The sequence below is a fragment of the Endozoicomonas acroporae genome (assembly GCF_002864045.1).
In the GTDB taxonomy this organism is placed as follows: Bacteria; Pseudomonadota; Gammaproteobacteria; order Pseudomonadales; family Endozoicomonadaceae; genus Endozoicomonas; species Endozoicomonas acroporae.
On the sequence record NZ_PJPV01000067.1, the window covers coordinates 1 to 46634 of the forward strand.

The following is a 46634-nucleotide window of genomic DNA, read 5'->3' on the forward strand; positions in this document are numbered from 1 at the left end:
TGACCAGAAGGCAGCCATCGAGGCGGCGTTCAGCATTACCAACACGGCGGATAACACCAACAACGGTAGCGTCGGCTGGGATTACCGCATCACCGAGGCCGAGCTGGACTTCCTGGGCCAGGGAGAAACCATTAAAGCCGTCTTCACCGTCACGGTGGATGATGGCAACGGTGGCAAGGTTCCGCAGGACGTGACCGTCACCATCAATGGGGCTAATGACAAACCACTATCAACAAACGACAGAGTTCGTATTAATGAAGATGAAGTAAGAATTCTTCGTGTTGACGATTTTGGTACATACAGTGATGCTGAAAATGATGCACTTACCACGATTAAAATTACCTCGTTGAGTGATTCTGGTTCCTTGGAGTATCAGGGAGAGAATGGCTGGGAGCCTGTAACGGCTGGGCAGGAGATTTCAATAACTGATATTAATGGGAACAAGTTACGATTTATTCCTAATGACCCAGATGATCCAACAGCACATGAAAGTGGTGATCAATACGCAACAATCAAGTTCAAGGTCAGTGACGGTAATGACTTTAGTGAAAGTGATTACGAGTTGGTGATTGATGTCACGCCGGTTGCTGATCAGCCTGGTCTTCAGCTTGATGAAAATATCAATAATTCTGCTGATAGTGGTCTGGCGGTGCCCCCTCCACCTTCTACAGGCCTGCTCTATCGTTTCTACGATGAGTTGGGTAATGGTCCGCAGAATGTGAATGGCCAGAATGCCAGTGAACAGGAAGTCATTATGGATAATGCGACTCCCACCGAGGAGTCGAAAAAACTGGATGGTTTTGGTGATGCTGGAAATCGCATCAATATTGATACGGATGACTCCTATGCCGTAACCGGGCTGATTTACCTGGAAGCTGGGAAGAAATACACGTTTTCTGGCTACCATGATGACTTGATGAGGCTGGAAGTTGGTGGAGCGGTGCTGTTCACAACTAAGGGTAATAGCTGGGGCAATTATACTACTGATAAATTTATTCCTTCAGAGTCTGGATATTATACGCTTGAGCTATATGTCCATAATGCATCTCATAGGGGGGCTTTCTCCCTGAATGTTGCTGTTGACGGTGGTAGTCCTCAGGCATTAACCGGCGCTAACTTTCATATTTACGCCAGTGTTGATGATTTGGAAAATGCCGGTGGTCAATTCGGGAACTTTGTGTCAGGTACAAATGATGGTGGTTACTTTCCGATAGCAGTGAATACGGGAGCAAAAAACACGTATATTGAGATATCAAATATAAATGCAGTGCTGATCGATGATGATGGGTCAGAGATCATCAGTGAGATTATGTTGAGTGGTATTCCTGCCGGTGCACGGTTATGGGATGGATCAAATATCACCAATCTTTCAGAGGGCATATCCAGCGTTAATATCACTGACTGGGATTTGAGTAATATTCGGATTCTACCACCGCCTGATTTTACTGGAAAAATCATACTGGCGGTCAGTGCCACCAGTCAGGAGCAGGCCAATAAAGATGAAAAAACTATTGGAAAAAATATCACTGTAACGGTACATGACCCTGCAGGCAGTGGGATTGATGCTGATATTCTGAAGATTCCCGGGGATCCTGATAACACAGCTCCGAATATTGATGCTTATTTGGTTCAAACGTCGGGCTCTGGAGCTGGGCTGATTGATGGTTCAGGAACCAGCGGAATTGATCTGGTCGTTGCAATTTCTGATCAGGATGGTGATACGACTGAAACAACGGTTACAGTGAACTTTACAGCCTATCAAACAGGCGATAATGGCTCTAATGCATTGGAGGGTACCGAAGGTTCGGATTATCTGGCAGGCGGGGCCGGTGACGATACGCTGAAAGGTGATCCGGATGGAGTAAGCGCTACCGATGTTTTTGCTTTCAATATTTCAGACCTGATTGATGGTCAAACGGTTCAGACAGATACTCTGCTGGATTTTGCTCTTGGAAAACCGGACGCTGAGAATGGCGATATTCTGGATATCTCGGGGCTTGTGGACTTGGCTACCGGTGAAACACTGATTGCTGAAATATTAGGGCGGGAAGGCATTAGCGCGTCTTATGATGAGCAGTCACAGATAGCCACCATTAGTTTTACAACCAGTAACGATGAAAGCAGTTCAGACTCTCTAAAGATCGTCTTTAGTAATACCACTGGCTGGAGTGATCTGGATAATCCGGGCAATGGTATTGATGGCAATGATGTACTTCAACAGCTGATTAACAACGGCCAGCTGATTGTTTAAATACGCAATAAAACTAACCATAATTCGAATTGGAAAAGGAGCGAAAAAAGGATGTTTCCGACGTTTTTAAAAGTATCACTGTTGTCTGCCGCAGTGTTAACCGCCAATACCCGGGCAGATACCCTGCTGGATTCCATCAACCAGACGCTGGCGACCAATCCGGAAATTCTGATCCGCACTACCGAAGCGGATGCCCGTATGGATGAAATTACCCAGGCTAAGGCAGGGTATCTGCCCAGTGTGGATTTAACGGCCGGGATTGGGTATGAGAACAGCCGTAACAGTACAACGATTGGTGCGTTTAATGCGGGCGATGCTGACAGTAAAGACCAGGACAGGACCCGGCGTGATGCCTCCCTGATTGCACGTCAAATGTTGTTTGATGGTTTTGCGGTTGGCAGTGAGGTGGATCGCCAGAAGGCGAGGCAGGCGTCCGCTGCCCAGGAGGTGTGTTCGGTAGCCGGTAATACGGCACTGCGGGTGACCCAGGCCTATATCAATGTCATGCGTCAGCAGTCGGTTGTTGAACTGATGCAGGCTAATTCTGCTGAGCATGAACGTGTCGTTGAACTGATCGAAAAACAGGGGCGCAAAGGCCGCAGCAATGAGGCCGATGTGGCTCAGGCCCAGAGTCGTCTGGTGCTGGCCAGGGCCAATGAGATCAGTGCCGAGTCTGTACTTCGTGATGTAAAAACACAGTACCAGCGTCTGGTGGGTAATCTCCCTGCTTCCTATACGTTGCCTGAAGTGCCAGCAGGTACACCGTCTTCTCTGGAGGCAGCGTTAAAGTTGGGCACAGAAATTCATCCGGTGATGAAATTGGCCAGCGCAGATGTGCAAGCAGCGGAAGCTCAATATGAAGCGAGTAAGAGTGCCTTTATGCCCCGCCTGGAGCTGGAGGTGGGAGCCAACTGGGATACCGATGCCAATGGTGGTAAAGGGGATACCTATAGCCATGTAGCTAAATTGAATATGACGTATAACCTCTACAACGGCGGCGGTGATAAGGCTCGCCGCAGCCAGACCAGCAAACTGGTGAATGAGGCGATGGAAGTGCGCAACCGGGCTCGTCGTCAGGTGGAGGAAGAGATTCGACTGGCCTGGGTGGCGATTGATTATGGATTTCGTCGTTTGCGGCCGCTGGAAGAGCATGTGGTTCAGGCGAGCAAATCCAGAGGGCTTTATGACAAGCAGTTCCTGATCGGTAACCGTACGCTCATTGATCTGCTGGACAGTCAGAATGAGTACACATCTGCCCGTCAGAGTGAAATCAATGCCCGTTATGATCTGCTGTTTAACCAGTTCCGCCTGTTGAATAGCACGGGTTCGCTGTTGACGGCAATAGACGCCAGCCTGCCCGTTGAGAATGATTGTGGTGTGAAAGTGGTTGCGGCACGTTAAGTCGATAGTCAAGGGGGCAAGTGCCCCCATTTGGATTTAACCTTCTCCTTTGAGCTTACGCCTGAGAATGTTGTAAATTTCCTGTTGGTCCCTGCTGTGGACAAACCGAAGTGCTTCTCTCAGCGTTGGCAGACTGCCGGCAATCATCGGACAGTCCAACAGCTTTTCAAGCTTTTCCATATGCTGGATATCCGGGCGTACCTGCTTGACCGGTGTCTCTTTAATCTCGGCAGAACCCATCACCAGCTCGGCAAGACTGATCTGATGCAACAGGCTTTTAATGCTGAGAAGCGCGAAAGCAAGGTGCAGACGTGAATGAGGGAATGGGTTATTGAAGCCGTAGCAGATCATCCGGCTGTACATCTCAATCTGCACCAGTGTGCTGTCATGGCAGCCCAGCGGGTTATCTATACTATCCATACTGTGCAGGCCAACCATATCCTGGCTCAGGTCCTGTATGGTTAACTTCTGCTCACCGAAAAATGGCCTGATCGATTCCATGGCGGTACTCCCCTGCAAGTCAATGTCAGTCATTTATACCATTGATTTTGCAGCAGATTGTCTAACAACTCCGCCAGTATTACTGACTTTTTTCGGGTGACACCATTCAGGGGACGTGATAGCCCATTGGCATCTGTTCATCGTATTGCAGCCAGACTTTATTCAGCCATGCCTCAGAGCCCAGCCAGTCAAGCACCCACTTCAGGCCCTGCCCCATGTTTTCCTGGTTCCAGGCCAGCAGACAGCCGTCATTATAATGCAGGTCTGGCACTTCTTTGCGAACCAGCAAGCCTGCTTCGATATAGGGTCTGGCAAAGTGGTTGGGCAGAATCGTGGCCCCCAGTCCTCTAAGCAGGCATTCAATAGCGGCTCTGAAACTGGGTACCAGAAGCACCTGCTGGTTTTCCAGCAGCAGGTTGTAGCCATGACGGAAAAACCGCGAGGTATCCTGGATACAAATTGAGCGGTGCCCCTGCAGCTCTGCCATGGAAAGAGGTTCATTTTGCCCGGCCAGGGGGTGGTCTGGCGCAACCACAAAGTCCCAGGTCATATTACCCATTGAGCGCCAGGCAAAACGATCCTGGTTGAGGATGGCTTCCGGGATATCCTGGGGGGCACCAATCACAATCTGACAGCGGCCATGAAACAGAGAGTCCCAGGAACCGTTATAGACTTCGGTGTTGATCACCAGCTCGGTTTCCGGTCGAACTTCCTGCAGATCATTGATCAGGTCGTAGACCTTGCCCTGATTGACCACGTTATCCAGGGCGATACGCAGCTCCCTCTCCCATCCGGTAGCCAGTTGTTGTGTACTGTTTTCAAGCTCCTCCAGATCGGCAAGCAGTTTATCGGTATGTTCGATAAAGTGTACACCGGCGGGTGTCAATTCAACACGTTTGCTATCGCGCAGAAACAGCTGTACGCCCAGGCGGTCTTCCAGTTTCCGAACGGTATAGCTGATTGCCGAGGGCACTTTATGCAGATGCCTGGCGGCCGCCGTAAAGTTACGAAAATGGGCAACTGCCCGAACAATCTGTAGCGTTTCCGTTGGGATCATAGAAGGCGACAATGAGTTGAGTAGATAAGGCTGGCAATCATACCTGAACGGCGTTGTTTCTATTCAGAATTTTTCACTACAAATTTCATAAAAGAAAACGGTTTAGATTACTGGTTGGTATACTATTGAATCAGGCTCCACTGGCTAATGAATGGAAGTGAAGCTTCCCGTTCATTGCTACTCTCAACTACCCGTCAATGCCCATTTATCCAGAGGGGTTGCCCCATGACTGATCTTAATGCCCGTAGCCGTCAGGCTGTGCAATTGATGGATCTTACTTCCCTGAATGACGATGATACCCCGGAGAAAATCATTGCTCTGTGCCATCAGGCCCATACCGAAGCCGGAAACACGGCGGCTGTCTGTATTTACCCCCGCTTCATCCCTATTGCCCGTAAAACACTGAACGCCCTCGGCCTGAACGACGTTGCTATTGCCACGGTAACCAACTTTCCTGCCGGCGATAATGATATTGAAATCGCTGTTGCAGAGACCAGGGCTGCGATTGCCTATGGTGCTGATGAGGTTGACGTCGTATTTCCATACCGGGCACTGATGGCGGGCAACGAAGAAGTTGGTGCCGAGCTGGTTCGCCGCTGCAAAGATGTTTGCGGTGTTGACGACAGTGGCCAAAAACAGGTCCTGCTGAAAGTGATTATTGAAACCGGTGAGCTGAAGGACCCTGCCCTGATTCGTAAGGCCAGCGACATCGCCATTGCGGCCGGTGCTGATTTTCTTAAAACCTCGACTGGCAAGGTACCGGTCAATGCGACACCAGAGTCTGCACGGATCATGCTGGAAGCCATCCGCGACAGTGGCAACACACAGGTTGGTTTCAAGCCTGCCGGTGGTATCAGAACCGCAGAAGACGCGGCATTACACCTGGACATGGCGGATGAAATTATGGGCGATGGCTGGGTAAACTCGCGTCACTACCGGTTTGGTGCCAGCAGTCTGCTGGGGAATCTGTTGATTGCCCTGGGCCTGAAACAGGGTGAAGCCAGCAAAGAAGGGTACTGATATGTTTCTGCCACAGGAAGTTATTCGACGTAAGCGGGAAGGTGAGGCACTCAGCGAGCAGGAGATTCGCAGTTTCATTGCCGGTGTCACGGATAACTCGGTGTCGGAGGGCCAGATCGGTGCGCTGGCCATGGCCGTGTACTTTCAGGGGATGAATATTGATGAGCGAATTGCCCTGACCTGTGCCATGCGTGATTCCGGCGAGGTGATGGACTGGTCGTCAGATCATCTCCCGGGCCCTATTCTGGATAAACATTCCACCGGCGGTGTTGGCGATGTGGTCAGCCTGATGCTTGGCCCCATGACAGCCGCCTGTGGTGGTTTTGTGCCGATGATTTCAGGCCGTGGTCTTGGGCATACCGGGGGCACGCTGGACAAACTGGACAGTATTCCCGGCTATACGACCAGTGCCTCAGAGTTGCTGTTCCGGAAAGTGGTCAGGGAGACCGGTGTTGCGATTGTCGGCCAGACTGGTGAGTTGGCTCCTGCGGACAAACGGATTTATGGTGTTCGTGATGTGACGGCAACGGTTGAATCCATTGCCATGATCACCGCCTCTATTTTGTCGAAAAAACTGGCAGAAGGGCTGGATGCCCTGGTAATGGATGTCAAGGTAGGCAGCGGTGCCTTTATGCCAACCTTCGAGCAGTCGGTGGAACTGGCGCAGAGTATCGTTCAGGTAGCCAATGGGGCCGGGGTGAAAACAACGGCATTGCTGACGGATATGAACCAGTGCCTTGCCTCTTCTGCCGGGAATGCGGTTGAGGTTCGTGAAGCCGTGCAGTTCCTTACGGGTGAATATCGCAATGACCGCCTGCTGGAAATTACCATGGCGCAATCCGCAGAGCTGCTGGTATCCGGGGGGCTTGCTGCCGGAATTGAGCAAGCCAGGGAAAAACTGCAGTCAGTACTGGACAATGGTCAGGCGGCTGATGTCTTCGGCAGAATGGTGCACGGTCTTGGTGGTCCGTCGGACTTCGTTGAACGGTACAACCATTACCTGCCCACTGCGGCCATCGTTAAGCCCGTGTACATGGAGGCCGAGGGTTATCTTGCCGCCATGAATACTCGGGAAGTGGGCATGGCCGTGGTGCAGTTGGGCGGAGGTCGAAAAGTTGCTTCTGATACCATTGATTATGGAGTAGGCTTTACGGAAATTTGCCGACTGGGTGACAGGATTGATCCTTCACAGCCCATTGCCATGCTCCATGCCAGTTCAGAAGCGTCATGGAACCAGGCGGCAGATATGCTTCGCGGTGCACTCAGTTTTGCTGAACAGGTGCCGCCAACCCATTCTCTGGTTTACCAACGGCTTTAAGCTGACAATGTACCTTCGAGTCACGGGTTTGGAAACAAGCCGGAAGGTGCATTTTTATCAACAAATAGCGGTCATAACCATTGCAGGTCAGGAGTAGCGAATGAAACGTGCAATTATCCTTGTTATGGATTCATTCGGTATTGGAGCTACGGAAGACGCTGATAAATTTGGCGATGTTGGCTCCAATACAATTGGACATATTGCCCGGGCTTGTGCCGATGGCGAGGCAGATATTGGTCGACAAGGCCCGTTAACCCTTCCGGAGCTGTCCAGTCTTGGCCTGGTTCATGCGGCAAGGGACGCCTGTGGTGAGTTCCCCAAGGGGATGGTCAATGATATGCCGATTATCGGTGCTTATGGCTATGCCAAAGAACTCTCCAGTGGCAAGGACACGCCCAGCGGCCATTGGGAAATGGCAGGTGTTCCGGTGCTGTTTGACTGGGGCTATTTTCGCGATGAGAAAAACAGTTTCCCGCAGGAACTGCTGGATGAGTTGATCGACAAAGCCGAACTTCCTGGGGTTCTGGGTAACTGTCATGCCTCGGGTACCAGCATTCTGGAAGCGCTGGGTGAAGAACACATGAAAACCGGCAAGCCGATTGTCTATACATCGGCCGATAGCGTCTTTCAGATTGCCTGCCATGAAGCAACATTTGGCCTTGATCGTCTGCTTGACGTCAGCAAGATTGCCCGTGAGATTCTTGAACCATACAACATCGGACGTGTGATTGCCCGACCATTCATTGGTGATGATGCAGGGGACTTTCAGCGCACCGGTAACCGTCGGGACTTTTCTGTATTGCCCCCGGCACCCACGGTACTGGATAAGCTGGTAGCCAGTGGTGGCGAAGTGGTCAGTATTGGCAAGATTGCCGATATTTTTGCCAACCAGGGGATTACCAGAAAGGTAAAGGCAACGGGTATTCCAGCCCTGTTTGAAGCAACCCGTAAAGCATTGATTGAAGCGGGTGATCGCACCATTATCTTCACCAATTTTGTGGATTTTGACTCTTCATTCGGGCACCGCAGAGACGTAGCCGGTTACGCCGGTGCGCTGGAGCAGCTGGATGCCATGCTGCCAGACCTGTTTTATTATATGGACGACGATGATCTTCTGATTATCGCGGCAGACCATGGTTGTGACCCAACCTGGCCAGGAACGGATCATACCCGTGAACACATTCCTGTTCTGGCATTCAGTAAAAAGTTGATGCCATGTGCCCTGGGTCAGCGGGAAACCTTTGCCGATATCGGGCAGACACTGGCCAGCTATTTTGAGTTGGAGCCTATGGACTACGGCACATCGTTTTTGCCTGAGATCTTTGAGCAGGGCTAAGTTTGGCTATTGCCACCTTATCCGCGTCAAGGAAACCATCCTTGATGCACTTTAATCGTCGTGTTTTATCGAGAACGAGGATTTAACTGTGACACCTCATATTAATGCCAAGCCCGGTGCCTTTGCTGATGTCTGCCTGATGCCAGGGGATCCTTTACGTGCCAAACATATCGCCGAAACGTTCCTGGAAGGTGCCGAACAGGTAACGGATGTGCGTAACATGCTGGGCTTTACCGGCACCTACCAGGGTGTCCGGGTGTCTGTTATGGGGTCTGGTATGGGCATTCCTTCGGCATCTATTTATTACAAAGAGCTGATTACCGAGTACGGTGTTAAGAGCCTGATCCGCGTCGGTTCCTGTGGGGCTATTTCCAGGGACGTTCAGGTTCGCGACATTGTGATCGGTATGGGTGCCTGTACAGATTCCAAAGTGAATCGCATGCGTTTTCGGGACCACGACTTTTCGGCGATTGCCAATTATGGGCTGCTGGAAAATGCCGTGAATGCTGCCCGTGCCATGAACCTGCCGGTGAAAGTGGGCAACCTGTTCTCTGCAGATCTGTTCTACAATCCGGATGCAGCCATGTTTGATACCATGGAGAAATACGGTGTACTGGGTGTCGAGATGGAAGCGGCTGGCCTGTACGGCGTTTGTGCTGAGTTTGGCGCACAGGGTTTGGCCATCTGTACCGTCAGTGACCATCTCCGTACCGGAGAAGCACTGCCACCGGAAGACCGTCAGTTAACGTTCAATGAGATGATTGAAGTTGCGCTGAAGTCCCTGCTGTAGTTTCAATGCGTTTGATAGGTACAACCTCCGCTCACCTTGAGCGGAGTGATTCAGTCTTTATTCAGGGGCTGTGCCTTCCCCCTTCGTTCCCATGCTCTGCGTGGGCACGAGGTATTACTGATTGTCAACCCACTCTTGCTCTACAACCAGGTCCAGTATCCATCGTTTGCTGGAGGCGTCAGCTGGCGGGTTTGGAACATCAAATTCTTTGATACGCAGGCGATAGGCAATCCCGGGCGTAAACTCAAAACCTTCGATATCACCGTAAAACAGGGTCCAGGGATCTTCTTTAGACTCACGAATCTGCAAACACTCCATTGGGGCTACGCCAGTACAGGGTGTTTTTTCCGGGGCAACATAAATAAAGCGGGTCACGCCATCTTCCATGTTGGGCTGCTTGTTGAAGACATAGCTGGAAGTATTGGTACTGAGTATCAGTTGATCACCGGACATCTGAACCCTGGGTTTATCACCCAATAGCTGTTTTAAGGCTTCTTCCTTTTCGGCTTCTTCACCATGGCACATCATCAGTGTACTGGCGAGCTGCTCTACGACCAGCCGATCACCATGCATTTTGACCGAACCCATCAGTCGGTTGCACCCGGCATGGGCAGCAATGCGATCATCTTTGATATCCAGGGTAATGGGTGCAGGGCTGGCTTCCTGCCATCGACCTTCAGGCAGGGTATTACAGGCGGTCAGAAGTACCGACATTATTACAACCCCAAGCTGCACAATTTTCATTGATAACTCCGGCAGGCTACCGATTTAAGACAAAAAAATAACGATAATTATCGCTGATTATAGTGCCTGCCAGCTATTAAAAGAGTATCTGAAAACCCAAAATATTGAATTAAACCAGTAGATAAAAAAGCAGCTCAACAGAGCTGCCTGATAAAATGAATCAGATGGAATATCACTGATCAGATAGTAAAGTTGTAACTTAACCAGGCTCGCAGTTTTTCTGATTCATTCTGACCGGTAGCCCTACGGAATGCTTCATCATTCCTGTAATAGCCATATTCAAGTTTGAATTGCAGGTCCTTCATTCCCCACTGGGAAAAATTGTATTTCATGGTCAGGTCATGCTCGTGTTCGGCAACGTCATGTGCAGTACCATTCAGTTCTTTTGCCTTCATTCCTGATCCATAGACGAAGTTGTAACCCAGTGATAAACCTTCAAGCCCAATATCACTGAAATCATATTCAGCCCCAATCAGCCAGGCTTTCTCTTTATTGAAATTAAAGTCGGATATGTTGGCGGAAGTGGGTACATCCCAGACACCGTGGGTGTTATCACCGAAGTTATAGTTGTAATGGCCTATAGTGTGATGGCCATTAGTAATAGAGTTGGCTGCTGTGTTGGCCTTTGTGTAATTGAAGGCTGCATTAAATGTCCATGGACCACTGTTCAGGGTTGCATTCAGATTTCCTAATTCCGCCTTGTTTTCAAATGAGCCATCCCGCTCACTTGCTCCCCAGAGGTCTCCATCCTGTTTGGCATAGAAGTACATCCCACCAAGAGTCAGCTCGGAACCACCATAAAGGGGCATTTTTAACCAGACATTACCGTTATGAGCCGTTAAATAGTTATCTGCAAGACCATTACGGTATTGGAGTTCAAGGCTGTTCTGGTTGGCTAATTCAAAGGTGTAGCCCAGCTGCATGCCCATTACCCAGTCAATTTTATTACCGTCTTCATTCACAATAGGGTGAAAGCCTGACTGAGTTCTTCCGGAAACTTCATTTAACCAGGCAACCTTGCCTTTGAAACCGTCCATGGCAACACTGGCATCCACTCCCTGCCAGGCACTGGGAACCGAACGGGAGCCTGAGATGGTGACCAGACCGGTTTCAAGCAGCTGACGACCAATTTTGACATCGGCAGAAAGGCCTTCATAGCTGTCAGGCAATTTGAAATCCACCCATATCTGACCGATTTTACCAAAGCCTTCGTTATCAGCATTCAGCAGGTTGCTGGAGGTGGCATTACCATGCTTCATATCCAATTTGGCAACCCGGTAGGCCGAGCCTCCAACACTGACAAAGTCAGCCAGGTAGCCAGTTTCTGCATTAAGCCATACTGCACCTGTCCATGCACCTTTGGTTATATTGTCAGTGGTATTCTCATCATCGAAAAATACACTCTGTACTTTGCCATCGATTTTGGTATCACTGATAAATGAATCATAACTGTCACTGGCTATAACAGGCACACTGAAAAGAGCAACAGCATAAGATAATAAATAGGGTTTTAAACGGGTCAAAATAAATACCTGCTTAATCAATGATTGTGATTGAGTAGAGCAAGTATAGATGCTTTATCAGAAGCTGAGAGAAATTAACCGATAGAATAAGATAATGGTGTTTTATTAAGCGGATGTAAAAAAAATTTTATTACTATAGTCTCATTAATAACCGTGTTTGAATTAAATGGTGTACTCAATAGCCAGGTCCGGATTCTAATTGGCTAATAAGATTGATTTTTAAAGAGTTTATTTTCTTTAACTCCCCATTACGAAATTCCAGGTCAATTCTTTTAATGGCTGAGCAGCATTCAGATGCATTTAAAGGTGTACCGGATTCAGTCCTATGGTAAGACTCATGGTGGGGTAGGGCACTATTACCTACCAGCAGGTCAATACCTTCCATTTTGGCTACCGGAAACACTGGCTTGCTGCCAGATCTGATCAGTTTTGGGTAATGGATGGCATGAGTGGCAACAATAACAATATCTGCCTGTCTTCTCAGATAGGGTATCAGCTCTGACGTTGCCAGTGCCGGATCAATCAGTTCAATACCCCGGCGGTACTCTGAAATGACATCATTAACAGCGCCTGGCCTGGTAATCCCCATAACGGCAATGCGCAGCCCATCGAAGTCAAACAGGGCGTAGGCATCAAACACGGGACGGCCTGTTTCAGATTCATAAAGGTTGGCGGACAAAAAAGGAAAGTCAGCAGCGGCTTCCTGGTTGCGGATATTGTTCAGCGGCTCATCAAATAATAATGGGCTCACCGCCATGGCGTTATAGCCCAGCTGGTTCAGTTGTTTCAGGTTCAGGATGTCATCATTGGTGCTGAGTTCTCCTCCGGAGAGTAACAATAATTTCCCGCCATCGGCTTCTACTTCTTTGCGTATTTTATTGATCAGCGCCTGCCGTTGAATCAGTTGATCACTGCTGTTTGACTTTCCATTGTCATATTCATGAGTAAGCTCACTGGTGTTAAGAATGGTCAGCTTGTAAGTCTTGTCATAAATGTAACCGGGTTTCTGGTTTTCCTGTGAGACCCAGAAATAAGCCAATGCAACAAGCACAGAAGCTAATAAGGCATTGATGATCAGTTTCGGCCAGGATTTATGCTGCGTAACTGCTGTACACGCCGGTTTTGACTGCATAAAGATGACTTCCGGGAAGAGTTATCTCCAATATAACATCTGTTCCCTGGTACTTGTGTCTTTATGAGTTAATTATCCTGCAAGTATTCTGTAAGCAATGAATTATCGATTTGAATAGGGATTCTACAAGGCTGGCATCCTTGCCGGGTAAAATGAAAGGAACAGAATTATCAGCAATGGTTATTAAAATTTATAGCTGATCGCAAAGAAATGGCTGGTGCCGCTTGCTTTGGTTTTGGCTCCAAATGCGTTACCTCCATCTTTTATCAGGTAAACATTTGAATACAGTTTTAAACCATAACCCAGTGCAAACTTGTCATAGTGCCAGTAAAGACCATTGAACATTGCCCCACCGCTGGTTGCATGATCCTTGTCAGGATTAGCACTGTTGGGATAGAGAGTCTTGTTCTGTTTTCCTCCAAACTGATAATCAAGGTATCCCTGGTAACTGATAAATGAGCCGTTCTGAAAGGTATAAAATGGCGTAAACCAGTTAGTGGAAACTTGGTAGCCATTCCACTCTTTTCGGTTAAGATCATAAAATCCATACAGGTTGAGCCCCATCTTGCCAAACCAGGGAACCTGTAGGTCGGAGCCAATACCCCAGAATGAGCTGTTAGCATCTTCTCCCGGAATGTTTTTTTTGCTGACAGGGTCGAAGTTAGCGCCACCACCGCCACCCCAGTTAAACAGGGTAGCCAGGTAAATATCTGTCACCGGCCCCCAGGGCAAGTTATTAAATAACCCTGCCAGTGATAACCGTGGGGCAAACTTCATGAACATTTTGGGTTTGTCTTTCTTATCACTGTTATCCCCGTTGGTCAGATTAAACACATCCACATACCCATACAGATCAAGAATGCCTGAACGCCCGCCAAACTCCAGCTCCAGATAGTCATGCCCATCATTGGCTTCATCTTCTCTTCGAGGTAGCTCTTTGTAGGCATACATCAGGTTCAGATTCATCCACTTGAAGTCATTACTGAGGGGCGTTCCATCGTTATGGTCTGTGGCCAGGGCGGTGGGAGTAAGTAGGGGAACAAGAGCGGCGACACAGATCAGCCACCATAATTTCAGGCAGTAGCTTTTCACAATCAGACTCCGTTTCAGACTCAACAGTGAGCAGTGAAATTGAAGAGGGAAGCCTGTGAAACCTCCTGGTGACACAGGCCCGATGTGTGACAAGTATAGAAAAGATTTTGATGAATTCTTGCCAGCTGCCCGATCGATCCAGCGCGGCCAATTAAAGCGTACTCCACAGTGTCTCGAAGATAATTTGCTGAGCTGCGGCAATTTCCGGTGAGTCCAGCACGACAGCGACCGGGTAATTTCTGGAACCCAGGGAAATCATCGCAACTTTTGGCGGATATATCGCAATATAGCTGGCATCCATGCGCCCTTTGGCGTCAATCCACTTGCGCTCAGACAGCTCGGCATCCTCCCCGCCTTCACCAATGGCAATCACCCGCACCTTGATATTCTTGCGGATACGCTGCTGTGTGTAGTTGGGAAACGGGCGGTACAGGTGATGGCGAATCAACTTGGAGGAAAAGACACTGTATTCCCGGTCTTGTTGCCGGGCTACCGTATTGAGAATGTCTTTGAGTACAAACTCAATGCCACTGTCTCCTTCGTAGAAGCGGACATTCCCGGCACTGAAATCCGGCTTAAGATGATTCAGTTGCGGGATCAGCCTGAGCTTCATCTCTTCAATGGTAGTGTCCAGAGACTGTCGTTTTTCCTCCGCCAGCTCCAGCAGCTTTTCCGGAGGTTCAGCCGAGAAGATGCGACGCTTACCTTTCGGGAAGTAACTGACAACACCTTTGCCAGCGAGGTCTTTCAGGGTTTCGTAGGTGGTGCCGCGATTGATGCCGGTTTGCGCAGCAATATCCCGGATGGATGCTGAGCCAAGTCTTAAAAGGGCCAGATAAGTACTGACTTCCCGTTGGCTAAGACCAAGATTTTCCAGAGTATCAAGATTCATAGCACGGGTATCGGGTTAATGTGGTCGGAGTCATAAACAGTGCCTGTCAGAAAACCCGCATTTTCACCAAGGGCAGGAGGATTGGCAACCAGCCCGGCGCGCCAAAGGTTTTTGACCTTGGGCAAGAATAGCCTTCTTACTGTTTCTTGCTGAAAAAAAATCCGGGAATCGTATTTTTTCGATGGTGCGGGAAGTTTGGAGGCAAAACGGTGCGACAGTCTTTTAAGTGGTGAGCGTAATTGTCGATGGCTGATATAAGCAGCAGACAAACCCGTGGAGATTTCATGCCTGAAGTCCGGCCAGCGCAAGCTCAGACCCAGTATGTTTCCAGAGATAATCACTATGTTTATTCTCACAACCGCTTTGGCCGTGGTTGCCATTACCTTGGCCGGTTTCTGTCCCGACCGGTTTCTCTGGTCGCCGATTCGGCAACCAGGCTGTTCGCCCATGACCGACCCGGCAAAAGCAGCACGCCTTCCGAGGGTGAAAAACAGACGCAAAATGTACCACTGTGGGCCAGGAAAGTAGCCCGGGTGACTGCCGTCACCTTATTTCTGGTGCCTTCATTGGCATTGGGAATCCTGGGGTTCTCCCTGCGCATGATCGGTAACCTGTTCAGGAACGACATTTCCCTGATTCAGTCTTCTGTGCCACCCGCCGTCTATCATCCTGAGCAGGGCCTGCATTTGATGACCTACAACACTGGCCTGATGCCGTCGTTTATCCGTAATCTCAATGACCTGCGCTCATCACAGCAGCGCAGTGGGGAAATTGCCGCAGCATTAACCTGCAATCCTGACGTTATCCCTGATGTTGTCTGCTTCCAGGAGGTGTTTGACCAGCAGGCGGCGAAGCGACTCTGCCAGGATCTCAGTGGCCACTACCATCATATTGTGCACAGTGTTGCCCCCCGGGAAACCGGGTTGAACAGTGGCCTGGCCATTGCCAGCAAATATCCCGTACAGGAGGTTTCATTCCGGCCGTTCTCTGATCTGGCCGCAGAAGACCAGCTGGCCAATAAAGGGCTGCTGCGCATCGTACTGGATCTCGGTAACGATAAAACGGCCGTGGTATACAATACCCACCTTCAGGCTAAGGACGGTCAAACCTATGATGCGATCCGCGTTGCCGAGTTGAAGCAGATCAGACGGTGGGTTGAGGCGGATAGCAATAACGACAGGCAAAATAACAGACACCATCATGGCATCTTCCTGATGGGAGACCTGAACATTGCTCGGTCAGATGAGCAGGGGAGGGTCATTAAAAACGAACAGTATCAACAGGGCAGGCAAGCACTGGGGGAAAAATTTACTGACAGTTACTACGAGACCCATGATGAAGAAAGCGATACCCGGCTGGTTGAGCGCAGCGAGTCATTTTTTGTCAATAGCGACCAGGCAACCATCAAGGCGGCAGATCGCCGGGAGCCGGATGGGTCATGGTATCTCGGAGCCGGAAACAAAGTGCGTTACCCGTGGGGCAGCAAACGCTGGAAAGCACATCCCCAGGTGGCAAGCCACTGTATTTATGACCGCCAGCTGGTGTACAGGGACATTGAAAAAAAATGGGCATCCCATACCGAAATACGGCAACTGGGGCTGGATGTTGCTGATGATCTGGAAAGCGGGTTATCTGACCATTTGCCGGTTTCTGTTATCTACCGGGAAGCGGAAGGTTTTTCTGCGGCCATTGCCCGTCTGAAGCCGGAGAATTTTACCACCCGAGAGGTCAGGGATCTGGTGAAGCAATTGAAGTTTGACTATGGTCGCCTGATCAGTGATCAGACCGGTGAGCATACCATTGATGAAGAGTTCTCAGGCGTCAATCCCCTGTGCAGAATTGCTGAATGCAGGACTTATTATAAAAGACAGTCAGTGATTGTGAATGAGCTTGACCGGCTGGAAAAAATGGTCAGGCAAAGTATGAATCCTGTTTCCGGAACACCCGGGTCAAACACCGGGTAAACCGTGCTGTCGGTACTGCTGTTGCTTGCGCTGTTGTCAATTATTTTATGACATAAAGGGTTGTCTTTTTACGCACTGTGATTAACCTACTGATGTGTAGTAGATTTTCGAGCATTCAGGAGTCAGTGGTTGGATAACTGTGGCAGTCATTCCAATGACTCCAACCGTTCAATATTCCTGACATTTCAGAAAAACATAATTTCTGTTCTGGTATTTTTCTCCCAAAAAACACTCCGATTTATCAGGCTTGATACCTGAAAGTGCTTTTGTTTTTACGTTGCCAGACGAAACAGTTATAAAGCAGATGCTCCCGCCGGGGCACTTTGTCGACCGAGGCTACCATGAGAGCTGATATCGTTATTCTTGCTGCCGGGCAGGGCAGCCGCATGAAATCCAAACTGCCAAAGGTGCTGCATCGTATCGCTGGCAAGCCCATGCTGGAGCATGTGATTCTCAGTGCCCTGCACACGCAGAGAAAAGTCGGTGACGGCAAGATTCATGTGGTGATTGGTCACGGCGCAGAGCAGGTAAAACAGGCACTGGGCCACTACGATCTGAACTGGGTGGTTCAGGAAGAGCAGTTGGGTACCGGCCATGCTGTGCAGCAGGCACTGCCGGGCTGCAAAGGTGCCGATGTGGTGCTGGTGCTCTATGGCGACGTTCCCCTGATTCACTCCTCTTCCCTGCAGTCTCTGCTGGCGGCCAGTAACGGTGAGCGCCTCGGCCTGCTGACCATCAACCTGGCCAACCCTTCCGGTTATGGCCGGATTATCCGCGATGGCTTTGGCAATATTCAGGCCATTGTTGAGGATAAGGACGCCAGCCCGGAGCAGCTGGCCATTAATGAAGTGAATACGGGCATCATGGCCATTCCCGGCAATAAGGTCAGTGGCTGGGTTAATGGCCTGAAGAATGAAAATGCCCAGCATGAGTTCTATCTCACCGATATTGTCTCGATGGCCGTGACCGAAGATACCCCGGTCATTCATGTCCAGCCGCAGCTCCCAATTGAAGTGGAAGGTGTGAACAGCCGTGTCCAGCTGATGGAGCTGGAACGCGCCCGGCAACATCAGCTGGCCAATAACCTGATGGTGAATGGTGTCACGATTATTGACCCGCATCGTCTGGATATTCGTGGCGACGTCAAGACTGGCCATGACATTACCCTGGACATCAATGTGGTTCTCGAAGGCAAGGTTGAGCTGGCAGATAACGTTTATATCGAACCCGGTTGTGTGATTCGCAACTCTGTTATCGGGGAAGGTGCCATTATCAAGGCACACTCCATTCTTGAAGATGCGGTTGTCGCTGCCGGGTGTGAGGTTGGCCCGTTTGCCCGATTGAGGCCAGGTACCGAACTTAAGGAAAAAGCCCGGGTCGGCAACTTTGTGGAAATCAAGAAAACCGTGATTGGCAAAGGCAGCAAGGTCAATCACCTCAGCTATGTGGGCGACGCTGAAGTTGGCGATGAGGTGAATGTTGGTGCTGGCACCATTACCTGCAATTACGACGGTGTCAATAAATTCAGGACGGTGATTGGCGATGGCGCTTTTATCGGCAGCAACAGTTCGCTGGTGGCTCCTGTGACCATTGGGCGTGGTGCAACCACCGGTGCTGGTTCCACCATTACCAAAGATATTCCCGATGAACAGTTGGCCGTGGCACGTGGCAAGCAGCGCAATATCGAAGGCTGGCAGCGCCCGGTAAAGAAAGACTGAGATTTACAGGAAGGGGGGAGATGACTCTCAGGTCATCCACTCCATGATGATTTTTGCAACGTTTATGATGATCCAGGGGATCGACAACTATGTGTGGGATTGTTGGGGCTGTAGCGCAAAGAGATGTAGCAGATATTCTGCTGGAAGGGCTTCGTCGTCTGGAATACCGGGGCTATGACTCAGCAGGTGTCGCTATTATTAACGACAATGGCGAACTTCACAGAGAAAGGCGTACCGGCAAGGTATCTGAGCTGGCCGAAGCGGTTTCCCTGAACCCGCTTCGGGGCGGTACCGGCATTGCCCATACCCGCTGGGCCACCCATGGGGCACCCAGTGAGCGTAACGCCCATCCTCACGTATCAGAAGATCATATTGCCGTTGTTCATAATGGCATTATTGAAAACCATGAAGCATTAAGAGTGTTTCTGCAGGGCGAAGGCTATGTCTTTACCTCGGATACCGATACGGAAGTTATTGCCCATCTGGTCAGCCTGGAACTCAAGGGCAGCGACTCCCTGCTCGACGCCGTGCAGAAAGCGGTAGCCAGGCTGGAAGGTGCCTATGGCATGGTGGTGATGGACTGCAACGACAATGAACGTCTTGTGGTCGCCCGCTCCGGCAGCCCGCTGGTGATTGGGGTCGGTATTGGCGAACACTTTATCGCCTCCGACCAGCTGGCACTGTTTCCGGTGACCCGCCGATTCATGTTCCTGGAAGAAGGCGATGTAGCGGAAGTGACCCGCAACGGGGTGACGATTCTGGATGCTGCTGGCAACCCTGTTGAGCGAGATGCCCGGGACAGCGACATTGAACATGATGCTGGTGATAAAGGCCCTTATCGCCACTACATGCTGAAAGAGATCCACGAGCAGCCGGAAGCCATCGCCAATACCCTGGAAGGTCGACTGGGCAAGCATCAGCTGAATCTGGATATCCTGGGCAAAGAAGGTCAGGAGATCCTCAATAAAACCCGTGCCGTGCAAATCGTCGCCTGCGGTACCAGTTACCATGCCGGTATGGTGGCTCGCTACTGGTTTGAAGAGCTGGCGGGTATTCCCTGCCGTGTTGAGATTGCCTCTGAGTTCCGCTACCGGAAATTCTTTGTGCCGGAGGATTGCCTGTTTGTCACCATCTCCCAGTCCGGTGAGACCGCCGATACGCTGGCGGCATTGAAACTGGCGAAAGAGCTGGGCTATATGGCTTCACTGAGTATTTGTAATGTGCCGGGCTCTTCCATGGTGCGGGAATCGGATATCGCCATGATGACCCGGGCCGGTGCAGAAATTGGCGTGGCATCCACCAAGGCATTTACCACCCAGTTAACGGCACTGCTGATGCTGGTGACGGCCATTGGCCGTCATACGGGAATGACCCCGGAACAGGAATCCAATGTTGTTTCAGCATTACGAAATCTGCCACACATCCTGAAGAGTACCCTGGCCCTGAGTGATGACATTGAAGACATGGCGGAAGCCTTTGCCGATAAGCATCACAGTCTGTTCCTGGGCCGTGGTACCCAGTACCCCATCGCCATGGAAGGGGCTCTGAAGCTTAAAGAGATTTCCTATATCCATGCCGAAGCCTACGCGGCCGGTGAACTGAAGCATGGCCCGCTGGCCCTGATCGATAACGATATGCCGGTAATTGTGGTGGCACCGAACAACGACCTGCTGGAAAAACTGAAATCCAATATGGAAGAGGTGCGGGCAAGAGGCGGACAGCTGTTTGTCTTTGCGGATAAACAGGCCAACCTGACCGAGACCGAAGGTGTCCGGGTTCTGCCAGTGGACGAGGTGCCGGAAGTGGTTGCCCCGATTCTTTACACCATTCCCCTCCAGCTGCTCTCTTATTATGTGGCGATTATCAAGGGTACCGATGTTGATCAGCCGCGCAACCTGGCCAAAAGTGTGACGGTTGAATAATTCGGGTATTTGGTGGCAGTGATGTTGTGGGTTGACAAAAAACTATCATACTTTGCTGGATTCTGAGTTATGCTGAGGTTATTGGCATAGCTCGGACGCTTGGTATGAATAACTATAAGGATTTTCTGAAGCCACAGCCGAGGATTATTGTTGATCTACTGGAATCAGCGATAATCAAGAGGCTGACAAAAGAAAAGCGGGGACAAGGCTTTGGAATGGATTACAAGCCATTCTTAACCGTTCGCGATGTACCCAGTAAAGGTCGCGTGCACAGGCGGCCTTCCATCACCCATGGTCGAATTGTTCACCTTCTCTCTGACTTGGAGCTTGCAGTATTTCTTTTGTTCGACTGGATGCCTGATGTTGTTGATATCCGTGAACAGTTTCCTCTTGATCCAGAAAAAACGCTCACTATTTCGAAGCGTACCGGAATCAAACACCCAGCAGCTAAAGGCACTCTGCAAGTCATGTCGACGGATCTATTTGTTGATTTCGACCGTGACGGGCAGATTGTCAGTCAGGCCATCTCAGTCAAATACCGCGATGACCTTGAAGATCCCCGTGTTGTTGAAAAGCAAGAACTGGAGCGACGTTATTGGGAGGCAGCAGCCATTGAATGGTTTCTGTTTACGGAAAATGAAATTCCAGTCACGCTAATCCAAAATATTAAGTGGTTGATTCCCCACCTATATAGCTATGAACTGGATAGTAATGCCCAATGGTCCACATTCAGTAGAGTGCTTAAGGCGATCGAAACTTTCCCGGAAAACAAAATTGCTATGGTGATGAGGCAATTGGATGAGCAGCAGTCTCAAAAAGCGGGAACCCACTTGCAATATCTCCGACACCTGCTTGCACAGGGAGCATTCACTTGGGATATGGCAGAAATCAATCATCGTTCCCTTAGAACAGGTCAGCTGGTTCCTTCGAAGCACTGGCTGAATGAGGACTATGAATATGTTTATGCCCAATGATGTTTATCTGATCTCTCAGAAACGGGTGCGAGTATTGTGGTCTAACCGGCAGGGAATCGTCTGGATTGATATTGATGATGAGCGAGCCTTACCTGAAATAGCACCAAGAAGTGAGTTTGAGCACTTGATGGCTAAAGGTGAGCTGCAGGGAATAAAAGACCCGTACCTCAATATCTCAATGAAGCCACCAAAACAGGGTTCTCGTGCTGAAGAAGTACAGAAAAGGGCTTGGGAAGTTATTGAATCATTGGTTATGAAAGAACCTGAAATCTATCAACGGTCAGAAAGAGGTCAGCTTCTAACTCAAGCACTAAAAGAAAGTGGCTCAACCAAGCAGACCATTTACCGATGGCTTCGTCGATATTGGCAGCTTGGCTTGTGCAAAAACTCACTAACAGCACGTTATGATCTATGCGGTGGATTAGGAAAGACAAAAACTCCGGGCAGCAAAAAGCTGGGAGCCCCAAGAACCACAACGCCTGGCACAGGTATCAATGTTGATGATCAGGTGAAAGCACTGTTTCGTGTAGCTATCGAAAAGTGCCTGCTGCACGAGGGAGAGTATGAGTTTGATTACGCTTATAATCAGGTTCTTATTGCATTTGGTGTGCCGATACCGTGTAAAGCAGACGATTTGCTCAATGTTCCCACAGAGCGACAGTTCAAATACTTCTACGAAAAAGAATACTCACCCATTGAGATTACGCAAAAACGAAAAGGCGAAGTAAACTACCTGAAAGACTTCCGTCCCGTGCTGGGAACATCTACAGCAGAAGTGGCTGGCCCTGGCAGTCGTTATCAGATTGATGCGACCATTGCAGATGTCTACCTTGTTTCAGAGCAGAATCGAGAGAAAATCATAGGGCGCCCAACCTTTTATTTAGTGGTTGATGTCTTCAGCCGGGCGATTGTCGGAATGTATGTTGGTTTGGAGAATCCGTCATGGGTGTCTGCAATGGAAGCCTTGGCAAACGCGATGACTGATAAGGTGGCTTATTGTGCTGAGTTTGGCATAAATATCACCGAAGATGAGTGGTCGATGTCGGGATTGCCTGAAGCAATTATTGGTGACAGAGGTGAGCTATTAGGTCGTCATATTGAGATTTTAAGTCAATCATTCAATGTCAATATTGAAAACACACCACCGTACCGGGCTGACTGGAAAGGTGTAGTGGAGAGATATTTCCGAAGCCTGCAGGTTAAGATGAAACCGTTTGTTGAAGGCTATGTGACTGGGAATGTGATTGGCAAAAAACGTCACGGGAAAGATTATCGGCAAGATGGGATTCATACCCTACGCGAATTTACCCAGATGCTCATTAAAATTGTTCTTTATTATAACAATGAACACACTATTTCAACCTATGACCCTGATCCTGATATTCCTCCTGAACTTCCATTCAACCCAGCCACACTCTGGAACTGGGGTATAGAGTACCGAACTGGTCGCTTGAGAAGACCTGCTGAAGAACTTGTTAAAGTGAATCTGCTGCCTCATACGACAGCTTCTGTCACGGAACACGGGCTCAAACTTTTTGGTTGCTATTACACCTGTAAAGAGGCAATTGACTGGGGATGGTTTGAGGTTAATTACAGTGGACCTAAAACAGTCACTGTGGCTTATGATCTTTTTTCATCAAATATCATCTATATACGGCCTTCAAGCTCCTATGCAGATTACATAGAAGCCAGCCTCACACAAAGAAGCCGTGCGTTTAGGGATCTGACCATATGGGAAGTCTGGGAGAGAAATAACGTCAGAACTTCAACAGCAGCAACGTCAAAATTAAAAAAACGTGCTGGATCAGTGAATCTCGTTCACGATTTGGAGCAGATCGCAAAAAGATCCAAGGCAGAAAAGCCTGAAAAGCAGACATTGACAAAGGCGGAGAAAGTAAAAGGAATATCCGATAATAAGAGACAAGAACGCCAGTATGAACGTACGAAGAAAGGCGGTCAGGAGCGAGAGCAGAGAGAAACAGCTTCAGCAGATGTTATTCAGCTTCATCAGCCTCAACAAGAAAGAAAAAGTTTTAAGTTACCCTCCCGATTAAAAGATCTGCTGAAGGAAGAGCATGATGACGACCAAAACTGAATTGCAACGATTTCCAGTTGCAGAATATAAAGATATCGGCTTACCAGAATATACAGAGAACCCCCTTATTGCGGCTTTGCCAGAAATTCTAAGCCCAGTTGATACAGTAGAAAAGTTGACCAAGAGGCCTATATTTCATGCCAATGAAGTCAACCTGGAAGGCCATGTCAGAGTTCATGCTATTGCTCGACTGCGCAGAAATTTTTTGTTCCTCAGACAACGCACTTGGTGTTAGAGCAGAAGTTGTCAGAGTTAATCAGGGTTAGTTATCTGGGACGAAATCCGAAAACTGCCACCTTCAAGCGTAAATTGAATGCCATTAGAGACCTGTTAAAAAAACAAGACCTAACATCTTATGTTCATGACGATATGGTGAATTCGACAGCCTCATCAACAACCCTGGCAGGGATATCAGGTGCAGGAAAGTCCACCGCTACCAATATTATTTTAAACACCTATCCCCGAGTCATTTACCACCCGGAGTATCACTTGCTGCAAGTGCCCTGGATCAAAGTTGACTGCCCTTACGATGGATCTCTATCCGAGTTTTGTGAGAGCTTCTTTATTGCCTTGGATAGGCGGCTGAATACTAACTACCGTCAAAAGTACACATCGGGTAAGACCAGTATCGGAAAAATGATTGCTGATGTTGCAGACCTGTGCCTGATACATGCCATTGGCTTACTGGTTGTGGATGAATTTCAGCACATGAACCTTGCCAAGAGTGGTGGCGAAAAGAAGATGATCAACTTTCTTGTCACCCTCGTAAACGTGGTAGAAGTGTCTGTAGTGTTAATTGGCACCCCAAAAGCACTTAAGCTATTTGCCAATGAGTTTCGTCAGGCTCGGAGAGCAAGTGGCTCAGGTAGCCTCGTATGGGACCGGCTATCATTTGATGAAAGCTGGGATGATTTTCTTGATGAGATCTGGGATTACCAATGGTTAAAATCTCCCATCCCAAGGAATGAAGTCATAACAAATAAGCTCTACGAGTTAAGTCAGGGGGTACCGGATATACTGGTTAAACTGTTTTGTATCGCACAGGCAAGGGCAATACTTATGGCTGAGGAGCCAGGAGAGGAGTGTTTATCTTCTGACCTGCTTGATGATATTTTTGAAGAGCAATTTTCGATTGTAAAGCCAATGCTGACAGCATTGGGAAGCAACGATACGAATAAAATAGAGCGTTGTGGAGATTTAATTATTCCCGAAATCGACAGTACTCTTATTATTGCTTTCGACCATCTGAAGCCCAAACCGCTCAACAGGCACAAGAAGGTTGATATGGGAGAAGCTTCTCAAACCAGTGTCGCTAACGACGCAAGAGCTGCTTTGGTTTCAATGGGGGTGGCGGATGATATCGCTGAACCCTTGGTAAGAGATGCTGTTGAAGCGAATCCCGAACTACAGCTAATACAAATTATTCAGCATGCGACGACAGCCTTGAGTGGCTTGTCACAGAAACCAAAAAAATCAAAGGAAAAAGAAAAAGCACCACTAACCTGTCCAGAAAACTGGTCACAGCTGAAATCGCCGGATATGCGAAAATTGTATGCGGATAAAACGGGAGCAATGTATGAATTGCTTGCTGAACACTCGGTGATTTACCCAGTAGAGACTCTACTGGCAGGCTAAGCATGGTGCTTTCCTATTTTCCAGTACCCTATCCTGATGAGCTGCTTTACAGCATCATTGCACGATACGGGATTCACACAGGGCAATCGGGTAACCGGAAAGCAATACTACGGGACGTATTTGGTACTGATACGGCTACCGCTATTCCTGATTTGCCGAGCCACCTTCGTTATCTTGTTCAGCATGTAGGACAGGTATGGCAAATTTCCGAAAAAGACATTATCAAACGCTACACTCTGGCACCATTTTATTTACCATTTCTGAAGCCTGACCTTGCTGAAAAAATCGTCAGCTCCATGAATTCCAACCGGGGAGGTGATATTCATACACGTTGTGGGATATCAGCTGGAGCCCTGACTCAACCGGCATTCTTTCGTTACTGCCCTTCCTGCGTTCAACAGCAAAACGAGCAGTTTGGTGAGTCCTGTTGGTTAAGAAGTCATCATATACCGGGCATTGATGTCTGCATCTATCATAGTCAGGAGTTACTCTCTGCAAAATCCTATTTTCATTCAAGGCATAAGCACCTTTTCTCCCCTGCTGTGAGAGAGGTTACAGACCAGACGTCGGCCCATGTTGAACTGAAAGATATTGAAATAAAACTGCATCGCCTATACAGCAGTCTAATGGGCTTACAGAAAATTACAGGATTGAGCAGCCATCAATGGACAGTCTTTTATAAGCAACTTGCCGATCAATTGGGGTTTAAAAAAGGGAGCCGTGTTGACCATCAAAGTATACGACGGCATATTGAAAATGACTGGTTTGGCACATGCCTGAACAGGAGCCCGCAGGTAGCTGCACACTATAGCTGGCTAACTCAAATGTTCAGAAAGCACCGAAAGTCTTTTCATCCTATCCGACACATGATGGTATGGGCATCTCTGCTACCGGAAGTACCCGTAAAAACAATTTTCACAAGGGTTAGTCGACTTCCTGCAGAACCAGATAAGAAAGGCACATTCCCCCTCCAGGTAACTCAGCCAACAATAAAAACGAGAGAGTATCGTCAGGCCTGGCTGATGTTATTGAAAAAGTATCCTGATATTGGTATTAAAGCACTTCGATCTACAGGCGAGCGTGGAGCACTTTATGCCTGGTTATATCGTCATGATCGACAATGGTTGATGAGCCATCGCCCAGATAAAGTGGTCAATCATTCGAAACAAGGCAAGGTTGACTATGGAAAGTGGGATGAAGAAAATGTGCTGGCTTTAGCCTGTGCCTTCAAAACACTCAATAAAAAATCAGGTAGATGTCGTTTAAGTCGAACCTTTCTGGTTAAGCAACTACCCAGACATGTATCTGTGGATAAGCACTTGAAAAAGTTACCAAAAACCAGACAGTGGCTGTTGGGTCATGCAGAAAGTATTGAGGATTTCCAGCTGTTTCGAGTACTGAATGCTGCGGAGGAGCTCAAGCGACAGAATTTACCGCTTAAACGTTGGCGGTTATTACGGGTTGCGGGTATCAGGTTTGAGTCTGTGACAAAGAGGATAGAAACAGTTATCCAGAAATTAGAGCAACAGCGGAGCCTTGATTGAACGGAATTGGTATTCGAGGGGTATCTAAAGGTTCCAGATTGGTTCTGCTGGGAGATTGGTACTTTAAGCCGGGGCAGGGCTGGTTTGTTGTTTGTTACTTTTTCAACCAGGAAGGAAAGCCTTATCGCCAAAGCTTCCCTGTTGACCTACTGCCCGGATTAATTCCAGGGATGACCTACCCTGCGAGTATCAATCAATATGAAACCTCAGGATATACAGGCACTTTCAAAGTTCCGGACATGTCTGAGTGGAAAAAATATCGCTATCGCGAACTCCCTCGATCATTAAAGAGGTTGAGAGAGTATTCAGAGCAGATTGATCAACAGGTTGTGTACTTTTTTGAAGTTGGCAATAAAGGATACTGGCTCCCAGTCACAGAATTGGCAAGAATGCTCTTTTTTCATTCAGCAGAAGTTACCAGAGCTGCAATCTATCAAGGAAATACCTGGCAATTGGCTAAAGTTGAGAAGAATGATTGGGTTGGTGAGGTAAGGCTTACTTCAGAAGTGCCTGTGGGCTATTTGAATAGCTTCCAGTTTCGAAAATTTTTTACCTGGCTGTTCTTTAGTAAGGATGCTGAAAAGAGCTTTTGCTCGATTTTTAAACTTCTGAATGAAGAGTCTTATTTATTGGATAACCATGATGAGCGATGGACCTTTGACTGTTCGTTGCCAAATATAGAGAATTGTGAAATATCATGGTCTGGGTATACAGGAAGAGCTGAATTTGGGGAGTCTCATCACAACTATATTCGAGAGATTCGGTCGGTTTCAGGTATAGCAGTGCCAAAGCTGGATGCTGTCTATTTTTCACACACGAATGACAGTCTTGTTCTGAGTGAAAAGCCGGGTGGTATTGAGGCAGGTGAAAAGGGTAGGCCTGGTTTGAATATATGTCCCGAAGAAATTGATGCGGACCTTTCTCCAAGGGCTTCAGGGAAAAAGTATTTGCTAAAAATCACCTCCTCTGGTTTTTATTTTGATACAGAAATTGCATTAAAGCGAAACCCTCCATCTATAAGAACTCTGTCCAAAGCAGAGTCACCTGAGAATCACGAACTCTCTGAAGAAAAAATGCTTGGGCTTACTGAAGCTAATGACCATGGTGAACTCCCTCGTTCAGATATTAATAGTCTTGATGCTGCTGAATTACTGGATGGTCCTGAGAAATTGAACTTTTTTGAGATGATGCTCCAAAAGTTGAAGGTTGAATATGGCTGGTCTGTTAAAACGCAAACCGGAACAGTTCCGAAGAAAAATTGTAGAAAAGTACATTTAATCGATGGGCGACGGAGAAAGTACTGTCATGCACTTCTTTGTCGAGATGAAACGACATCTATCCAAATTCTTGAGATTGAGTTAACCCAGCAGGAAAGTTTATCCACATTGTTTTTTCGAGCGGATGTCAACAGTGAACCCACAGAGCAAATATTGGACGCATTGATGTCTACTGACAATATAAAGGGGCTGAAGGCGATGCAATGGAAGAGAGAGCTTATCGCAGAAGTAACATCATCCAGACTGTATCTTGACCATCCAGACAGAAAAATAAAGAGTGAAGAAGACGCTCTTTTTTCCTGGGTTGCAAGAGCCGCCGAAAAATTAAGAGTGCTTTAGAGTTCCGTTACTGCTCTCTATGCTCAAAATCCAAGCAGCTGATTCATGTTCATAATTGGCAGCAAAATAGCAATGACAATTAACATGACAACGCCCCCCATAACGAGCAGCATCATCGGCTCAAATAAACCCAAGAGCAGAGAAATTCTGCTTTCCAGCTCCTGTTGTTGATTATGGGCTGTGCGCTCCAGCATCTGCTCCAGTTCACCAGTAGCCTCTCCACTGGCCACCATATGAACCATCATGGGGGGGAAGTATCCGGCGTCCTGCATTGCCCGGTTTAAACTGATACCTTCACTGACGTCTTGGGTGACCTTCTCGACAGCAGACTTTATTGTGCAGTTGTAAACCACCTGAGAAGCAATGATCAATGCATCAACCAGAGAAACACCGGATTTGGCCAGAATGCTCAGTGTACTGGCAAATCTCGCTGTATCAGCAGTGCTGGCGAGTCTGCCAAGTACAGGAAAATTCAGGTAAATTCGGTGCCAAAGTTTTTTTGGCCTGTCCTTTTTTAACATCTGCTGAAAGAGTACAAGTGCTGTAATACAGGCAGTCAGTATTGCTGGCCAGTGATGTTGAAACCCCTCACTGCTGGCAATCAGCCACTCTGTGATTATGGGAAGTGACTGCCCGGAATCTACAAATACCTTAATGACGTCAGGCACCACATAACCGAGCATAAAACTGATAATTCCCACTGCGGTTACCATCAAGATTAGAGGGTACAACAGAGCCTGTTGTACCTTGCGGGCAGAATGCATTCTGGCTTCAGTGTAATCAGCCAGCTGGTTCAGTACCCGGTCAAGATAACCGGAGTGTTCACCGGCAGCAACGGTGGCTCGATACATTTCCGGAAACACTTTAGGGAATGCTTCCATACTGTGTGCCAGTGTATACCCTTCCAGTACTCGTGAACGGATGGCCAGCAGAATATTTTTGATTCGTCGCTTTTCCTGTTGAGCGGCTACCGCGTACAGTGATGCTTCTACAGGCATCGCAGCTTGAATCAGTGTAGCCAGTTGTCGAGTGACTGTAGCCAGCTCGGTCGGAGAAAGTCCACGCTGGAATAGCTGGATTGTTCTCTCTTGAGTCTGCTTGTTTTTCTGTTCTGCAATGGGTTCTACAGACAAAGGTAACCACTGTTTCTCCCTCAGCTGTTGCCGAATTTGACGACTGCTGTCGGCTTCCAATGTTCCTTTTTCCCGCTTACCCCGGGTATTTATCGCGATATATTCGTAGGCCGCCATAATATTAGATCGTATTCCATAAATGATCAGTTTTTCAGGGTAACCCGCAGGACTTCTTCCAGTGAGGTTATGCCTTTTGTTACAGCTCGCCGACCATCATCCTGGATACTGGCAACCTCCTGGTGAATTTCATCAGCAATGGTCTGCTCGCCACAGCCTTCCTGTATCATCCGCCTGATGCGATCATCTATGGGCACCACCTCATAAATCCCGGTTCGCCCCCGATACCCGGTATGATTACAGGAAGGGCAGCCTACTGCTTTAAAGAGGGTCAGATGTGACGATGGTTCGATAGCCAGCTGGCTGCACTCATGTGAACTCGGCTGATAAGGTTGTTTACACTCTGGGCACAATAAGCGGACCAGCCGCTGGGCGATTACTCCAACAAGGCTGGAGGCCAGCAGGAATGATTCGACACCCATATCCTTAAGTCGTGTAAGGGCACCGATGGCGGTGTTGGTATGAAGTGTTGAAAGTACAAGATGACCGGTCAGGCTGGCCTGAACGGCAATTTCTGCAGTTTCCCTATCCCGGATCTCACCCACCATCACAACATCAGGATCCTGACGTAATATTGCCCGAAGTCCCCTGGCAAAAGTCATATCAACTTTACTGTTCACCTGAGTTTGGCCAATACCTTCAAGCTGGTACTCAATGGGGTCTTCAACGGTCAAAATGTTACGCCGTTGATCGTTTAATGAGGTGAGTCCGGCATACAGGGTTGTGGTTTTCCCCGAACCTGTCGGACCTGTAACCAACACAATGCCGTAGGGTTTGCCAAGGAGTGTTGACAGCGTATCTCTGGCACTGGCTGACATGCCCAGATGGTTCAAGTTCAGACGTGCAGCCTGTTTATCCAGCAACCGCAAAACCACACGTTCTCCGTTGCTGGCTGGCAGGGTCGATACCCGAACATCCACTTCGCGGGTTGCCAGTTTTAATGAGATGCGCCCATCCTGGGGTACTCGCTTCTCTGCAATATCCAGCTTGGCCATAACCTTCAGTCGTGATACGAGCAATGATGCCATGTATTTTTGCAGTCGCAACAACTCCTGTAGTACACCATCCACACGGATGCGCACCATCAACAGGTTTTCAAAGGTTTCAATATGAATGTCGGATGCGTTTTGCCGAATACTCTCCATCAACATGGCATTGATCAACCGAATGACCGGGGCATCATCACTCTGTTCCAGCAGGTCTTCCGTTGTCGGTACGGCCTCAGCCAGCCGGGTCAAATCCAGTTCATCACTGATAATGGCAGCATCCTGAAGCACGCTGGAGCTTTCATTCTGATAGTAGCTGGTCAGCAACTCCTGAAACTCGGTTACTCCGACTGCTTGATACTGAAGATATTTTGGGCTAAATCGCATTAACTCCGAAAGAACCCTGGGGTCTGGTGGTTGATGAAAGAAGACCTGAGTGCTGCCATCCACCTTGGCTATCAGCAGTACCTTATGCTTGTTGGCGTAATAAAATGGCAATCGTTTACATTCACTCAACCTGGCAGGAGAAGTTTGGCACACATCGCTTTGCAGGTTCATGAATCACTGGCCCAATTACCGATATCCGCATTTTGGCCTTCACCACCTGCCCGGGCATCACCTGCCAGAGAATAGAGGTCATAGGTTCCTTTGTTGCCGGGGTACAGATAGAGATAAGGATTCCCCCATGGGTCAAGAGGTGTATGTTTGAGATAACCTTCTGTATTCCAGTGTTTAGGCTCGGGAGCAAAATCCGGCTTAACCACCAGTGCCTGCAAACCCTGATCTGTGGATGGATAAAAACCATTATCCAGACGATACAGTTCCAGTGCCTGGGCAATGGCTTCAATATCGGAATGGGCAACGGTCGTTTTTGCCTGGTCAGGTCGGCTGAGAATGTTTGGGGCAACCATGGCTGCTAATACGCCCAGAATCACCACCACCACCATGATTTCAATCAAGGTAAACCCGGCTTGTCTTCTTATTATCATCTATGAACTCCTGAATCTGTTCCCCTAAGAGCCAATCTGTACATGAGCTTTGATCACCCCATCCAGCGGTAACCGGTCAATCCTGATTTTCTGAATATGCAATGGATGCTGATTCTCCAGATTGACCAACCAGGGAATCAATGCCTGCCATGGGGTTTCTTCAATCCAGACAGAGACCGTTCCGTTGCCCGGTTGCACTCGATTCAGGTTAATCCCTGCTTCCCGTGCTGCTTGAGTCACGATGGGGGCCAGCATGGCGTCGTCTATAGATTCATTGGCTACCGGTTGTTCCACAATACTCACATTCTGCTTGAGCCACAGGTTAGCGGATCGTTGTTGAAGATATAGAGACTGTTGCTGATGTGACCACTGACTCAATGGTGACCAGAGCAACAGGTAAAAAAGTGATGCCAGAAGAAATAAGCAGAGCCCCACTAGCGACCGCTGATCACGGGTACTCAGTTTCTGGTAATGTGCCAGCCATGATTGATACCTGGCAGATGTTTGTACTTTCTGCCACCACTTCACTGCAAGCCTCCAATTGTTAACTGTGCAAAAACGCCACTGTCTTCTTGTCGAGCGTTGTCTAACTTGCTCTGCAACCCTTCGGTAGCCAGAGCTACCAGAAACGCATCGACCTGTTCCAGACTGTCTGCGGTTAGTTCAACTCGAATGGTCCCAACTTGCTGATCTGCGTTCAGGCTTGAAGGTACAACGGATATTCCCCCTTGAGTCTTGCGACTGATAGTCGCCAGCCCGGGTAGTAAGGATGGAGACTGGTTGATTGGAGTAGGGTTTTGCAACCGGCTTTGCAGTCGGTTTTGAATATCCACTGTTCCGGGAAAATTCAGTACAGCGTTTTGCAGCAACTGATCCTTCGGAAAAGCATCCAGATAGAGGGTTGCACTGTCCTGCCAGTACTGGTCAGCTTTGCTACTAAACCACCATCCGCTACCGATCATCAGAGCCATATCCAGCACCAGCCAACAGGCAGCTACACCCCCAAGAGCTTTAAACCATTTGAAAGATGTTGTTTTTCTGACTTTGTCTCGGTATTCCCCGCTACGCAGATTCGTAAGTACCGCCGGAGACCGTTGAGAATAATAATCCGCAAGCGTACTTAACACTGAAGCCGGTGATTCAAAAGTCTCTACTGTCCAGCCCATGCTCTCCAGAATCGCCCGCAAACAAGCCGCACGTTCATGTCCTCCCGGTTGCTGTGCATCGAAGTGAATCATGACCGGCAACGATAACAGTTCTGGATGTACCGATTTTTGATTCAGAAATGCGAACTCAAGCGCATTGCTATCCAGTGATACATTCATGAGTTGCGGTGCTGCCAGCAAAGTGTAGTGCTGATCCTGAAGTACGGTTATGGTATCTGCATTGACCGGTATGAGTTGCGTCTCGACGATGATTTCACCGGGAGATAAACCTTGTTGACCAAGTTCGTATAGTAGCTGCTGTATATCAGCATGCTTGATCGAGGACACCGACAGCAGCTGATGCTTTTGCTGATCTATTGAATCGACATTCAGTGATGCTTCATCATCAGCACCATTCATTGAACTGTCTGTTCGATGCAGCGGACAGCCCTCAACAAAGGTCGACGCAAAATGAAATTGCCCGACTTCTTCAGCGAACTCATCTTCCATCAAAAATGGGAGTGCTTTCGAGAGGTATTTCCTCTGTGCCGTGCCGACTGATTTATAATAGTGACTCGCCATTCGACCAGATAACAACAATACCTGTCTATCACAGGTCTCTGCCTGTTCACCCAGTGATGTGCCGAGTTCATCAATCACTGTGGTATTGAGTTCCGATGAGCCTTGCTCAGACCCGTAACATAACCATTGAACCTTACTCTTAGCTGAGAGAGGTAATTCGCCGGGAGGGATTCTTAAAAACAACACGCTTTCCATCAGGCGATTTCCTCCACAGGGTGAGTCACTACAGTATCCATCCCAACAAAACCCAGTGACCGTCGTATGATATGAACTACTCCCCTGGAATCTCGTTGAAACCAGCTATGCATCGTAAATTTTGCCTCCCGGTACTTAACTTGTATGGTCGCACTGAAGAAATGGCTATTGAAACTTAGTGGTAGGGATTGAAATAGTGAAGCTTTCGGTGCCAGCTCCGATATCTGCAACAGCTCTGACATGTTTGCCAGGCCATTGCCAGTTCTGGCACGTATTAATGCATCCACTTCTACTGTCGTTAACTGTTCCGACAGGCTATGCAACACTTTGCGAGAAGCCGTATTCAGGTTAATGGGCAGAAACCCCGGCAGGGTTGCCAATTCATTAAATAATGGGTGTTCAGACGTTATGTCGAGCCCAGCAATCAAAGCCAGCTCCGAGCGTGAAGCCATATCTGTATTGCCCGCTCGATAAGGTGACGGCAGGTTCTGATAAGTCACGTCTTCCGCCCCACCGGGCGACACTTCACGATCGCTGTCCACCCAATCTTTCAGTCGGTAGGCCATCAGCGGTGACAACTGCAGAGATGTCATCAGCCGCTTTACTATTTGCAGGCTTTGATGGGCCCCAGTGTTAGCTACTGCCAGATTATTAATATTGAGTTGTCCCTGCTCATCGGTAACATGAATCGTAATGATGCCATCGCTGATTTCATAACCTGAACCCTGCAAGTGCCAGGGCTCATCATGGTGATCCACCCAACGATTGCTCTGTCTATCCTGTTGGGCATCCTCTTCCAGTTTCAATGCCACATACTGTTCAGCACTGTGGGCATACAACCTAGCTTGGGCACGATCCAGATAGTGGCTGGTTTTCCGCGTTTGCTGCCACAGTCCGGTTAGTATCTGGCTGGCCATCAAGGTCATTAGCGAATAAATCAACAGTACATACACCAGTGCTATTCCCTGTTGCCGGTACTTCATCATCCGGCCGCTCCGCTGGTTGATACCTGGCCAGCAGGTGTGGGGATAACGATCGAGACATTGCCCAACTGTTGGTGTTGTAACTGCAGCTTAATGGCCGCAGCCAGCAGGGTTTGGTAGTGATTGGTTTGTTGATGATCTACCCAACCACTGGGCGGCCATTGATGATGCCATTGCTGTTGATGATCTAAAAACTGCCACTGAACATCGGTCACATGCTGAAGCAAAGGTTGCATATGAACTTGCGGTTCATCGGAAGCGTTTGCAGTTGCACGATCCAGGGTTGTCCAGTAGTAGCGCACCAACTCCCCATCATTAACTCCATAAGCAACCCGCTGTAAGGTACTCCTGCGAACACCTAAAGGGTTTCGCCAACCGCTGCGGGTAAATTGTACTTGATAGGGCGTGTCAGAATTGCCCACTAAAGCAGGTTGCAATAAGCCACTCTCATCTCTCACCGGGCGCAGTGTCACCTGCAACAAGTCATTCTCTAGCAGCAGGCGAAAGCGCTGCCACTGATCAAGATACTTCAAATGGGATACAGTGGTCTGTTGTGTCTGGCTTACGGACACAAAAAGACGGTACGCAGCTCCACTGAGCAGAGAAAAAATCATCAGGGCGATTAACAACTCGAGTAGCGTGAAGCCGTTGCGTTTCATAAAACTGGCTCCCGTACAAAGGTGGTCATTGTTACTAAAGGAGCAGCTTCACTCGAAGGTTTGTTTTGTTCATAAACCGAGACAGTCAACCGGATAAAGCCAGCTTGAGAGGTGTGTGAGGTGGACTGCTTGAGCAGCCAGGTCCGATTATCACGTTTCACCGTCGTCTGAATATTCCGTTGGCTGGAAGGGAGGCTGGCTGCCAGCTGTTGGTTTAGCTGATTCTCTGCCAGTTGCGACGCCAGCCACTTATCACTCAAATGGCGTGTATGGCGGGCACTATTGCCATCGGTCACCATCAATAAACCGGCTGCTGCTGCAAAGACGGCCAAAGCAACCATCACCTCCATAAGGGTGAAGCCCTGACTATCGAGAGATTTGATATTACGTCGGCATATTCGAGTATGATGTTTACTGGATAACCACATCGGACCACCCATCACTGCTCAGTAAAACCGTCTTTTCTGCACCTTCACTTATTTGAAGCTGAAAAGGCGTTATCAGAAAGTCAGAAAATACGACAACCTCCGGCTGTTGCGTTCCGGATACAAAAGAGAATGAAGCATAAGGAGAGTGCTGCCATTGCCATTGAAGCTGTAGACGCTTGGGTAATCGATAGTTCTGAAAAGATTCCTTTTGCATCACTTGCCAATGTTTGTTGTCATCGGACCATTGCCACCATTTGTAGCCTTGATTATTCATCAGGGAAAAACCGTAGGTTCCATTCTCCATCAAAGCTTTATCCCGAAGCAGGCTAAACAATAGTTGCAAACGTTCAGCTTCTCTTAGGGTGGTTGTTTTTTCGGTCCTCGGAGATAATGTGACCAAGCCAAGCATGATGCCAATAATGACAATCACCAGCATGATTTCAACCAAGGTGAAACCGTGATAAGCAGAAGTAAAACCTGACTGCCCAAAGAGCCTGTATTGGAATCTTATGCTTTTTTGACGATTGACATGTTGACAGCTTACCATCCCCTGAACTCCCTAATTCAATTCGGTTCAATGGTTAGCGAGGGTGATGAAAACGACACCGGTAGTTCATCACTGAGTTCATTAACATCTGGTAAGATCGTAATACCTGTCTGGCCATCAAAACGGCGATCAAAGTAACGCTGTGCATCTTGAATAAACCGATAACGTCCGTGGGACACCCGGTTGGCCACATCAAAGGTTTTCATAATGGTGGGGCGCACAAACAACATAAGGTTGCGTTTACGGGTACTGTTTTTTTCAGCAGTAAACAATCGACCCAATAGAGGAATATCGCCCAGCAGTGGCACCTTGCTCGTGTTGTAAACCACTTCGTCCGTGATCAGCCCACCCAGCACCAGCACATCACCATCACGTATCAACACACTGGTTTCCACGGAGCGGGTGTCCGTCACTACATCAGATGCCTGAGTTTTGGTATTGATACTGGAAATTTCCTGGTTGATCTTCAGGGTAATGGCATCGCCACCATTGATTCGTGGGGTGATGGTCAGTTTGGTACCAATATCTTTGCGCTCAATGGTCTGGAAAGGATTATCCGTAGAAGATGACGAGCCAGTAGATTGCCCGGTCACAAACGGTACATTCTGGCCAACAATGATCTTTGCCTGCTCATTATCCAGAGTGACCAGGTTGGGGGTAGATAGAATATTAAATGCATCGTCCGCTTCCATGGCACGAATCAGTCCTTTTAAAGAACCATCCTTGAACCAGCCCAAACTCAAACCGGCACCAAGATTGCCTTCTGCAAAACCATTAAAGGAACTGCTGCTATCAAAAGAGAACCGCGCCCCCCCGGACAGCCCGGTACCACTGGAGTTCTCAAGTTCACTCCATTGCACGCCAAGCTCATTGGCAACTTCATCTTTAACTTCAACGATAATGGCTTCCACCAATACCTGTGCTCGCCGTATATCGAGCTTTTTAATCACTGCCAGCATGGTGTCCATAATGGTTTGAGGAGCTGTTAGTACTAAAGCATTGGTGGTTTCCCCCGGCTGGATCGATACAGTGGCGGTATTGATGATTACATCTGTGGATCCTTGTCGTATATTGTCCACCATGCCCTGCAGAATACCGGCCACCTCCTGAGCCTTAAGATAATGGAGGTAAACCACTTGCGTATTGCCGGAACTCTCTGCAGGACGATCAAGGGATTGGATGATCTTGACGACTTTCTGTCTCTGGCTTGCAGCTCCGGCCACTAAAAGACTGTTTGTCCGCTCATCCAACGCCAGCTTATAACTTTGTGTGGCATTATCACTGCTGCCGTTTTGGGGTAGAACAGCCTGTACAAGTGTGGCAGCCTCCCGTACACCAGCAAACTTGAGCTCTACAACATCAATGGTTTGCTCACTGGCCTGATCAATACGATCAACAATGCCCTGCAGTTTGGCGATATTACCTGCTCGATCGGCCACAATCAGCCCGTTACTTTCCGGATGGGCTGCCATATACGCAGAAGGTGATAATAGAGGGTGCAGCACACCCTGTAACTGATTTACTCCAATATGTCTGGGCTTAAGAATCTGTATGACCAGCTCATCACTGGGCGTCTGAGAGTGTTGCTGATTGAGCAGTACCAGTGATGACTGTCTTGCCACAGGATCGGGCACAATCTTGGTAATGCCATCACTGTTAACGGCGGCAAAACCATGCACTTGCAGCACGGATAACAATATCTGGTAAGCTTCGTCAGCCGTTACACTTTGCTGAGAGATAACCGTGACTTTGCCCTCTACCTTTGGGTCAATAATAAAATTACGCCCAGAGGCACTAGCAACCCATTGAATGAGTTCCTTCAACTCACCATCCTGAACATTAATGCGTAAATCATTCTCTGGTTTCACAGCAGCCTTGATATTCGCGTATGCACTAGTTACTGACGCTGACAATAGGCATGCGCAGAGTAGGTGGCAAAATATAGAAATAGTGTGATGCATTCCCTGGCCCACAGCTCAATGACCTGTTTGTTATTTTTTCAGATTACTTTTAACATACACGGCATAAGTTATCTAAATATTTATGCGATGAACTTACCAGTTTTATGAAAAATCCTGTTATTTAGGTTGAATTCTATTCAATGTTGTGGATTTATAATAATACTGTCGTTCAGTATATATGCATATAATTTTGTCATCTCTGTAGGAAGTCATGAGATTGAAAAAGAAAATGGACGTTAAATTCGGTGTTTTTATTCCCACGACGTAGCCTTGTGCCTCAGCAGCTTAATGCTAGCAGTATCGCTGTCTTGTTAGCCTTGATAGGGGTGGTGCATTTGGCTCTGAGCGCAGGTCAAATTCATTCTGTTGTTAATGCGGTTGATTTTTCTCAAGTAGAACCGGCCAACCCCTTACAACCCTCACCTGAATGGCAATCCACCAAAACGGAAGATTTCTCTCTGGATTTTTTTGGGCAATTTCAACCCACACCTGTTCCAGTTCAAGCAGTACAAGGAGAGCTGCCGGTCTCGTCGGCACCGCTGAGCCTGAAAGCTATTTACTACTCAGGCCAACCTGAACAGTCTGCAGTTGTTATCTCTACAGAGGCCGACTCCGGTTTATACCGTGAGGCAGATACACTGCCGTCAGGCATTTACATCGAATCAATTGCCCAAGACCAGGTAACCATAAAGCGAAACGGACAATTTGAAACGCTGCTTTTGCATAATGACCCACGCAGATTGGAAGTAGCAGATGCACCTGTATCGTTACCGCTGGAACCCAGTACACCTGAAGCACTCATTGATGGGCCATCGTCGGGGCAAAAGCTTGAGGAACGACTACAGCAGCTTCGTGACCGTTTAAAACCAAAGAAAGCGTGATGACTTACCAAGGCTTGGGGTTGTATAGGGAGTCCAATTGCAGGCATGAATAATTTAACAATAATAAACATTGCAGGATGCAGTTATGATTATAAATCAGCTTCCGCCAAACTTGACAAACGTTTGTAAAAGGCGGTCATTGGTCAAGTCAGCAATATTGGCTTTTGCTGCCTTTTTACCGGTACAAACTACAGCCAGTGCGGCAGATGCCGTTGGTATTACGCCAGGGGAATTTAGGGTTAATGAATCCGGAAATGCCACCTACTCTATACCGATTGACTTGCCCAAAGGCACAGCAGGCCTTACACCGGGGTTGTCATTAAATTATGATAGCCAGGGAGGCAATGGGCATCTTGGCCAAGGCTGGAGTCTAGGTGGGCTTTCTACCATTAGTCGTTGCCGCCCGACTCTTGAAGTTGAGGGGTATACCAATAACTCCCTCTCACAGTTCTGTCTTGATGGGCAGAAACTCATTCAAATGAGTGGACAGGCTTATGGTAGCTCTGGTGCTGAATACCGAACAGAACTGGATAGTCACAACAAAATTATCTCCTATGGCAACAGTAATGGATTTCCAACTTACTTTAAAGTTTGGGGAAAGGATGGCAGTGTTCGTGAATATGGGAACTCCTCAAATTCCAGAATTGAGGGCCAGAGTAGCTCTGCACCAATGATTTGGGCGATTAACAAGATTCAGGATAATTTGCAGCTCAATAACAACAGTATTGTCTTCGCTTATCTGGAAGATAATGCCAAGGGTGAGTTTATTCTGGATAAAGTTACCTACGCTGGTAATCAATGGACAGCCAAACTGAATTACTCGGATAATCGTCCAGACAAAAAGGTTTTTTATGCATCGGGGCATAAAAACAGTGTCTCGAAGCGGTTGAACAGCATCACCGTTAGCAACAGCGGAAAGCTGTATCGGAATTATAAGCTTAGCTATCAAACAGGTGCAAAAACCGGGGCCAGCCAGCTCACCAAAATTCAAGAGTGCAGTGCCATAGAGTGCTTTCCTGCAACCATTTTTGATTGGGGTAAATTGGAAAGTGGTTTTCATTCGGTCAAAACGGCCTCTTTACCGGGAGGAAGCAAAACCGCTAGGCCTGCGGATATTAACGGCGATGGACTACAAGATCTGATCGTTGTTACCTCGGATAACTTGTACAACTACATTTCTGATGGTACGGCCCTGAAAAGAGGTAAGTTATTTCACCTCAGAGGAATAGGAAATGATAGCGGGAATTGGAACTTATTGGATTTTAATTTCGATGGTAAGGATGACCTACTTTATAAAGATGGCACTTGGAAGATCAGGCTCTCCGATGGTGTCGATTACATAGGTTCCCACATTAACACAGGTATTCCTGCTTCTGGTTCCATCCTGGCAGATGTCGATGGTGATGGGATGGTCGATATAATTCACACCGATGGCTCAAAAGCGGGCAATGCAGCACAGCCTGAACCAGTACTGATCACTGACGTCACGGCACCCACAAGACCTCCTTTACCCCCTGAGCTTAGTAACCCTGGCTGTGGCAATGGCCGACATTGCATGATCAGATCCTTTTCAACTCAAACAAAAACTATTACTGTTCGTTATCTTAAAAGAAATAAAAACAGTTCTTCATCTTATCCGTTCTTATTCTCATCCCCAGAAAATGTAACAAACAGATTTAGGCTTTATACACCAGATGGTATAGGGCTTGAAATTTGGAAGTCTTACATTTCAGAGGTCAGTAAAAAGTTCCGCTATGATGTGAATGGTGATGGAAAGGTAGACTATCTAATAAAGTCCTATTCTCTTTGTATTGAACATGAGTTTTGCAGCAACTCAAAAACAAAAAGAAGAGAACTCGGTTGGGATATTTACGCATCGACTGGAGATGGTTTTACCCATTACGCTTCGGTAAGTGATGAAGATGTTATCATGGTCGACTTAAATGGTGACAGCCTTCCGGACAAGTTGGATGGACAATATTTTAGCTTGAACACTGGAAAAGGATTTTCTAGGTCCCAAAAACTGGGATTTAACTTAAAAACAAATAGAGCAATAACCAAGAGCCTGAATTTTCTGGACTACAACGGTGATGGAATAACAGATTTGTTTTATGCCAGTAATAATCGCCACTATGTCAAAATTTGGAATGGGCAGGGCTATAACTCACCTATCGCAATGCCTACAACATATTATGGATCAGAGAATAACTTTTTTATAGATATCAATGGGGATGGTGCTCGGGATTTTGTCAATGTTGGGGGAGCATTGCCGCCGCCACCTCCTCCTCCACGTCCTCCTGAATGGGAGCGCCCTCATTGTTGGGGCAGGCACTGTGAAATGATTAGGTCTGTATCTTTCTCATCTTCTGAGACAGCTTCAGCAACTCCGATGTCGGTGTCTCGAGCAGCTACAGGAAGTAGCCTATACATTCAACTATCCAAATCCGGCACGATCACACAAGATAAAATCACCCGAATCCGCAGTGGCCTGGGAGCGATAACTGACATAACCTACCAGCCTCTAACCAATAAATCGGTTTACAAACGAGGTGCCAATGGCATCAAGCAACGCTGGGGTAAAGGCTCACCGGTGTTTGACCTGCTGGGTTCAACCTATGTGGTTAGTCAAGTGTCCAGTAGTGCACCTTCTTTACCAGCAGGTAAAAGTGCTATTAATTATGCTTCAAAGAGTTCTGTTCGCTATCAATACGAAGCAGCTAGGATTCAAGGGGGTGGCCGTGGCTATCTTGGCTTTGGCAAACTGATTACGACGGATGTGCAAACAGGCTCGGTGACTGAAACGACCTACCGGCAGGATTTTCCTTACATTGGCATGCCGTCGTCTACGGTGGTCAAAACCGCTACCGGTGCACTGCTGTCTGAAAGCACCAATACCTGGGACAGCAAAAAGAACGGCAAGGTTTACCAGCCCTGGCTGAAGTCCTCGATGGAAAAAGGCTACGACCTGCACACTGGCTCGTTGTTGAACACCGTCACCACCACACAGACGATAGACGGCTTTGGTAATGTACTGAATATGTCGGTGACCACGGAAGGCGGTGGCATCAGTAGCACCAAAACTACGGTAAGCCAGTACACCAACGATGCCAGCAAATGGCACCTCGGCCGTTTAACCCGAAGCAGCGTCACTACGACTCAAGGGAGTCACTCCGAAACACGTACCTCGGCTTTCGAGTACCATCCGGTGACTGGCATGCTGACCAAAGAGATTGTCGAACCAGACGATCCGCTCTATCGAACGCAGACGAGCTATACCTACGATGCCTGGGGTAACCAGCTGACTTCTACCCTGTCAGCCAGCGGCGTACCGTCCCGTACCACAAACAACACTTACAGTGCCGATGGTCTCTATCTGAACAGCACCACCAATGCGTTGGGCCAGACCACCCGGCAGGTACTGGAGCGGGATACGTTTGGGCGCCCTCTGCGGGTTGCCGATATCAACGGTGTTGAAACCACTTTCGCCTTCGACACCATGGGGCGTAAAACCGGGGAGCGTCACGCCAGCGGTGTTGGCAAGGATTACGCTTATTACACCTGCGTTAATGGTCCGGTGGCCTGTCCACCCTCCGGAGCACTGGTGGTGGAAGTCAAACCTCTCGGCGGTGCACCAGCGTGGGAGGTTCAGGACATTCTGGGCAGAACCATCCGCAAGGTAGCTACGGGCTTTGATGGCCAGCATATTTATACAGACAGTCAGTACGACAACCTGAGCCGCCCGGTGCGGGTCAGTGAACCGTACTTTGCCGGTGATCCTGTGTACTGGAACACCACGGAGTACGACGTTCTTGGCCGGGTGGTGAAAGTCACTAATGCCAATGGCGACTCCGACACCATCGCTTACCACGATTATTCCATGGTCAAAACCAACGCACAGGGGCACAATACCACCGAGTTGCGCAACAGTCTTGGTCAGCTGATCAAGGTGACCGACAACCTGGGCAGCACCATTGACTACAAATACGACATTCAGGGCAACCTGACCCAAACCCGACAAACGGCGAAAGACACCGGCGTCAGTGCCATCACCACCATCACCTACGACAAAATGGGCCGCAAGGTGGCCATGGATGATGCGGATAAAGGTCAGTGGAAGTATACCTACAACGTACTCGGGCAGCTGACCCGGCAAACCGATGCCAAAGGCCAGTCCGTCGAGTTCATCTATGACCTGCTGGGCAGAAAGCTGAACCGGATTGACCGCCGGGCTGACAGCACCATCGAAGGCAACACCACCTGGGCTTACGACCAGAATATTAAAGGGGCACTCTCGGAAGTCAGTGACAGCCTCAGTGGTTACGGGCAGGTCTATAGTTATGATGCCTACGGTCGTCCAACCGGTGTTGGTAGCACCTTTGATGGTGAAATGTACCTGCAAACCACAGCCTACGACAATGTCGGGCGGGTGTTGCAGAAAACCGATGCGGCAGGTGTCAGCAGTGGTATCCGCTACCTTTATAACGAACACGGCTACATGGAAGCCATCCGTGACCTGACCAGTAACCGTGAATGGTACCGGGTCAACACCCTGGATGCCCGTGGTAATGCGACGGTGCAAACCATCGGTGGCCTGCAACAAACCAAATATTACACCCCGAAAACCGGCTTCCTGGAACGCCAGACCGTGGGTGCAGCGGGTATCTATGTACAGGACCTCAACTACCAGTGGGATAGCATCGGTAACCTCTCCGGGCGCGTCGACAAGAGCACCAGCACAACGCTCACGGAAACCTTCGGTTACGATGGGCTCAACCGGCTGACCCAATCCACCGTTGGCAACACAACAGATCACTATGCCTACGATGGCCTTGGCAACATCACCGCCAAAACCGGGGTGGGTAACTACACCTATGGCCAGAATGGTGCCGGTGTTCATGCGGTGACCCACACCAGCATCGGAGACATCAGCTATCAGTACGATGCCAATGGCAACATGACGGCAGGCGATGGCCGGACCCTGGAATACAGCACCTTTGACAAACCGGTGCGGATTCAGAAAAACGGGCATACCACGGAATTCCAGTACGACATCAATCGCAGCCGTTTCAAACGGGTGGACACCGATAAAAACAGGGACACGACAGTGACCCGCTATGTGGGCAATGTAGAATTTATCACCCGTCCCAGCGGAAACCGTGAAGTCAAACGCTACATCAACGGCGTGGTGATTGATACCAAGACCACAAGAGCGGACAGCACCACCATCAGCAGTGTGCAACTGCTGTTCAAGGATCACCTGGGCAGTGTCCATACCATTATGGACGGCAACAGCATGACGATATTGCAGCGCCAGAGCTTTGATCCTTTTGGTCAGCGTCGCAACCCTACGGACTGGCAGGTGCTACTGGAAGAACAGCTCAGCCTGTTCAATACCCAGCACACGACACGAGGCTTTACCGGGCACGAACAGCTGGATGAAGTGGGCCTGATCCACATGAATGGCCGGGTGTATGATGCCAAACTGGGCCGCTTCCTGCAGGCGGATCCATTTATTCAGGCCGTGGGCAATACCCAGAGTTTTAACCGTTACAGTTATGTGCTGAACAATCCGCTGAATGCGGTGGACCCAAGTGGGTATTTCTTTAAATGGATAAAAAAGAAAGCTAAAAAAATTGTACGAAGTGTCATAAGAACAGTTGCTAAAGTGTTTGGGCCTGAATTGACAAATATGGTTGGAAGTATTGTTTTCGGCTATTTTGGTGGGCCAATAGGTGTAGCGGCCTGGAACTATGAATTCGGTCGAGCAATGGGAGCCAGTTCGGGGCAGGCGTTTAAATCAGCCGCGATAGCGGGTGCATCGGCCTGGGCGTTTCAGAGTATCGGGAATCACTTTAGTAAAGGGGGAGTTGTAAAGTTCTCTGATGTTGGTTTTTCAACCCAGTTGGCCTGGGCAGGAAGTCATGCCTTGGCAGGCGGAGTGATATCAGAACTGCAAGGTGGTAAGTTTGGTCATGGTTTTATTTCGGCAGGGTTTACCAAGTTTGCTATGGGTTCGGTAGGTTTTAATTACAATAATCATAACTCTTCAGCTGTTGCAGGAAGGACCGCTGTAGCAGCATTTATTGGGGGGACTGTTTCCGAACTGACTGGAGGCAAGTTTGGCAATGGAGCCCGTACTGCAGCTATGGCGCATTTGTTTAATGCTGAAGGCGGCGGTCAAAGGATTGTTAACAAGGGGGTAGACCTTTGGGAGGGAGTCAAGTGGCGTTACAATGCTGTGGTAAATGGTTTGGAAGATGACTTTTCAGATGGTTTTGTTGAGGGAATGGTACAATTTACTGGTGGACGGCCAGGGCAAGGTTTCTTAGAGCAAACTAATAGCAACTTTGAAAGAACAAGTTTGACAGTTAGTTTTATAACAGAGACTGATAAAAAGATCGTCAGCTTCGCAGTTGGAGGTGCTATGACGAAACAATGGGGGGGATATAGCATGGGGAATTACCTATTGAAAGGCCCTGCTCCCCACCTAGGTTCCCACTTTGGAACGCTGCGTTTAGTAGGCGCGACGACAGTCTTTAACTCCGCAATGATTACTGCCTCATACGAAGCAGGTAATTACGGCGGCTCTATGATAAGAACAGGATTAAATCGCTTTTTCAGGTCATTTGATTAAGATTTTTATCATTCTCCTTGCTCAAAGTGAGCAAGGAGAATAGAACGAATTTAAGAAATATTTTTACAATTGAGGTTTGATCATGCCTATCCATGAAGAAGTCCGAAAAATAAGCACAGGTTATAGAATATTAGCTTTCTTCATAACTTTTTCAGGCTTGTTAGCTTTAGCCAGTGCCCTGCTTTACGGCATGGATGAAGAATTAAGTATTGGCTTTCTGCTTATGTTTATAGTTCCAACGTTATTGATATATATTTTTGGACTAATCACATTTACCGGCTACCCACCAAAAGTGCTTCTCTGGACATTAGAGAAAAAGTGACTCTGTAAGTTACTCAGGGTTCCGATACCGAAGCCGGAACCTCGGCCTTTGAGTACCATTGGTGGAACAACGTCAGCGTTGACAGGTGGTAAGTTTGCTAATGGTGCGAGAACTGCGGCTATGGCGCATTTGTTTAATGCTGAGGGCAAAAGGACATTTGAAAGAAACCCTTTTACAATCATAGGAAAAGAATTTCCTAAATGGTGGGATAAGAATGTTTCACAACCTGTGGGCAACGTGGTAGATGGTTTTATAGCAAGTGCAAAAGAAAACTTAACTGTTAAGGCTGGCTTTGAAGGTGCTTATGGTGCAGGAGGAACGGCTCAATTCACGACAAATTTGAATGGTGATATGGGGTATGAAGTTACCTATAACAAAGGAGTTATGTTAAACCCAATTGGTAGTATTGGGGGTGACGTTTATTCTTCTGGCAAGATAACAGGCTTTTTTCAATCTGTTGAATTTTGTGCTATTGGCTGCGTTAGTATAGAAACCAATTATCAAGATTGGCAGCAATTCCCGACGATTACACGACAATATCCATAGC

37 protein-coding genes are annotated in these 46634 nt (G+C 48.3%); 19 read left to right on the forward strand and 18 right to left on the reverse strand.

Features of this window, described 5'->3' with window-relative positions; all coding sequences use genetic code 11:
• A partial coding sequence (locus tag CX664_RS11665) for a VCBS domain-containing protein (RefSeq protein ID WP_145999954.1) occupies positions 1 to 2251 on the forward strand: 2251 nt, incomplete at its 5' end.
• 51 nt (positions 2252 to 2302) lie between these two features.
• Complete coding sequence (locus CX664_RS11670; RefSeq protein ID WP_101746906.1) at positions 2303 to 3652, forward strand: TolC family outer membrane protein; 1350 nt, start codon at positions 2303 to 2305, stop codon at positions 3650 to 3652.
• Positions 3653 to 3688: 36 nt separating this feature from the next.
• Here CX664_RS11670 and CX664_RS11675 read toward each other — a convergent pair whose 3' ends face one another.
• Both CX664_RS11675 and CX664_RS11680 read right to left on the reverse strand, forming a co-directional pair.
• Positions 3689 to 4186 carry a hypothetical protein gene (locus CX664_RS11675; protein WP_145999955.1) on the reverse strand — a complete coding sequence of 166 codons (498 nt, stop codon included), beginning with the start codon at positions 4184 to 4186 and terminating at the stop codon, positions 3689 to 3691.
• Positions 4187 to 4259: 73 nt separating this feature from the next.
• Positions 4260 to 5210 (reverse strand): LysR substrate-binding domain-containing protein, encoded by a 951-nt coding sequence (locus CX664_RS11680; RefSeq protein ID WP_101746908.1) that lies wholly within the window; start codon positions 5208 to 5210, stop codon positions 4260 to 4262.
• Positions 5211 to 5435: 225 nt separating this feature from the next.
• Between CX664_RS11680 and deoC the strand changes: the two genes are divergently transcribed.
• The 4 genes from deoC (at position 5436) to deoD (ending at position 9674) form a co-directional block, all read left to right on the forward strand.
• Positions 5436 to 6230 carry a deoxyribose-phosphate aldolase gene (gene deoC / locus CX664_RS11685; protein ID WP_101746909.1) on the forward strand — a complete coding sequence of 265 codons (795 nt, stop codon included), beginning with the start codon at positions 5436 to 5438 and terminating at the stop codon, positions 6228 to 6230.
• Position 6231: 1 nt separating this feature from the next.
• Entirely contained in the window at positions 6232 to 7548 is a 1317-nt protein-coding gene (gene deoA / locus CX664_RS11690; RefSeq protein WP_101746910.1) for a thymidine phosphorylase, read from the forward strand.
• Positions 7549 to 7648: 100 nt separating this feature from the next.
• Complete coding sequence (locus tag CX664_RS11695; RefSeq protein ID WP_101746911.1) at positions 7649 to 8884, forward strand: phosphopentomutase; 1236 nt, start codon at positions 7649 to 7651, stop codon at positions 8882 to 8884.
• A gap of 88 nt (positions 8885 to 8972) precedes the next feature.
• Entirely contained in the window at positions 8973 to 9674 is a 702-nt protein-coding gene (gene deoD / locus CX664_RS11700; RefSeq protein ID WP_101746912.1) for a purine-nucleoside phosphorylase, read from the forward strand.
• Positions 9675 to 9788: 114 nt separating this feature from the next.
• Here deoD and CX664_RS11705 read toward each other — a convergent pair whose 3' ends face one another.
• From CX664_RS11705 to CX664_RS11730, 6 genes are all read right to left on the reverse strand, one after another.
• Positions 9789 to 10418, reverse strand: a complete 630-nt coding sequence (locus CX664_RS11705) for an META and DUF4377 domain-containing protein (protein ID WP_219622172.1) — start codon at positions 10416 to 10418, stop codon at positions 9789 to 9791.
• Positions 10419 to 10597: 179 nt separating this feature from the next.
• Positions 10598 to 11941, reverse strand: coding sequence for an OprD family outer membrane porin (locus CX664_RS11710; RefSeq protein WP_180966472.1), 1344 nt, complete (start codon positions 11939 to 11941; stop codon positions 10598 to 10600).
• A 175-nt stretch (positions 11942 to 12116) separates the two neighbouring features.
• Positions 12117 to 13073, reverse strand: coding sequence for a bifunctional UDP-sugar hydrolase/5'-nucleotidase (locus tag CX664_RS11715; protein ID WP_101746914.1), 957 nt, complete (start codon positions 13071 to 13073; stop codon positions 12117 to 12119).
• A 183-nt stretch (positions 13074 to 13256) separates the two neighbouring features.
• A complete protein-coding gene (locus CX664_RS11720; RefSeq protein ID WP_241693310.1) occupies positions 13257 to 14165 on the reverse strand; it encodes a nucleoside-specific channel-forming Tsx family protein in 909 nt (302 codons plus the stop codon).
• 151 nt (positions 14166 to 14316) lie between these two features.
• Entirely contained in the window at positions 14317 to 15057 is a 741-nt protein-coding gene (locus CX664_RS11725; protein ID WP_101746915.1) for a TrmB family transcriptional regulator, read from the reverse strand.
• Positions 15054 to 15365 carry a hypothetical protein gene (locus CX664_RS11730; protein ID WP_180966473.1) on the reverse strand — a complete coding sequence of 104 codons (312 nt, stop codon included), beginning with the start codon at positions 15363 to 15365 and terminating at the stop codon, positions 15054 to 15056. Before CX664_RS11730 ends, CX664_RS11725 begins: the two co-directional genes overlap by 4 nt.
• Here CX664_RS11730 and CX664_RS11735 point away from each other — a divergent pair.
• From CX664_RS11735 to CX664_RS11770, 9 genes are all read left to right on the forward strand, one after another.
• Complete coding sequence (locus CX664_RS11735) at positions 15342 to 17021, forward strand: endonuclease/exonuclease/phosphatase family protein (RefSeq protein ID WP_180966474.1); 1680 nt, start codon at positions 15342 to 15344, stop codon at positions 17019 to 17021. The genes CX664_RS11730 and CX664_RS11735 overlap by 24 nt on opposite strands.
• Before the next feature lie 341 nt (positions 17022 to 17362).
• On the forward strand, positions 17363 to 18739 hold the full coding sequence (glmU, locus tag CX664_RS11740; RefSeq protein ID WP_101746918.1) for a bifunctional UDP-N-acetylglucosamine diphosphorylase/glucosamine-1-phosphate N-acetyltransferase GlmU: 1377 nt from the start codon (positions 17363 to 17365) through the stop codon (positions 18737 to 18739).
• A gap of 89 nt (positions 18740 to 18828) precedes the next feature.
• The gene (gene glmS / locus CX664_RS11745; protein ID WP_101746919.1) at positions 18829 to 20661 is read left to right on the forward strand and encodes a glutamine--fructose-6-phosphate transaminase (isomerizing); all 1833 of its coding nucleotides are present in this window, start codon (positions 18829 to 18831) and stop codon (positions 20659 to 20661) included.
• Positions 20662 to 20765: 104 nt separating this feature from the next.
• Positions 20766 to 21635 carry a TnsA endonuclease N-terminal domain-containing protein gene (locus CX664_RS11750; RefSeq protein WP_101746920.1) on the forward strand — a complete coding sequence of 290 codons (870 nt, stop codon included), beginning with the start codon at positions 20766 to 20768 and terminating at the stop codon, positions 21633 to 21635.
• A complete protein-coding gene (locus tag CX664_RS11755) occupies positions 21619 to 23730 on the forward strand; it encodes a DDE-type integrase/transposase/recombinase (RefSeq protein WP_101746939.1) in 2112 nt (703 codons plus the stop codon). The genes CX664_RS11750 and CX664_RS11755 overlap by 17 nt, the downstream gene beginning before the upstream one ends.
• Complete coding sequence (locus tag CX664_RS27005) at positions 23711 to 23965, forward strand: hypothetical protein (protein WP_219622173.1); 255 nt, start codon at positions 23711 to 23713, stop codon at positions 23963 to 23965. The genes CX664_RS11755 and CX664_RS27005 overlap by 20 nt, the downstream gene beginning before the upstream one ends.
• Complete coding sequence (locus CX664_RS11760; RefSeq protein ID WP_219622174.1) at positions 23959 to 25365, forward strand: ATP-binding protein; 1407 nt, start codon at positions 23959 to 23961, stop codon at positions 25363 to 25365. The genes CX664_RS27005 and CX664_RS11760 overlap by 7 nt, the downstream gene beginning before the upstream one ends.
• Positions 25366 to 25367: 2 nt before the next feature.
• Positions 25368 to 26909 (forward strand): TnsD family Tn7-like transposition protein, encoded by a 1542-nt coding sequence (locus CX664_RS11765; RefSeq protein ID WP_101746921.1) that lies wholly within the window; start codon positions 25368 to 25370, stop codon positions 26907 to 26909.
• Positions 26906 to 28525 (forward strand): Tn7-like element transposition protein TnsE, encoded by a 1620-nt coding sequence (locus CX664_RS11770; protein ID WP_101746922.1) that lies wholly within the window; start codon positions 26906 to 26908, stop codon positions 28523 to 28525. Before CX664_RS11765 ends, CX664_RS11770 begins: the two co-directional genes overlap by 4 nt.
• A 23-nt stretch (positions 28526 to 28548) precedes the next feature.
• On the opposite strand, the gene gspF is transcribed toward CX664_RS11770, so the two are convergent.
• Genes gspF through gspD form a run of 10 tightly spaced genes read right to left on the reverse strand, consistent with a single transcriptional unit; the run spans position 28549 to position 38157 of the window.
• A complete protein-coding gene (gspF, locus tag CX664_RS11775; RefSeq protein ID WP_101746923.1) occupies positions 28549 to 29775 on the reverse strand; it encodes a type II secretion system inner membrane protein GspF in 1227 nt (408 codons plus the stop codon).
• A 26-nt stretch (positions 29776 to 29801) separates the two neighbouring features.
• Positions 29802 to 31319 carry a type II secretion system ATPase GspE gene (gspE, locus tag CX664_RS11780; RefSeq protein WP_101746924.1) on the reverse strand — a complete coding sequence of 506 codons (1518 nt, stop codon included), beginning with the start codon at positions 31317 to 31319 and terminating at the stop codon, positions 29802 to 29804.
• On the reverse strand, positions 31316 to 31750 hold the full coding sequence (gene gspG / locus CX664_RS11785; RefSeq protein WP_101746925.1) for a type II secretion system major pseudopilin GspG: 435 nt from the start codon (positions 31748 to 31750) through the stop codon (positions 31316 to 31318). The genes gspE and gspG overlap by 4 nt, the downstream gene beginning before the upstream one ends.
• A 24-nt stretch (positions 31751 to 31774) precedes the next feature.
• Positions 31775 to 32278: a type II secretion system protein GspM gene (gene gspM / locus CX664_RS11790; protein WP_101746926.1), complete on the reverse strand. Its 504-nt coding sequence runs from the start codon at positions 32276 to 32278 to the stop codon at positions 31775 to 31777.
• Positions 32275 to 33672 (reverse strand): type II secretion system protein GspL, encoded by a 1398-nt coding sequence (gene gspL, locus CX664_RS11795; RefSeq protein WP_101746927.1) that lies wholly within the window; start codon positions 33670 to 33672, stop codon positions 32275 to 32277. The genes gspM and gspL overlap by 4 nt, the downstream gene beginning before the upstream one ends.
• Complete coding sequence (gene gspK, locus CX664_RS11800; RefSeq protein WP_101746928.1) at positions 33672 to 34658, reverse strand: type II secretion system minor pseudopilin GspK; 987 nt, start codon at positions 34656 to 34658, stop codon at positions 33672 to 33674. Before gspK ends, gspL begins: the two co-directional genes overlap by 1 nt.
• Positions 34655 to 35314: a type II secretion system minor pseudopilin GspJ gene (gspJ, locus tag CX664_RS11805; RefSeq protein ID WP_101746929.1), complete on the reverse strand. Its 660-nt coding sequence runs from the start codon at positions 35312 to 35314 to the stop codon at positions 34655 to 34657. Before gspJ ends, gspK begins: the two co-directional genes overlap by 4 nt.
• Positions 35311 to 35754, reverse strand: a complete 444-nt coding sequence (gene gspI / locus CX664_RS11810; RefSeq protein ID WP_101746930.1) for a type II secretion system minor pseudopilin GspI — start codon at positions 35752 to 35754, stop codon at positions 35311 to 35313. The genes gspJ and gspI overlap by 4 nt, the downstream gene beginning before the upstream one ends.
• A complete protein-coding gene (gene gspH, locus CX664_RS11815; RefSeq protein ID WP_101746931.1) occupies positions 35726 to 36289 on the reverse strand; it encodes a type II secretion system minor pseudopilin GspH in 564 nt (187 codons plus the stop codon). The genes gspI and gspH overlap by 29 nt, the downstream gene beginning before the upstream one ends.
• Positions 36290 to 36306: 17 nt before the next feature.
• Positions 36307 to 38157 (reverse strand): type II secretion system secretin GspD, encoded by a 1851-nt coding sequence (gene gspD / locus CX664_RS11820; RefSeq protein WP_180966476.1) that lies wholly within the window; start codon positions 38155 to 38157, stop codon positions 36307 to 36309.
• 428 nt (positions 38158 to 38585) lie between these two features.
• Here gspD and CX664_RS11825 point away from each other — a divergent pair, with 428 nt between their 5' ends.
• From CX664_RS11825 to CX664_RS11840, 4 genes are all read left to right on the forward strand, one after another.
• A complete protein-coding gene (locus tag CX664_RS11825) occupies positions 38586 to 39131 on the forward strand; it encodes a type II secretion system protein N (protein ID WP_180966477.1) in 546 nt (181 codons plus the stop codon).
• Positions 39132 to 39216: 85 nt separating this feature from the next.
• Complete coding sequence (locus CX664_RS11830; protein WP_101746934.1) at positions 39217 to 45765, forward strand: RHS repeat-associated core domain-containing protein; 6549 nt, start codon at positions 39217 to 39219, stop codon at positions 45763 to 45765.
• An 82-nt stretch (positions 45766 to 45847) separates the two neighbouring features.
• Complete coding sequence (locus CX664_RS11835) at positions 45848 to 46087, forward strand: hypothetical protein (protein ID WP_101746935.1); 240 nt, start codon at positions 45848 to 45850, stop codon at positions 46085 to 46087.
• A 48-nt stretch (positions 46088 to 46135) separates the two neighbouring features.
• Complete coding sequence (locus CX664_RS11840) at positions 46136 to 46633, forward strand: hypothetical protein (protein ID WP_101746936.1); 498 nt, start codon at positions 46136 to 46138, stop codon at positions 46631 to 46633.
• Position 46634: the final 1 nt, after the last annotated feature.

Excerpts from the sequence above, each read along its gene's own strand:
- CX664_RS11670 (WP_101746906.1), top strand. The coding sequence starts at position 2,303 with ATGTTTCCGACGTTTTTAAAAGTATCACTGTTGTCTGCCGCAGTGTTA.
- CX664_RS11675 (WP_145999955.1), bottom strand. The coding sequence starts at position 4,186 with ATGACTGACATTGACTTGCAGGGGAGTACCGCCATGGAATCGATCAGG.
- CX664_RS11680 (WP_101746908.1), bottom strand. The coding sequence starts at position 5,210 with ATGATCCCAACGGAAACGCTACAGATTGTTCGGGCAGTTGCCCATTTT.
- deoC (WP_101746909.1), top strand. The coding sequence starts at position 5,436 with ATGACTGATCTTAATGCCCGTAGCCGTCAGGCTGTGCAATTGATGGAT.
- deoA (WP_101746910.1), top strand. The coding sequence starts at position 6,232 with ATGTTTCTGCCACAGGAAGTTATTCGACGTAAGCGGGAAGGTGAGGCA.
- CX664_RS11695 (WP_101746911.1), top strand. The coding sequence starts at position 7,649 with ATGAAACGTGCAATTATCCTTGTTATGGATTCATTCGGTATTGGAGCT.
- CX664_RS11705 (WP_219622172.1), bottom strand. The coding sequence starts at position 10,418 with ATGAAAATTGTGCAGCTTGGGGTTGTAATAATGTCGGTACTTCTGACC.
- CX664_RS11715 (WP_101746914.1), bottom strand. The coding sequence starts at position 13,073 with ATGCAGTCAAAACCGGCGTGTACAGCAGTTACGCAGCATAAATCCTGG.
- CX664_RS11725 (WP_101746915.1), bottom strand. The coding sequence starts at position 15,057 with ATGAATCTTGATACTCTGGAAAATCTTGGTCTTAGCCAACGGGAAGTC.
- CX664_RS11735 (WP_180966474.1), top strand. The coding sequence starts at position 15,342 with ATGCCTGAAGTCCGGCCAGCGCAAGCTCAGACCCAGTATGTTTCCAGA.
- glmU (WP_101746918.1), top strand. The coding sequence starts at position 17,363 with ATGAGAGCTGATATCGTTATTCTTGCTGCCGGGCAGGGCAGCCGCATG.
- glmS (WP_101746919.1), top strand. The coding sequence starts at position 18,829 with ATGTGTGGGATTGTTGGGGCTGTAGCGCAAAGAGATGTAGCAGATATT.
- CX664_RS11750 (WP_101746920.1), top strand. The coding sequence starts at position 20,766 with ATGAATAACTATAAGGATTTTCTGAAGCCACAGCCGAGGATTATTGTT.
- CX664_RS11755 (WP_101746939.1), top strand. The coding sequence starts at position 21,619 with ATGTTTATGCCCAATGATGTTTATCTGATCTCTCAGAAACGGGTGCGA.
- CX664_RS27005 (WP_219622173.1), top strand. The coding sequence starts at position 23,711 with ATGATGACGACCAAAACTGAATTGCAACGATTTCCAGTTGCAGAATAT.
- CX664_RS11765 (WP_101746921.1), top strand. The coding sequence starts at position 25,368 with ATGGTGCTTTCCTATTTTCCAGTACCCTATCCTGATGAGCTGCTTTAC.
- gspF (WP_101746923.1), bottom strand. The coding sequence starts at position 29,775 with ATGGCGGCCTACGAATATATCGCGATAAATACCCGGGGTAAGCGGGAA.
- gspE (WP_101746924.1), bottom strand. The coding sequence starts at position 31,319 with ATGAACCTGCAAAGCGATGTGTGCCAAACTTCTCCTGCCAGGTTGAGT.
- gspG (WP_101746925.1), bottom strand. The coding sequence starts at position 31,750 with ATGATAATAAGAAGACAAGCCGGGTTTACCTTGATTGAAATCATGGTG.
- gspL (WP_101746927.1), bottom strand. The coding sequence starts at position 33,672 with ATGGAAAGCGTGTTGTTTTTAAGAATCCCTCCCGGCGAATTACCTCTC.
- gspK (WP_101746928.1), bottom strand. The coding sequence starts at position 34,658 with ATGATGAAGTACCGGCAACAGGGAATAGCACTGGTGTATGTACTGTTG.
- gspJ (WP_101746929.1), bottom strand. The coding sequence starts at position 35,314 with ATGAAACGCAACGGCTTCACGCTACTCGAGTTGTTAATCGCCCTGATG.
- gspI (WP_101746930.1), bottom strand. The coding sequence starts at position 35,754 with ATGGGTGGTCCGATGTGGTTATCCAGTAAACATCATACTCGAATATGC.
- gspH (WP_101746931.1), bottom strand. The coding sequence starts at position 36,289 with ATGGTAAGCTGTCAACATGTCAATCGTCAAAAAAGCATAAGATTCCAA.
- CX664_RS11830 (WP_101746934.1), top strand. The coding sequence starts at position 39,217 with ATGATTATAAATCAGCTTCCGCCAAACTTGACAAACGTTTGTAAAAGG.
- CX664_RS11835 (WP_101746935.1), top strand. The coding sequence starts at position 45,848 with ATGCCTATCCATGAAGAAGTCCGAAAAATAAGCACAGGTTATAGAATA.